Below are 57,671 nucleotides of genomic sequence, written 5' to 3'. Positions count from 1 at the left end.
CGTCAGATTCTTGGTGATCTTGGGCAGCAGATAGGGTGCGATCGTCGGGATCATGCCGATGCGAAGCCGCCCGGCGAAACGGTCCTGCGAGGCGCGGGCGAAATCGCCGAGCTCGTCGACCGATCGCAAAATGTCGCGGACGCGCTGGGAGAGCTCCTCGCCGAACCGGGTCAGCGCGACCTGCCGGGCGCTGCGCTCCAGCAGCAGGCCGCCGAGTGCTTCCTCCAACTCCTTGATCTGCATCGACAAGGCCGGCTGCGAGATCGAGCAGGCCTCCGCCGCGCGGCCGAAATGACCGTGACGCGCCAGCGCGTCGAAATAGCGGAGCTGGCGCAGCGTCAAATTGATCATCAGAAAATCCTATCGCAGCGATCACTAAAGTCAACTTCCCCTGATCGGAGGCGACGCCTAGAGTGGCCTGACCTGGTCAAAGGCGCCGTCGGACGCCACCAGAGGAGGTAATCATGGATGACACTTCGAAGTGCCCGTTTTCGGGCGGAAAACCCGCGCGGGTGAACCGCGACTGGTGGCCAACCCAGCTCAGCATCGAGATGCTGCACAAGAATTCCGACCTGTCCGATCCGATGGGCAAGGAATTCGACTACGCCAAGGAGTTCAAGTCGCTCGACCTGAACGCGGTCATCAAGGACCTGACTGCCCTGATGACGGATTCGCAGGAATGGTGGCCCGCCGACTTCGGTCACTATGGCGGCCTCATGATCCGCATGGCCTGGCACAGCGCGGGCACCTACCGCATCACCGACGGCCGCGGCGGTGCCGGCGCCGGCCAGCAGCGTTTCGCGCCGCTGAACAGCTGGCCCGACAACGCCAATCTCGACAAGGCGCGCCGTCTGCTCTGGCCCATCAAGCAGAAATACGGCCGGAAGATTTCCTGGGCCGATCTGATGGTGCTTGCCGGCAATGTTGCCCTAGAGTCGATGGGTTTCAAGACGTTCGGTTTCGCCGGCGGCCGCGCCGACGTCTGGGAGCCGGAAGAGCTCTATTGGGGTCCGGAAGGCACCTGGCTCGGCGATGAGCGCTACAGCGGCGAACGCCAGCTCGCCGAGCCGCTCGGCGCGGTGCAGATGGGCCTCATCTACGTCAACCCGGAAGGCCCGAACGGCAAGCCGGATCCGGTCGCCGCGGCCAAGGACATCCGCGAGACCTTCTTCCGCATGGCGATGAACGACGAAGAAACCGTCGCGCTGATCGCGGGCGGTCACACTTTCGGAAAGACCCACGGCGCCGGCGATCCGTCGCTGGTCGGACCGGAGCCGGAAGCGGGCGCGCTGGAAGATCAGGGCCTCGGCTGGAAGAGCAAACACGCGTCGGGCATCGCCGGTGATTCCATCACCAGCGGTCTCGAGGTGACTTGGTCGCAGACTCCGACCAAGTGGAGCAACAACTTCTTCGAGAACCTGTTCAAGTACGAATGGGAGCTGACGAAGAGCCCGGGCGGTGCCAACCAGTGGACGGCCAAGGGCGCCGATGCGGTCATTCCCGATGCCTTCGACAAGTCGAAGAAGCATCGGCCGACCATGCTGACCACCGACCTCTCGCTGCGCTTCGATCCGGCCTACGAGAAGATCTCGCGGCGCTTCCACGAGCATCCCGATCAGTTCGCGGACGCCTTTGCCCGCGCCTGGTTCAAGCTCACCCACCGCGACATGGGCCCGATCCAGCGCTATCTCGGCCCGCTGGTGCCGAAGGAGACGTTGATCTGGCAGGATCCTATTCCGGCCGTGAACCACGAGCTGGCCAACGATCAGGACATCGCCGCGCTGAAGACCAAGATCCTGGCCTCGGGCCTTTCGGTCTCCGAGCTGGTTTCGACCGCCTGGGCGTCGGCCTCGACGTTCCGCGGCTCGGACAAGCGCGGGGGCGCCAACGGCGCGCGCATCCGTCTTGCCCCGCAGAAGGACTGGGAAGTGAACGAGCCGGCTCAGCTGTCGAAGGTTCTCGGCAAGCTGGAAGCGATCCAGAAGGACTTCAACGCGTCGTCAGTTGCGAAGAAGATCTCGCTGGCGGACCTCATCGTGCTCGGCGGCACCGCCGCGGTCGAGAAGGCCGCGAAGGATGCCGGCGTCGACGTCAAGGTCGGCTTCACCCCGGGTCGCATGGATGCTTCGCAGGAGCAGACCGACGTTGACTCCTTTGCTCCGCTGGAGCCGCGGGCTGATGGCTTCCGCAACTACATCGGCAAGAAGCATCAGTTCCTGCAGCAGGAAGAAGCCCTGGTCGATCGCGCGCAGCTGCTCAAGCTCACCGGCCCCGAGATGACGGTGCTGGTTGGCGGCCTGCGCGTGCTCGGCGCCAACGCGAACGGGTCGAAGCACGGCGTCTTCACTTCGAAGGTAGGCACGCTCAGCAACGACTTCTTCGTCAACCTGCTCGACATGAGCACGCAGTGGGCCCCAGTGGCTGACGGCAGTTATGAGGGCCGCGACCGCAAGACCGACGCGGTGAAGTGGACCGGCACGCGCGCCGATCTGATCTTCGGCGCACACTCGCAGCTCCGCGCCTTCGCCGAGGTCTATGCGACCTCCGACTCGAAGGAGAAGTTCGTGCAGGACTTCGCCAAGGCCTGGACCAAGGTGATGAACCTCGACCGGTTCGACATCGCGGCGTGAGGTTGACACCTCTCCCGCTTGCGAGAGAGGTCGACGCGCGAAGCGCGGCGGGTGAGGGCTCTTTCCTCCTTGGGAGTCTCTCTGTGGAAACACCCTCTCCCCAACCCTCTCCCGCAAGCGGGCGAGGGAGCGCAGCTCGGCCCGGGGCGAGCACAAACAACGAGCACAAACAAAAAGGGCGGCCGAGAGGCCGCCCTTCGTGTTTCTGATGCAGTGGTGCGATTACTCGCCGGCTGCTTCGCGCGGGGCCTTCTCGCCCTCGGCGGCCTTGTCCTTGGCCTCGAGGTCCTCGCCGGTGGTCTGGTCGACCACCTTCATCGAAAGGCGGGTCTTGCCGCGGTCGTCGAAGCCGAGCAGCTTGACCTTGACCTTGTCGCCTTCCTTGACGACGTCGGAGGTCTTCTGCACGCGCGCCGAAGCGAGCTGGCTGATGTGGACGAGGCCGTCCTTGGAGCCGAAGAAATTCACGAAAGCACCGAACTCCATCACCTTGACGACGGTGCCGTCATAGATCTGGCCGACTTCCGGCTCGGACGCGATCGACTTGATCCACTTGATCGCGGCCTTCATCGCCTCGCCGTCGCTGGAGGCGACCTTCACGGTGCCGTCGTCCTCGATGTTGACCTTGGCGCCGGTCTTCTCGACGATCTCGCGGATCACCTTGCCGCCGGTGCCGATCACTTCGCGGATCTTGTCGGTCGGGATTTTGAAGGTCTCGATGCGCGGCGCGTATTCGCCGAGCTCGGCGCGGGCGTTGGTGAGCGCCTTGGCCATCTCGCCGAGGATGTGGATACGCCCATCCTTGGCCTGGCCGAGCGCGACCTTCATGATCTCCTCGGTAATGCCCTCGATCTTGATGTCCATCTGGAGCGAGGTGATGCCCTGCTCCGTGCCGGCGACCTTGAAATCCATGTCGCCGAGATGATCTTCGTCACCGAGGATGTCCGACAGAACCGCGAAGCGCTTGTCTTCGAGGATCAGGCCCATGGCGATGCCCGCGGTCGGCCGCTTCAACGGCACGCCGGCATCCATCAGCGCGAGCGAGGCGCCGCAGACGGAAGCCATCGACGAGGAGCCGTTGGATTCGGTGATCTCCGAGACCACGCGGATCGTGTAGGGGAACTCGTGATGCGGCGGCAGCACCGGGTGGATCGCGCGCCACGCCAGCTTGCCGTGGCCGATCTCGCGGCGCTTGGTGCCGCCGAGGCGGCCGGTCTCACCGACCGAGTAGGGAGGGAAGTTATAGTGCAGCAGGAACGTTTCCTTATACGTTCCCGACAGCGCGTCGATGTACTGCTCGTCTTCGCCGGTGCCGAGCGTGGTCACGACCATCGCCTGGGTCTCGCCGCGGGTGAACAGCGCCGAGCCGTGGGCGCGGGGCAGCACGCCGACTTCGGCGACGATGTTGCGCACCGTCTTGGCATCGCGGCCGTCGATGCGCTTGCCGGTGTCGAGGATGTTCCAGCGAACGATCTTGGCTTCCAGCTCCTTGAACACGCCGGCGATGCGCAGCTTGTCGTATTTCGGCTCCTGCCCTTCGGGGAAGTAGTGTGCGATCACCTTTTCCTTGACCTTGCCGACCGCGGCGTAGCGATCCTGCTTGACCGGAATGGCGTAGGCGGCGCGCAGCTCCTGCTCGACGAGACCGAGCATTTCCTTCTCGAGCGCCGAATTGTCGATTACGGTGACTTCGCGAGGCTCCTTGGCGGCGTTCTCGGCGAGCTCGATGATCGCGTTGATGACCGGCTGGAAGTGGCGGTGACCGAACATCACGGCGCCAAGCATGATGTCCTCGTTGAGCTCCTTGGCTTCCGATTCCACCATCAGTACGGCGTCCGCGGTGCCGGCGACGACGAGGTCGAGCTGGGTGTCGACCATCTCGTCGAGCGTCGGGTTAAGAATGAACTCGTCATTGGCGAAGCCGACGCGTGCCGCTCCGATCGGGCCCTTGAAGGGTGCGCCGGACAGCGTCAGCGCGGCCGAGGCCGCCACCAACGCAACGATGTCGGGATCGTTTTCCATGTCGTGCGAGAGCACGGTGACGATCACCTGGGTTTCGTTGCGCCAGCCGTCGACGAACAGCGGACGGATCGGACGGTCGATCAGGCGGGAGACCAGCGTCTCCTTCTCGGTCGGACGACCCTCGCGCTTGAAATAGCCGCCGGGAATGCGGCCCGCGGCGTAGGTCTTCTCCTGGTAGTCGACGGTCAGCGGTAGGAAGTCGACGCCTTCGCGCGGCGCCTTCGCCGCGACGACGGTGGCGAGCACCACGGTCTCGCCATAGGTGGCGACGACGGCGCCGTCGGCCTGGCGGGCGATCTTGCCGGTTTCGAGCTTGAGAGGGCGTCCGCCCCAGTCGATCTCGACTGAATGCTTATTGAACATAGAGGTCTTCTTTCATGGGTTCTCGAAAGAAGGAACGGCTCGAAAAACAAAAACCATGCGCAAGATTGCAGGACGCTGATCGGAGCGGATGATCAGCGACCTGCGATCCTGCCATGGTTTTTGGATTTCGGATGGCGTCCATCCTTTCGGGTCATACGGGCGCCTTGCCCGTTGTGCCCAGCCGCCGGATTGCTGCTGGACTGTCAGTCGGCACGAATGCGAACACCGAACCGCGGTCTTCGCCCATCGTGCCCGGTTGCGAATCGTCCCTCAAGCATGATCCGGAAAAGTGCGAAGCGGTTTTCCGAAAAGATCATGCTCAAACAACAATCCAAAAGTGCGATTCTCATCGCACTTTGGCCTCGCAGCCGACGCGCACGCAGCCTCGATCAAAAACCTTTAGACAAACGCTTTCGTTCGAAACCACGCGCAAAAACGCGCGCCAGTGGCGCGCGCGGGAACACTTAACGACGAATGTTGTGCTTCTCGAGTAGCGCCTTGTAACGCGCCTCGTCCCTCTTCTTGAGGTAATCGAGGAGCGAGCGACGGGTCGAGACCAGCTTCAAGAGGCCACGACGCGAATGGTTGTCCTTCACGTGGGTCTTGAAATGGTTGGTGAGGTTGTTGATGCGTTCCGACAGGATCGCGACCTGAACCTCGGGCGAGCCGGTGTCGCCGGCCTTGGTGGCATTCGTCTTGATGACTTCCGCTTTGCGTTCTGCGGCAATCGACATCGTCAATTTCTCTCGTTGCGACCGGTCGAGGCAGTCAAGCCGGTCAGGTTGAACACACGCTTGGGGATGATTTCGCCATTGCCAACTTCGGCAAGCGCCAAAAGACGGCCTGCCACCGTGACATAGACTGTGCCGCTACAAGTGGGCGCATCCCGTCCGCGCAACAAAACGGCCTGGCCCCGATGGAGCCTTGCCGCATCAGCCCGAGTGACGGCCAGTGCCGGGATGTCGTCCAGCGCGGTCTCAACGGGCATGAGCGCGTCGGCGAGGCTGCCCTCGCCGGACGCGGCTCTATCGCACAAAGCCTCCAACTGATCCAGCGGAATCATGTCGGTTTCGTCAAATGGGCCGACCAGGGTCCGCCTGAGCGCGCAGATATGGCCGAAAGTGCCGAGAATCCGGCCCATATCGCGGGCCAGTGCCCGGACATAGGTGCCCTTGCCGCACTCGGCCTCGAACACGGCCCAGTCGTTATCCGGTTGATCCACAAGGGACAAATGGTGAATCTCGACCGGGCGAGGAGCCAGTTCCACGACCTCGCCGTCACGGGCGAGGTCATAGGCGCGCTCGCCCTGGACCTTGATCGCGGAATAGCGCGGCGGGATCTGTTCGATCACCCCGGTGAAGCGGGGCAGCAGCGCCAGGATGGCCTCGCGGGTCGGGCGCTGGTCGGAGGTCGCGGTGACGCGGCCCTCGATGTCGTCGGTGTCGCGCTCCTCGCCCCAGCACACGGTGAACTGGTAGCGCTTGCGGCCGTCCATGACGAAAGGCACGGTCTTGGTGGCTTCTCCAAGAGCAATGGGCAGGCCGCCGGAGGCGAGCGGGTCGAGTGTGCCGGCATGTCCGGCGCGCTTGGCATTGAACAGGCGCTTGAGCACGGCAACGGCCTGCGTCGAGGTCATGCCGATCGGCTTGTCGAGTACGACCCAGCCATGGACGTCGCGGCGGTCGCGGCGCGCCTGGTTGCCCTTCTGCTGCCTGGCGCGCGGATCGTTGTTGACGCGGCGCGGCTCCTGATGCGGCTGAACATCACCGCCGACATCCGCAAAATTATTTTTCTGCACGTCACGCAGATCGGGCTCTTCGTTGCCGATCGCGCCGTGTGCCGGGTCCATAATCATTGCTCTTCTTCCCGATCCAAATCCGGATCCTGTTCCAAGTCCTGTTCCAAGTCCTGTTCCAAGTCCTGTTCCAAGTCCTGTTCCAAGTCCTGTTCGAGGTCCTTCTGCACCGCAGGTGTTCGCAAAAGCTTCTCGATCCGTTCCGCTTCGTCGAATCGCTCGTCGACGCGGAAGCGAATGTCAGGTGCAAATTTCAGGTTAACGCGCCGCGCGACCTCGCCGCGCAGGAATTTCTTGTTGCGCTCGAGCGCAGCGATGACGAGCTCGGTGTCGCGGCCACCGAGCGGCATCACGTAAACTGTTGCCAGCTTAAGGTCGGGCGACATCCGTACCTCCGGCACGGTGATGATGTGGCCTTCGAGGTCCGCATCATGCACATTGCCTTGCGCCAGAATCTCGGCCATCGCATGGCGAACCTGCTCGCCGACGCGCAACTGACGCTGCGAGCCGCCGGGCGCGGAACTCTTCTTCTGATGGTGCCGTGGCATCGTCGAAAATCACCTCGTCGTGCCCGTGTTTGGGACACGAGCATTGTCATTTGTCCTGTTGAAACGAATGAGGCGCGGATGGCCGGAAAAAATCCGGCCACCGCACTTCCCGCAATTTCAGCTCAAAAAGATCCGGGCGCTTCGGTAAGATTTGGACTTACAGGGAGCGCTGGATCGTCTCCACGCGATAGCACTCGATCACGTCACCGGCACGCATGTCGTGATAGTTCTCGAAGGCCATGCCGCATTCCTGACCGGACTGGACTTCCTTCACTTCGTCCTTGAAGCGCTTCAGCGTCGACAGCTTGCCTTCGTGCACGACGACGTTGTCGCGGATCAGGCGCACATTGGCGCCGCGTTCCACGGTGCCGTCGGTGACGCGGCAGCCGGCGACCTTGCCGACCTTGGAGATGTTGAAGATCTCCAGGATCGCGGCATTGCCCAGCATGGTTTCGCGCAAGGTCGGCGCGAGCAGGCCGCTCATCGCCTTCTTCACGTCGTCCACGAGGTCGTAGATGATGTTGTAGTAGCGGATCTCGATGCCGTTGCGCTTGGCGGCCGCGGCCGCCTCCTTGTTGGCACGAACCGAGAAGCCGATGATCGCGGCGTTGAAGCCTTCCGCGAGCGTCACGTCGGACTCCGAGATTCCGCCGACGCCGGCATGCAGGATGCGGGCGGCGACCTCGTCGGTGCCGAGCTTCTCCAGCGAGCCCAGGATCGCTTCCAGCGAGCCCTGCACGTCGGCCTTGATGATCAGCGGGAATTCCTTGCGGCCCGCCGTCTTCAACTGCGACATCATCTGCTCGAGCGAGCCGCGCATGCCGGAGATCGAGGCCGCCGCGTTCTCCCGCTTCTGGTGCGCGCGGTAGCTGGTGATCTGGCGGGCGCGGGCTTCGTTCTCGACCACGGCGAGACGATCGCCGGCTTCCGGCGGACCGTTGAAGCCGAGCACCTCGACCGGGACCGAGGGACCCGCCTCTTGCACGGTCTCGCCCTGATCCGAGATCAGCGCACGGACGCGGCCCATCTCGGCGCCGGCGACGATGATGTCGCCGATCCGCAGGGTGCCGCGCTGCACCAGCACGGTCGCGACCGGACCACGGCCGCGATCGAGCTTGGCTTCGATCACGGTGCCTTCGGCCGGACGCTCCGAATTGGTCTTGAGGTCGAGCAGTTCGGCCTGCAGCGCGATCATCTCGAGCAGCTTGTCGAGATTGGTCTTGTTCTTGGCCGACACCTCGACGTCGACGACGTCGCCGCCGAAGGATTCCACCTGCACTTCGTGCTGGAGCAGCTCGGTGCGCACGCGCTCGGGCTTGGCATCGGGCTTGTCGATCTTGTTGATGGCAACGATGATCGGCACCCGCGCCGCCTTGGCGTGGTTGATGGCTTCGATGGTCTGCGGCATCACGCCGTCATCGGCCGCGACCACCAGCACGACGATGTCGGTGACCTTGGCGCCGCGGGCGCGCATCGCGGTGAACGCGGCGTGGCCGGGCGTGTCGATGAAGGTGATCTTCTTGCCGCTCTCGGGCGAGACCACCTGATAGGCGCCGATATGCTGGGTGATGCCGCCGGCTTCGCCGGAGACCACGTTGGCATGGCGGAGCGCATCGAGCAGCGAGGTCTTGCCGTGGTCGACGTGACCCATCACGGTCACGACCGGCGAGCGCGTCTCGGTGTCGGTGGAATCGTCGACCTGGTCGAACAGGCCCTCTTCAACGTCGGAGGCGGCAACGCGCTTGACGGTGTGGCCGAGTTCTTCGGCGATCAACTGCGCGGTGTCGGCGTCGATCACGTCGGTGATCTTGTGCATCGCGCCCTGCTTCATGAGCATGCGGATGACGTCGACCGCGCGCTCGGCCATGCGGTTGGCGAGCTCCTGGATGGTGATCGCTTCCGGGATCACCACTTCGCGGATGAGCTTTTCCTTCGGCTCGTTCGCGGCATGGCCCTTCAGGCGCTGGGTGCGTCGGCGGAACGAGGCAATCGAGCGCTCGCGCACCTCGTCGGCATTGAGCGCGGTCACGACGGTCAGGCGGCCGCGCTCCTTCTGCGGGCCGGGCTTATGGGTAGGCTTGGGAGCGACCACAGGACGCGCGGCGCCGCCGGGGCCGCGACGGATCTGGCGCGGAGCCTCATCCTCATCGGGTTCGGCTGCAACGGCGGGGCCGCGACCTGCCGGTCCACCCGGACGCTGCGCGGTGGTCGTGGCAGGACGCGCCGTCGTGGTTCCCGGGCGGGCCGTCGTGGTTCCAGGCCGCGGCGCGGGAGCACCGGGACGCGGCGCAGGAGCGCCAGGAGCCGCCGCAGCGGGACGCGCGGCAGAGGGCTGCTCGCCCTCGCCAAAGCGCTTCTTGGCCTCGGTCTCGGCTTTCCGCTTGGCTTCGTCCTCGTGGCGATGACGCTCGTCCTCGGCCTTGCGGCGGGCTTCGGCAGCTTCGCGCTCGGCGCGTTCGGCGGCCTCGCGGACAGCGCGGCGCTGGGCCTCTTCCTCGGCCTGGCGGCGTTCCTCGACCTCGCGCAGCTTGGCATCGGCCAGCGCGCTGGCGCGCGCGGAGCGCTCGTCCTCGGTCAGCGTGCGCAGCACCACGCCGGAACCGGCGTTGCGCGGTGGCGCCGCCGGGCGTGAAGGGGTGGGCGCAGGTGCCGCTGGCGCCGGCTTTGCAACAGTCGTGGGCGCCTGCGGCTCAGGGCTGCCGTCGATGCGGCGCTTACCGCGCTTCTCGACCACGACCTGCTTGCTGCGGCCATGGCTGAAGCTCTGGCGCACGGTGCCCGTTTCGACGCGCGGCTTGAGCGATAGCGTCTTGCTCGGAACGCTCAGCTTCTTGTCGTCAGGGGTCTTGGTATCAACCATTCAGCAGTCCTAATCCTGATTTATCAGTGTTGTGCGTTGCCGCACCGTCCTATCGGGTCGTCGTTGTCTCTCAGAAATCCTGGCCGGGCTTTTCGGCAGTCTTGTCTTCGGCAGTCTTGTCAGCGTCCGCCATCCGGTATCGGACCAGCATCTGGCTACGTGACAGGAATGACTTGCTCGCCGGGCCCGCGAGCAGGGCTGCATGTATCACATTTGACCGGGTCAGTGCCAAATCCAATTCTATCGATTTCAGCGCGGTGACGACGGGAATCTGCGGCTTGGCGCCGCGATTTCCGGCATTTTGACGCGCCAGCATGTCCAGTTTGCGGATTCCGTCCGCGGCCCCGTCGCTGGCGTGGATCAGGACCTCGGCCGTGCCTTCCTGAAGTGCGCTCTCGACCTTGCCGAAGCCGGCGACGACCTGGCCTGCCTTGGCGGCGATCCCAAGGGCTTCCGCCACGCTCCGGATCAGGAGGGCCTCGACATCGGCGGGAAGCGTCTGGGGGATGCGCAGCTCGCGCTTGAAAGCCTTGTTAAATTGGTGACGCCGCACCGCTTCCGCAACCGCCTCTCGCGAGGCGGTGATCCACATGCCGCGTCCGGGCAGCTTGCGCTTGAGATCGGGAACTATGTCGCCTTGCGGCGACACGACGAAGCGGATCAGCTCGTCGATCGGCCGGACCTCGCGGCTGACCGCGCACATGCGCATGGTCGCCGACCTTTCGGTCCGCGGTCCATGGTCGAGTTCGCTGTCAGTGCTGGCGAGCATCCGGGTGACATCCTCCTTCGCCTTCTAAGTCGCGTGTTCTTTACGCAAAACCGGTCTCCACTTTCGCCGAACCCGCATCAAGCCGGTTGATCTTCGGTCGCCTCGGCCTCCTCAGCCGGCTTGGCGAGATCGGCCTCGGTGATCCAGCCGGCCTTGACGCGGGCCTGCATGATCATCGCTTCGGCGTCGTCACGGGAGATGTCGATACCGTCGAGTGCACCCGGATGCTTGGTCTGCTCGCCGCCTTCCTTGCGCTCGGTCCAGCCGACCAGATCGTCGGTGGCACAGCCGGCGAGGTCGTCGACCGTCTTGATGTCGTTCTCGCCGAACTTCACCAGCATCTTCGAGGTGACGCCGGGCACGTCCTTGACGGCGTCCTCGACACCCAGCTCCTTGCGGCGGGCTTCGATCTCGGCTTCCTGCTGATCGAGATATTCGCGGGCGCGGCTCTGGAGCTCCTGCGCGGTCTCCTCGTCGAAGCCTTCGATGCCGGCGAGTTCCTTCAGGTCCACCATCGCGAGTTCCTCGACCGAGGTGAAGCCTTCGGACGCCAAGAGCTGGCCGACCACTTCATCGACGTTGAGCGATTCCATGAAGACGCGGGTGGAGTTCTCGAAGTCGGCCTGGCGGCGCTCCGATTCCTCCTGCTCGGTCAGGATATCGATGTCCCAGCCGGTGAGCTGCGAGGCGAGGCGCACGTTCTGGCCGCGGCGGCCGATCGCCAGCGAGAGCTGGTTGTTGGTGTCGGGCACCACGACCTCGATGCGCTCGCGGTCTTCGTCGATGACGACCTTGGAGACTTCCGCCGGCGCCAGCGCGTTGACCACGAAGGTGGCGATGTCCGGCGACCAGGGGATGATGTCGATCTTCTCGCCCTGCAGTTCGTTCACCACGGCCTGCACGCGCGAGCCGCGCATGCCGACGCATGCGCCGACCGGATCGACCGAGGAATCGCGGGAAATCACGCCGATTTTCGCGCGCGAGCCCGGATCGCGGGCCACCGCCTTGATCTCGACGATGCCGTCATAGATCTCAGGCACTTCCTGCGCGAACAGCTTGGCCATGAACTGCGGATGGGTGCGGGAGAGGAAGATCTGCGGGCCTCTGGTCTCGCGGCGGACATCGAAGATATAGGCGCGGACGCGGTCGCCGTTGCGGAACACCTCGCGCGGCAGCATCTCGTCGCGGCGGATGATGGCTTCACCGCGGCCGAGATCGACGATCACGCTGCCATATTCGACGCGCTTGACGACGCCGTTGACGATGTCGCCGATGCGGTCCTTGAATTCCTGATATTGCCGGTCGCGCTCGGCCTCGCGCACCTTCTGCACGATGACCTGCTTGGCCGACTGCGCGGCGATGCGGCCATATTCCAGCGGCGGCAGGGTGTCGGCGATGGTGTCGCCGACCTGGGCGCCGGGATTGGCGCGCTGCGCATCGACCAGCGAGATCTGGTTGGAGTGGTTCTCGACCTTGTCGACCACCAGCATGTGGCGCGACAGCCGCAGCTCGCCCTTCTTCGGGTCGATCTCGGCATGAACGTCAGTCTCGCTGCCGTAGCGGGCCCGCGCCGCCTTGGCGATGGCGTCCTCCATCGCCGCGATCACGATGCCGCGGTCGATCGATTTCTCGCGCGCAACGGCGTCGGCGATCTGGAGCAATTCAAGTCGATTGGCGCTGACTGCCATGGCTAGTCTCCTTCGTCAGGCTCGATCTCGCCACGCCGCGCGCGTTCGGCGGCCAGGCGATGTTTCTTGGTATTGGTCGGGGCCGGCTTCTTCTTCGGCCTGGTGTTCTTGGTAATCTTTTCGCTGATCTTGGCGTGCGGCGCCTGCGGCGGCTCGAGGCCGAGCTCCCGGCGCATCTGGCGCTCCTCGGCCTTGCCGCGGCGCATCGATTCCGCGATCAGCTCGTCCGTCAGCACCAGCCGCGCCTCGCCGATATCCTCCATCGTCAGGAGAACGTCGGCATCTTCGCCGGCCTTGACGTCGTCGCGATGCAGATGCACGCGGTCGCCTTCGACAGCACCGAGCGTGCCGCGGAACCGCTTCCGCCCCTCATGGGCGACCGCCATCTCGATCTTCACCAGATGGCCAGAATAGCGCTCGAAATCGGAACGTCGCACCAGCGGACGGTCAATCCCCGGCGAGGAGATTTCCAGCCTGTAGGCGCGGTCGATGGGGTCGGCGACGTCGAGCACCGGCGACAGCGCCCGCGAGATCGCCTCGCAATCTTCGAGCTGCATCGAGCCATCCGGACGCTCGGCCATGATCTGCACGGTGCAGCCGGCCTCGCCCGAGATGCGGATCCGCACCAGACGGTAGCCCATGCCTTCGAGCACTGGCGCTGCGACCGCCGACACCCGTGCCGCCACGCCCGGCTCGATCACGAGCCTCGGCTCGGCCAGCAACTCGGCATCGGTGGAACCAGTGTTCCGTTCGGTCATATCAGGGGTCAAGGCGCTCGATGGTAAATGCTTGGTTAAGACGTCAAGGTGGTAAGACTTCAAAGCCCGCTTCGGAACTTTCCCGACAGCGCGCCGGGCCGCATCTTCCGCCAAGCCGCGCTCAGGTAATAAAAAAGAGCGGGTCCTTTCGGGCCCACTCTCACTACGCGGATCGTATGAGAAGATGAATTGGCGCTGATATAGCTCTTTCTGCCCGCCCGGACAAGGCCCATCGCAGCGGCGAGGAGGCTTTTTGCGCCCGGTCCGCGGTCCCCAGCGGCAACGCTTCTTTCATCAAGCAGGCCTAAATTCCCTGATCGTGGGGCGGCTTGGACCAAGGGCGCACCCGCGGCGTGCCCTGATCGAGTTGCGTTTTCATGACTGTTGCCACGTCGCTCATTCCCGGACTGGACGATATCGTCAAACGCGGCGACCCCAGGCGTCGTGGCGAGATCGCGCGCGCCATCTCCGCGCTGTTTTTTCAGGATGCCGCAAATCTCCGCCCTGACCTCGTCGATCTCTTCGACAATCTCCTGATCGATCTGGTACCGCATGCGGAGCTCACCGCGCGCGCCGATCTCGCTGAGCGCTTCTCATACCTCGATAACGCGCCACCGCACCTGGTGAACCAGCTCGCCCGCGAGAACGAGATTACGGTGGCGGGCCCGGTGCTGCGCCGCTCGCCCGTGCTCGACGATTCCGCGCTGGTCGAGATCGCGCGGCTGAAGGGTCAGGGCCATCTGCTGGCGATGACCGAACGCCCCACCTTGTCTTCCCTCATCACTGACGTGTTGATCGAGCGCGGCGATCGCGACGTGGTGCGTCGCGCCGCAGGCAATGCCGGTGCGGTGTTTTCTCCCGGCAGCTATTCCGAGCTGATCAAGCGCGCCGCGCAGGATGGCGTGCTCACGCTGAGGATTGGCCAGCGCAGCGATCTCTCGGGCGAGCACCTGAAGGAGCTGCTCAACGGCACGCTTGACGTCATCCGCCGCCGCCTCTCCAGCGTGGTCAATCCAGCGCGCCAGGTCGAGATCAAGCGGGCGATGGCCGCGATCGAGGAAGCTGCGCGCCCCCCGGGGCCGCGCCGCGATTACTCGGCGGCGCAGCGCACGGTGCTGGCCTTGCATCGCGAAGGCCATCTCGGCGAGAGCGCGCTGCTCGGCTTCGCCAAGGCGCACAAATACGAGGAATCGATCGCTTCGCTCTCGGCGATGTCCGGTATCCGCCTCTCGATCCTCGATCGCCTGATCGCAGGCGACCGTTACGATCCGATTCTGGTCCTGGGCCGCATGCTCAATCTCGGCTGGCCCACGGTGCGCGCGCTGGTCCTGATGTGGTACGGCCCGAATCGCACGCCGGCCGATGGGGACCTCGAGCAGGCGCGCTCGAACTTCACCCGCCTGATGCCAACGACGGCCGAGCGCGTCGTGAATTTCTGGCGCAACCGGCAGACGATCTAAATTCGCCTGAACCGCAAGTACGCCGCCTTGCGCCCTTCACGCGCGGCTTTGCGGCCGTAACGCGTCATGGTGTAGCCCGCCCATGGTTGCCGGAAATCGTCGGCGCGTTCTGCAAGCCAGGTGAAAGCCACCGAGCGCGCGAGGTGCGACAGCGTCCAGGCGCAGTAATCGTCGATGTCGCAGACGAAGCGGAATTCGCCGCCGCGCTTCAGCACGCGCGCCATCGCCGCGATGGTGCGGTCCTGGACGAAGCGCCGCTTCCAGTGCCGCCGCTTCGGCCATGGATCGGGATGGATCAGGTCGATCCGCGACAGCGAAGCCGGCGGCAGCCAGGCCAGCAGTTCGGCGGCATCGCCGGCGAACAGGCGGATGTTGCCGATGTTGGCGGCCTCGATCTGCGCGAGGATTTTCGCCATGCCGTTGACATAGGGCTCGCAGCCGATGAAGCCGGTCGTCGTGAAGTGTTGCGCTTCCGCCGCAAGATGCTCGCCGCCGCCGAAGCCGATCTCGAGCCGCACATCCTCGGCCGCGGGATCGAAGATCTCCGCGGCATTCGCCGGCGCTTCGCCCTCGATGTCGAGCGCAAGATGCGGCAGCAGATGGTCGATCAGCTCGGCCTGGTGCTGCCGCAGCTTGTGGCCCTTGCGGCGCCCGAAGAAGGCGCGCTGGCTGTCATCGCGATCGGGATCTGAGTTGCGCTCGCTCATCGCAGGGTCTGGTACAGCCGATGGAGCAGCCGCGCGCGCGGCTCGAGCGAGGAGACATAGAGCTGCTCATAATGGGTGTGTGCGCCCTTGCCGTCGACGCCGAGGCCGTCGAGCGTTGCGGTGTGCGCGGCGGTGAAATTGCCGTCCGAGCCGCCGCCGGTGTGGGTGTCGAGCAGCTCGAAGCCGATGTCGGCGGCGAGCGTCTTTGCATGCTCGTACAGCGAGGCGCCGGCATTGCTCTTCTCGTAAGGCGGTCGATTGAGCTCGCCCCTGACCGTGACGCTGACGCCTTCGGTCTTGGATGTCAGCCCGAGGATCTTGCCGACGAATTCTTCCGCGTCGGCAAGGCTCGGCACGCGCAGATCGATCTCGGCATAGGCCTCTTCCGGCGTGACGTTGGGGCGGGTGCCGCCGCGCGCCACGCCGACATTCACGGTGACGCCGCGCTTGAGATCATTCATGCCTTCGAGCGCCAGGATGACGTTGGCGAGCTCGCGAACGGCGCTGCGGCCGTCCTCGGGCCGCGTTCCGGCATGCGCAGGCACGCCCTTGATGAACACGCGGAAGCGTCCGACACCCTTGCGTCCGGTGACGATCTTGCCGCCGTCGCGCGCCGGCTCCGTCACCAGCACGTATTTCGCTTTGCGCCCCTCTTTCTCGATCAGCGCACGCGAAGTCGGGCTGCCGATCTCCTCGTCGGAGGTGAAGACATGGGTGATGCCGAGTGGCGGGCGAGCGCCGTCGGCGCAAAGCGCACGAAATGCGTGGTGGGCGATGTAGGCGCCGCCCTTCATGTCGTAGATGCCGGGGCCGAACGCGCTGTCGCCCTCGACCTTGAACGGCAGGCGCTCGATGAAGCCCATGGGATGAACGGTATCGAGATGACTGAGGATCAGGATGCCCGGCTGATCCTGGCCCCACGCCGAACGCGCGATGAGATGATCACCGCAGCCGTCGACGCCGGCGACGCGTTCCAGCGCAACGGGCAGATCGTGGAAATGATCCGCAACCAGTGACATCAGTTTGTTGACCTGTTCGGGCGCGTCGGTCGGCGTCTCGATCTCCACCCAGCGGCGGATGCCATAGAGAATAGTTTGAGAATCGAACCAATTGGCGCTGGTCATGGACGGATCTGTGCCTTCGAACTGCATCATCGGACAGGGCGCGCAGCAAGGCGCGGCCGCAAATGACGACATAGGCCAGATTTGGCGCGGCCTCAAATCGGAATGAGGAGCCGCCTCAGCGCTTGTCCGGGCCTTCGCGCGCGGCGATCTGCTCGACCAGATCGACGATCGAGCGGCGCATCTTCGAATCGGCGATTCGGGTGAACGCCTTGGTCAGTGCGAGACCTTCGGAGGTCGCGAGGAAGTCGGAGACGTAAGAGGGCGAAGCGCCTTCGCTGAAGCCGTCCGGCCCCGGCACGCCGCTAGGGCCGCCCTCGAACAGGAACGACACCGGCACCTGGAGAATCTCGGCGATCTGCTGGATGCGGCTCGCGCCGACGCGGTTGGTGCCCTTCTCGTATTTCTGGATCTGCTGGAAAGTCAGGCCCAGGGCTTCGCCGAGCTTTTCCTGGCTCATGCCCAACATGATGCGGCGCATACGCACGCGGCTGCCGACATATTTGTCAACAGGGTTGGGCGCTTTCGACATTTCCTCAGCCCTCCAAACATCACCTCCGGCGCAATCAGGAATGCCTCAGGTGCCAGCATCGTCAAAATCACACCCTGTTATTGGGAAACATTGCGGAGAAATTTAGCAATGCCCACTGTCTTTTGCAGCGGATGCAGAATGGGGAGCCCGCGCGCAGTCTGTCAACCGTGTACTACGGTTGTCAAAGGTTTCCGGCCGGGCCGGCGGCGACGGTGCGATCAGGGCTGCCGCTTGGTGACACGGCGGCGGACCGCCAGAATCACCGCCAGCGCCACCAGCATGGCCGCTGGTGCATCGCCCACGCGCGCATAGACGGTCGGCGGGATCGCGGCGGGCAGGTTTGCATCCAAAATGCCCTCAATGCCGAGACCGAGCCTAGCAATCGTTCGCCCGACCGGATCAATCACTGCGGAGATGCCGGTATTGGCGGAGCGCACCAGCGGCAATCCGAGCTCGATCGCGCGCATCCGCGCCTGCTCCAGATGCTGATATGGGCCGGTCGAGATGCCGAACCAGCCGTCATTGGTGAGGTTCACAATCCAACCCGGACGCTCGTTGCGTCCGGCAATCTCGCCGGGAAAGATCGCTTCGTAGCAGATCAACGGCAGTGCGGGCGGCGCACTTGGCACCGGTAGCGCATGACGCACGGTGCCGGGAATAAAGCCGCCGCGCACGCGCGTCAGCTGCTCGAAGCCGAGCTTCTCCATCAGGTCCTGGTAGGGGAGGTATTCGCCGAACGGCACGAGATGCAGCTTGTCGTAGGCCGCGAGCACGCTGCCGTCGTGATCGATCACGTAGATTGAATTATACGCGCGCGTGATCGGCGTGCCGCGCGGTAGGTCGGGCGCGCGGACCGAACCGGTGATCAGCACCGTGCCCTTCGGCAGCAGGTCGGCGATCTCAGCCATCGCGTCGGCTTCGCGGGTCAGGAAGAACGGAAAGGCGGATTCCGGCCAGATCAGGATGGTGGCATCGCGCACGCCGGTCGATTGCGGTCCGGAGGCGCGGTCCGACAGCGCCAGATATTTCTTCATCACCTCCGCCTTGGCGGCGTAGTTGAATTTCGCGTCCTGTTGCAGGTCCGGCTGCATCAGGCGCAGCTTGGTGCCCGCCACCGTCGTGGTCGGATGCAGCGACAGGCGGATCGCGCCGAAGACGCCCATGACGATCAGCAGCGTAATCGCGGCCGCCGGCACGCGCCATTGCAGGCGGCGATCGGGCGTGCGGTCGATCAGCGTCGCGGGACTGGCGAAGATCGCGACCGTCAGGAATGTCATGCCCCATAGTCCGATCAGCGATGCCGTCTGCGCCAGCGGCAGCGGCTCGGACAGGGCATAACCGAACGCGTTCCAGGGGAACCCGGTCAGCGCGTGGCCGCGCAGCCATTCGCTGATGGTGAGGCTTGCCGCGAGCGCAAGCACGCGCGTGGCGTTCTTGGTCCAGAGCAGCCGCGCGAGCGCAAAGCCGATTGCCGTGAAGATGGACAGATAGGCCGGCAGGCCCAGCACCGCGAACGGCGTCAGCCATGCGAACACATCGGCGTCGACGAAGAAGGCGTAGCCGATCCAGTAGAGGCCGGGAACGAAATAGCCGAGCCCGAACCAGTAGCCGGTCAGTGCCGCGGCGGGCACGCCGCCGTAGCGTCCGGCGCCCGCGCCGTCGATCAGCCAGACCAGCACCGGGAACGTAATGAACAGCACCGGGAAGATATTGAACGGCGCCAATGCCAGCACAGAGAGCGCGCCGCATGCCATCGCGATGAGGGCGCGCTTCCATCCCCAGGTGAGGATGATGGCAAGCGCGATCAGCCGAAGTCGCTGGAGCGGGCTCACTGCTGGCCGGTCCCCTCGCTCGGCGGCGGGGTGGGCGTGTCACCGGCTGGCGGCTGACCGCTGTCAGGCGCAGCCTCGCGGCGCCGGCTCTCGCGCTGGGTGCGCGGGGCAGGCCGCTCCTTCCGCGTCGAGATGCGCAGCCGCTTGACGCGGCGCGGGTCGGCATCGAGCACCTCGACCTCGTAATTGCCGGGGCCCGAGATCACCTCGCCGCGCACCGGCAGGCGCCCGACGAAGCTGACGAGATAGCCGCCAAGGGTCTCCACTTCCTCGCCGGCCTCGCCGGTGACGAAGTCCTCGCCGATCACGGTGCGGACGTCGTCGAGGCTGGCGCGCGCATCGGCGATGAAGGCGTTATCGGGCAGGCGCACGATCGAGGGCGGCTCGTCGCTGTCGTGCTCGTCGTCGATTTCGCCGACGATCTGCTCGACGATGTCCTCGAGCGAAACCAGTCCGTCGCTACCGCCATATTCGTCGACGACCAGCGCGAGATGAATGCGCGTCGCCTGCATCTGCGCGAGCAGGTCGATCGCCCGCATCGACGGCGGCACGTAAAGCAGCTTGCGGATGATGCGCGCATCCTCCAGCGGCAATGCGAGGTCGACCGTCCGCAGGTCGAGCCCGGCCGGCAGCGGCTTCTTGCGCTTGGTCTTGACGGCTTCCGGGACGCGGGCACGCGCGGTCATGAAGGCGAGCAAATCGCGGATGTGGACGATCCCGACCGGATCGTCGAGCGTCTCGTTGTAGACCACGAGACGGGAATGGCCGGCGCTCTCGAAGCGGTCCATCAGCTCGCCGAGCGGGATGTCGCGCTTCACCGCGACGATGTCGGCGCGATGCACCATGACGTCGGCGATACGGCGCTCGTGCAGGCCGAGGATGTTGCGCAGCATGGTGCGCTCGACCGCAGAGAAGCCGGTGTCGTCAGGCGTCGTCGCGTTGAGCACGACCTGGAGGTCGTCGCGCACGGATCCCGCCTTCCAGCCGAACAGCGTGCGGATGGCGCGAACCAGCCAGCCGTCCGCCGTCGGGCGCAGCACCTCGCCTGGTGTCACCACGGCCGGCAAATTGGGCGTGTTGCGCGGATTGTCGTGGGTCGGGTCGGAATCCGGCATCAGTGCGTCCCCGTGCGGTCTGCATAGGGGTCGGGGATGCCAAGATGTGCCAGGATCTCGGTCTCCAGCGCTTCCATTTCCTCGGCGTCGTCGTCGGTCTCGTGATCGTAGCCGATCAGGTGCAGGAAACCATGGACGGCGAGGTGACTCAAATGATGATCGAACGGCTTGTGCTCCTCGTCCGCCTCGCGCCGCATGGTCTCATAGGCGATCGCGATGTCACCGAGCATGCGCGGCGCATCGCCTTCCTTCCACTCGCCCTCCGGCTGGAGCGCGGGAAACGACAGCACATTGGTCGGCTTGTCGATGCCGCGCCAGTTGCTGTTGAGGGTGCGGATGCCGGCATCGTCGGTCAGCATCACCGCCACTTCCGCGTCGGCGACGTCTTCGTCGACACTCTCGGCGGCGGCGGCGACCGCGCGCTGGATCACGGCTTCGGACTCGGGCTCGCGCTGCCAGCAATCGGCAACGACGAGGACCTCGGTCATGGGAAGGTTCGGATGTGACATTGTGCTTGTTCGGAACGATGAGGCGCCTTCGTCCGCGCCCGCTTGGTCCGGATGTTGTCCCGTCAGGATTTCTGGGCTGCCGGCCGCTGCGGCGACCCTTCATAAGCGGCGACGATCCGCGCCACGAGCTCGTGGCGGATCACGTCCTCGGCCTTGAAATGAACTTGTGCGATGCCTTCGACGCCGCCGAGTAGGCGCGTCGCCTCGGCAAGACCCGAGGTCTGGCCGTTCGGCAGGTCGATCTGCGAGGGATCGCCGGTCACGATCATGCGGCTGTTCTCGCCAAGGCGGGTCAGGAACATCTTCATCTGCATCGACGTGGTGTTCTGCGCCTCGTCCAGGATGATGGCGGCATTGGTCAGCGTGCGGCCGCGCATGAAGGCGAGCGGCGCGATCTCGATCTCGCCGGTCTGCAGCGCGCGCTCGACGACTCGCGCATCCATGAGGTCGTAGAGCGCGTCGTAGATCGGGCGCAGATACGGATCGACCTTCTCGCGGAGATCGCCGGGCAAAAAGCCGAGCCGCTCGCCGGCTTCGACCGCCGGACGCGACAGGATGATCTTGTCGACCTCCTTGCGCTCGAACAGCTGCGCGGCATGCGCGACCGCGAGCCAGGTCTTGCCGGTGCCGGCCGGGCCGATGCCGAACACCAGCTCGTGGCGCTTCAGCGCGCGGATGTAGGAGTCCTGCGCCGCCGTGCGCGCGCGCACCGGACGCTTGCGCAAATTGATGCTGTCGAACGTCGCCTTGGCCGACTTGGCGTCGAACTCGAACAGCGACCCCTGCGCGATCACGGCGCGGATTGCGCCCTCGACCTCGCCCTGGTCAAGATCCTGTCCCTTCACGGCTTGCGCGTAGAGCATCTCCAGCACGCGGCGTGCGGCATCGCAGCCGTCGCGCGTGCCGCCAATGGTGATGTGGTTGCCCTTGGAATCCACGATGACGCCGAGCCGCCGCTCGATCTGTGCCAGATGCTGGCCATAGGGGCCGACCAGCGCGGATGCGGCGCGGTTGTCGTCGAAGTCGATGACGACCTGAGTCTCGGGCGGAACTTGCATGTCGCGGTCAAATTTGCGGCTGGGAGCGATAGACGACGAATCCGATGCGCTTTTGGGCAAGGGTTCAGGCTCCGATGGCTTGCGATAAAGCGGGCCCGCCCGCGGTGCGCGGTGTGGCGAGCTCGCCGAGGAAGCTGTAGCGTTCGAGGCTGTCGATTCTGACCGGCAGGATTTGTCCGATGATGTCGGACGAGGCCATCACATGGGCAGGCTGGAGGAATGCGGTGCGGCCGACGATCTGGCCGTGCTTGCGCGCCGGACGTTCGAACAGCACGTCGACCGTTGAGCCAATCGCAGCCTTGTTGAAGGCCGATTGCTGGCTGTCGATCAGTTCCTGGAGCCGCTCCAATCGCTGGTCCATCTCGGCGGGGGACACCGTCTCCTGCATGTCCGCGGCCGGCGTTCCCGGCCGGGCGGAGTATTTGAACGAATACGCGGCAGCGTAGCCGATTTGCGTGACAAGCGCGAGGGTGGCGAGAAAATCTTGCTCGCTCTCGCCGGGGAAGCCGACGATAAAATCCGATGAAAAAGCAATGTCTTGGCGCGCGGCGCGGAAACGGTCGATGACACGCCGATAATCATCGGCGGTATGTTTCCGGTTCATGGCGGCGAGAATCCGGTCCGAGCCCGACTGCACCGGCAGGTGCACGAACGGCATCAAGGCGTCGAGATCGCGATGGGCTGCAATCAAGCTGCCATCGACGTCGCGGGGGTGGCTGGTCGAATAGCGCAGCCGCGCGATGCCGGGAATTGTCGCGAGGTGCTCGAGCAGCCGGCCGAGCGGCCAGGTCTTTCCGTCAGGACCATCGCCATGATAGGCGTTGACGTTCTGGCCGATCAGCGTGAGCTCGCGAACGCCGTTGTCGGCCAGCCGCTTCGCGTCGTCGACGATCTTCGCGACCGGACGCGAGACTTCGGCGCCGCGCGTATAGGGCACGACGCAGAAGGTGCAGAACTTGTCGCAGCCTTCCTGCACCGTGACGAAGGCGGAAATGCCGCGCGCGCGAATCGCGTCGGGCTTCGGCTGGGCCAGGAAGCCGAACTTGTCGGCCGCGGGAAATTCAGTCTCGATCGCGCGGCCTTCGCTGCCGGCGCGCTTCAACAGCTCAGGCAGATGATGATAGCTCTGCGGGCCGACCACGACGTCGACCGCGGGCGCACGGCGCACGATCTCCTCGCCCTCGGCCTGCGCCACACAGCCCGCGACCGCGATTCTCATGGTGCGGCCGTTGCGCGCGGCCTCGTCCTTGGCAACGCGGAGCCGGCCGAGCTCGGAATAGACCTTCTCGGAGGCTTTTTCGCGGATATGGCAGGTGTTGAGGATGACGAGGTCGGCGTCCTCGGCACTGGCCGTCTCCACGAATCCTTCCGGCGCCAGCGTGTCCACCATGCGTTGGGCATCGTAGACGTTCATCTGGCAGCCATATGATTTGATGTGCAGCTTGCGCGGCGGCGTCATGGAACCCGAATTGAGGTGGAGGACCGCCCTCAGATATAGGTTGGAGGGCCAAAAATCCAGCGAAGGCAGCCATTTGGGCCGTCATTCCGGGGCGCGATGCAGTCGCTAACCCGGAATCTCGCCAAAACCTCTGGATTCCGGGTTCGACGCTGCGCATCGCCCCGGAATGACTGTGGCGCCTAGCCCGCCACGGCGTCCGCCTCGACCCGCCGGACCAGCTCCGGCAGCTGGTGCATGTCGGCAAAGGTCAGGTCGGCGCCGGCCCGGTGCAGGGCCTCGGCATGGCCTTCGCCGCAATGGCTGCCGCCGCAGAAGCCGAACACGGTCATGCCGGCCGCCCGGGCGCCGGCAATGCCGGCCAAGCTGTCCTCGATCACGACGCAGCGCTCGGGCGGCACGCCCATTTCGCGCGCTGCGAACAGGAACAGGTCGGGCGCCGGCTTGCCGTTTGTCACCTGCGAAGCCGAGAAGATGTTTGGCGCCAGGCGCTCGTAGAGCCCGGTGCTCCCCAGGCTCACCTGCATGCGCTGATGCGAGCCGCTCGAGGCGACACAGACGGCTTGCGTCACCACATCGAGCACATCATGGATGCCGCGGATCGCTTCGAGGTCGGCCTCGAATGAGCGGTGCAGCTCGTCCTGCAGGTCGCCGTGATAGGCCTCCGGCAGCTTGCGGCCGAGCTCGGTCTCGATCTCGGCGTTCGCCTGCCGCCTGGAGCGGCCGAGGAAGCGCGCGAACACCTGCTCCGAGGTGATCGGATAGCCATGCCGGGTCAGCACATTGGCATGGGCGCGACAGGAGATCACCTCGCTGTCCACGAGCACGCCGTCGCAATCGAAGATGATGAGGTCGATCGGCACTAAGGCATGATCCGGAAAAGTGTGAAGCGGTTTTCCGACAAGATCATGCCAAATCAAGACGTCGGCGTGTCGTCGTCGAGCGGAACGCAATAGAGCTCGAGCCGGTGATCGACGAGCTTGTAGCCGAGCTTGCGGGCGATCTCCGCCTGCAGCTTCTCGATCTCCTCGGAGGTGAACTCGATCACCTTGCCGTCGCGCAGATTGATCAGGTGGTCGTGGTGGCTGTCGCGCATCGTCTCGTAGCGCGCGCGGCCCTCGCGGAAATCATGACGCTCGATGATGCCGGCATCCTCGAACAGTTTCACGGTGCGATACACGGTCGAGATCGAGATCTTGTCGTCGACGGCGACGCAGCGCCGGTAGAGTTCCTCGACATCTGGATGATCGACCGCCTCGGCCAGCACGCGGGCGATGACGCGGCGCTGCTCGGTCATGCGCATGCCGGTGGCGGCACAGCGCGCCTCGATGCCGGACGCCTTGGATGCGGAAGAAGGTTTCAGTGCGGTCATGGTTGTCTGCCTGGCGGGCCGCTTTCTGCCATCAATGTTACGACAAGTCACGCCGCATCAGAAGGGCGTCCAATTGTTCCCCGTTCGGCTGCTTATAGTAGCGTTCGCGGCGCCCCACCACCATGAATCCGGCCCTCTCGTAGAGCCGCCGCGCCGGCTGGTTATTTTCCTCGACCTCGAGAAATATCGTGCGCACACCGCGCCCGGCGAGATGACCGAGATGGGTCATCAGCAGCGTGCGGGAGAGGCCGCGGCCGCGATGTGACGGATCGACCGCGATCGAGAGGATTTCCGCTTCGTCTGCGCCGATCCGCGACACCGCAAAGCCGATCGTCTTGCGGCCGAGGCGCAAGCGATGCACCAGCGTGTTGCGCTCGGTCATCATGCTTTCGAATTCGCCTTCGCCCCAGCCGTGCGCGAAGGAAGCGCCGTGCAGCTGTGCCAGCCGTGCAGCGTCGCGCGCGGACGCGGGCTCGACGGCGGCCGTGCCGCCGCGCCACCATTCCGAAAACCACTTCATCATGAGTTTGCGGCTTGCGCTGCGAGCGGCGGCAGTGCGGCCGGCTTTGCGTCGGGCGCCTTCAGATAGAACGGCCGCGCCGGATTGGTCTCGGGATCGGCCGCGGCACCGAGCCAGGCGACCCAGCCGATGCCGGGCGCGGGCTGCGCGTCCACCGCAACAGGCTGCGGCGCGTCCTTCGGCCAGCGCCCGGCGAGGAGGTTTGCGGCATTGCCGACCAGATGCGGGGCGCCGAACTGTGAGGCCGCGATCGCCTCGTCGATCGGGACAATTCCCGGCCGCACCAGCTGGCTGCCGTCGCCGGCGACGATCTGGAAATAGACGTGATCATGCCGGGCATCGATCGCGGAGATCACGGGCGCCGATTTGCTCTGGCCCACGACGGCCGCGGCATAGGCCGACAAGGTGGTCAGGCCGACCGCTGGCTTGCCGGCCGCAAGCGCAAGCCCGCGCGCCGCCGAGATGCCGACCCTCAGACCGGTGAAGCTGCCGGGACCGACGGTGACGGCGATGCGGTCCAGCGAGCTGAAGGTAAGATCGGCCGACTGCATCACGCGCGCGATCAGCGGCATCAGCGCTTCGGCGTGACCGCGCTTCATCGGAAGCGATTCCCGCGCGCGCAGCTCGGCCGTTTCGGTGTCGAGCACGGCTGCAGCGCAAGCGTCGAGCGCAGTATCGATGGCGAGGATCAGCATGAAAGAACGAATGGCGCGTGGTGAATGGCGATCAGTCTAGCCGATCGAAATCCCATTCGCCATTCGCTACTCGCCATTCGCGCTCTAATCACATCGGCCGGACTTCGACCACGTCGGGCACGAAGTGCTTGAGCAGGTTCTGGATACCGTGCTGGAGCGTCGCGGTCGATGACGGGCAGCCGGAGCAGGCGCCCTTCATGTTGAGATAGACGATGCCGTCCTTGAAGCCGCGGAAGGTGATGTCGCCGCCGTCATTGGCGACCGCCGGCCGCACGCGGGTCTCGATCAGGTCCTTGATCATGTCGACCGTCTCGGCATCGGCCTCGTCGAAGAACTCGTCCTCGTCGTCGAGATCGGCATCGCCTTGGGCCTCGCCGCCGGCGAGCAGCGGCGCGCCGGACATGTAATGCTCCATGATGGCGCCCAGGATCGCGGGCTTGAGCTGCTGCCATTCACCGCTCGCCTTGGTCACGGTGATGAAGTCCGATCCATAGAACACGCCGGTGACGCCGGGCACGTCGAACAGCTTTTCGGCGAGCGGCGAGCGCGTGGCCGCTTCGCGGTTGGAAAATTCCATCGGGCTGCCGTCGACCACGACGCGGCCGGGAATGAACTTCAGCGTGGCGGGATTGGGGGTGGGTTCGGTTTGAATGAACATGGGTTTCTCCAGACGTCGCCAGTTCAAGGCCGGCGCGTGCTCCATCCACTAGCAGATGGCGATGGCGAACGCACGGTCAAGGGGAAGTGGAGCATTAGTCCAAGATTTTCAGTGAGTTGTCCAGCGGATGGATGGGTAACAAAACAGACCGGATGGATAGGTAACAATCGTTCATGGTTTGGTCGGCTGCGGCGCTGCGCTAGCGCAGCGCCGCAGCCTGCGTGTTTTCTGGTCGATGATGCCGATCGGTATGTGGAAGAAGCGCACTTGCCATTGCCCATCGGCGGCCTCCTCGACGGCAACGGCCTCACCAATGAGAGCGCTGGAGATGTGAATGAGTTCGCCGCGCCACTTGATCTCGCCGTTGGAGCGGACCTGGCGCACCGCGGCTTCGGCTGGATAATCCGGCTCCGGAAGCCGCCTCGGCATCGCACGAGACGAAGGCTGATAGACGCTGGCAGGTGGGCGCTGGCCAAGTGACTCGTGCGGTCGTTCTTCGTTGTAGTCGCGCACGAATGCCGCGAAGCGACGAGCCTGCGCGGCCTGGGTCGGCGGCGGCGGCTGCATGGCCTCCAGAAGCGTGAGGTGAAAACGCTCGTGGCGGCCGTTCTGCTGTGGATGGCCGGGATCAATCCGTTCATGGCGGATGCCAAGCTTGATCCACCATACCGACAGTGCCGTCAGGCCCGTGGTTCCGGTCGAGGCGAACGGCGAGCCGTTGTCGGAGCGGATGATCTGCGGCAAGCCGTACTCGCGAAACGCCCGCTCCAGCAGCGGTTGGCACTCGGCATGTTGCGTGCTGCCCGTCGCCGCCAGGCTAATCAAATAGCGGCTGAAGCCATCGGTCACCGTGAACGGTTCAACGCGAGATCCGTCGCCCAGGCGGATCCAGCCCTTGTGATCGAGCGCCCATACATGGTTGGCATGCTGAGGCACCGTCAGTTGCCCCATGCGCGGCGGCGCACGCCGCCGGGTCCGACGGTTGCTCACCAGTCCCGCCCGTTTGAGAATCCCGCCCGCCGTCGAGGCCGACGGCCAATCGACGTCCCCTTGGCGAGCCTCAAGTTTGCTGACGATCTTGCGCGGTCCCCAGCTCGGCCGCTCAAGCCGCAGCCCCACAATCGCATCCACGATGTGCTGTGGTGTCGCCCGTCCATGAACCCGCGCGGCATGGGAGCGATCCGCCAGCCCGGCAGGTCCTTCCAACCGGTAGCGCTCCAGCCACTTATAACCGGTCTTGCGGCTAATCTCGTAGCGCTCGCAAAGCTCCGTCATCGTCCACAAGCCGGTTCGCTGATCCGAGATGAAGCGAACTCGTTCGTCCATTGTACAGCTCTCCCGCCAAGGCATCGGCTGATCCTCCCAGCCGACAGAGAACTGTCACCCATCCATCCGGTCTACTCTGTTACCTATCTATCCGGTCTGGACAGAGTTGCGCTACCCTCCCCTGGCGGGGGAGGGTCGATCGCGCGCAGCGCGAGCGGGGTGGGGTGATCTCTCCCCACGGGCACTGTTGGACGGGGAGAGACCGTCACCCCACCCCGTCTCATGTTTCGCTCCGCAACACGAGCCGACCTCCCCCTCCAGGGCAGGGTAAGAAAGAGCGACCTACGACAGCGAATCCACGCTTTGATCGCTCAGCGCACCCGAAATGATCGTCACCGGCACCGGGAACGTGCCCAGCGCATGCGCGAGCAGCGCGACCAGCGGCCCGGGTCCCTCGGCGCCGGGATTGGCGGCGAGCACCAGCATGGCGATGTCAGGGTCCTCGTCGATCACCGCCAGCAGCTGGTCCATCGCGGCGCCTTCGCGGATCACCCGCTCCGGCGTGATCGCGGCGATGCCGTTGGCTCTGCCGGCGGCGCGGTCGAGCGCGGCTTCGGCTGCTTCCTGCGCCTCGGCGCGCATGATGTCGGCGACACCAAGCCATTCCTGGCTCTGCTGTTCGGGCTCGATGATGCGCAGCAGCACCACGCCGCCGCCGGCGCGGATCGCCCAGCGGCTGGCGTAATAGACTGCGCGATCCCATTCGGCGGTGTCGTCGACAATGACGAGGCATTTGGGCTTGTGACCCGACTCGAAGCAAAGTCGCTTGCTAGTCATGCCTATCCCGGCGTGTGCACGGCCTGCATGGTGCCACACTCCCTCACCGTTTGGGAGAGGGATAGCGGCCGGTGCCATGGCGCAGGCCGAGCTCCGTTAGCGCAACAATCAGCGCCGGCGGATGAAGCCGACGATGTCCTTCGAGAGCTTCATGGTCTGGTCGGCGATGGCGCGGGCGCGGTCGGAACCCTCGTTCAGGATCGCGTCGATATGGCCGGGATCGGCAACGAGCCGCTTCATCTCGCCGGCGATCGGCGCGAGCTTGGTCACGCACAGCTCCGCCAGCGCATTCTTGAAGCTGGAGAACTGACCGCTGCCGAACTCGCGTAGCACGTCGGCCTTGGAGCGACCGGACAGGGCTGCGAAGATGCCGACGAGATTGTCGGCCTCGGGGCGCGCTTCCAGGCCTTTCTCCTCGGTCGGCAGCGGCTCCGGATCGGTCTTCGCCTTGCGGATCTTCTGCGCGATGGTGTCGGCATCGTCGGTGAGGTTGATGCGCGAATTGTCCGAGGCATCCGACTTCGACATCTTCTTGGTGCCGTCGCGCAAGGACATGACCCGCGTCGCCGGTCCCGTGATCAAGGGTTCCGGCAGCGGGAAGAACAGGCCGTCGCTGGCGCCGTTGCTGCGGATGGAATCGCCAAAATCGTTGTTGAACTTCTGCGCGATGTCGCGCGAAAGCTCGAGATGCTGCTTCTGGTCCTCGCCGACCGGCACATGGGTGGCGCGATAAAGCAGGATGTCGGCGGCCATCAGCACGGGATAGTCGAATAGCCCGACGGAAGCGTTCTCGCGGTCCTTGCCGGCCTTCTCCTTGAACTGGGTCATGCGGCCGAGCCAGCCCATCCGCGCGACGCAGTTGAAGATCCAGGCGAGCTCGGCATGGCCCGAGACCTGGCTCTGGTTGAACACGATGTGCTTGTTGGGATCGATGCCGCTGGCGATGAATGCCGCGGTGACTTCGCGGGTGTTGCGCGCGAGCTCGGCCGGGCCGCCCCAGACGTCCACGCCTTGCGTGATCGCGTGCATGTCGACGACGCAATAGATGCAGTTATGGGTTTCCTGCATCTTCACGAAGTTGACGATCGCGCCGAGGTAATTGCCGAGATGCAGATTGCCGGTCGGCTGGACGCCGGAAAAGACCCGTTCAACGAATGGCATGATAAGCCTTCCCATAGGTATTCGGCCGTCGTTTCCAACAGCGGCGCTGCCCCGTCAAGGGTAATTCCATCTCTCCCATAGGGAGAGGTCGGCGCGAAGCGACGGGTGAGGGGCTGTGGCCTCTCGTGGGACCAAGTCCCCTCACCCGATTTGCTGCGCAAATCGACCTCTCCCGATGGGAGAGGTGAAGACCAGCGGATGCTCTAATGTGCGGGCCGCTTCAGGACGGCAGCCGCTTCGCGCCACGAGGCTGCGCCGAGGATTTGCAGGAGCAAGCCATAGCCGGCGATTCCGGCTGCGATCTGCAGGCCGAGGGTGATGACGCGGATGAGGCCGTGCGCTTCGGCGGGCACGAGATCCGTGGTCAGCCAGAGCAGGGCGCCCATGGCGCAAGCGGCGAGCACGATCCGCGGCAGCCGTTTTCGCGCGGCGGCATCGGCCGAGAAGCCGAACTCGCTGGTGCCTTTCCGGAGCAGCAACAGCGCGCTGCTCCAGGCGCCGGCCGCAATGCTCGCGGCGATCCCGCTCGCGCCGAAGACATGGCCGAGCAGGACGGCGAGAGCGACCGCGACCACAAATCCTTTGGCCGTGGCGAGCAGCGGCATCATCGTGTCGCTGCGGGCATAGAACGCCGGCGACAGCGCCTTGATCAGCACGTGCGCCGGCAGGCCCAGCGCCAGCCACATCAGCGCATGCGCGGTCGCCGCGCTGTCATCGGCGCCGAACGCGCCATGCTCGAACAAGAGCCGCACGATCGGGTCGGCCAGCACGATCAGGCCGAGGGTGGCCGGCAGCGCGAGCCCGGCCGCAAGCTCGAGCGCGCGCGATTCCGCATGCGCCACCGCGTCGCGGTCGCCGCTGGTGACGGCGCGCGTCAGCTCGGGCACCAGCACCGTGCCCATGGCGACGCCGACGATGCCGAGCGGCAGCTCGATCAAGCGGTTGGCGAAATAGAGCCAGGACACCGCGGAGGGTGTCGCGGAAGCGATGATCGCGCCGGCCACCATCAGCCATTGCGGCCCCGAGCTTGCGATCATGCCGGGAATCGCCTTGGCGAAGAAGCCGCGCATCTCCTTGTCGAGGTTTACGCGCAACGGCGTCGCAAGACTTGCACTTCGCTGCGACAGGAGCATCAACAGTTGCAGCAGCCCGGCGATGCCGACGGCGGCCGCCAGCATCCACGCCGCGAAGCCGGCATCCGCATGCCAGCCCAGCAGCAGCCCGATCGCGGCGATCAGCGCAATGTTGAACAGCAGCGGTGAGAATGCCGTGAGCGCGAAGCGGCCTTTCGCGTTCAGCAGGCCCATCAGCACGGTGACGGGGCCGGCGAAAGCGAGGTAAGGCAGCATCAGCCGCGCGTTCTGCACGGCGAGATCGAGCGTCGCGCTACCGAGAAAGCCGGGCGCGATGATCGTCATGATCAGCGGCATCACCAGCGCAATCACGGCGGAGATCGCGATCAGCGCCGCACTGACCGTGCCGAGCACGCGCCCCGCGAAGGCGGACGCGGCCGCTTCGCCATTGCGGTCCCTGACACGCAGCCAGGCCGGGATCAGCGCCGCATTCAGGGCGCCCTCGCTGAGCAGGCGCCGCACCACATTGACGAGCTGGAAGGCGGCCAGAAACGCGTCCGCCACGGCGCCGGTGCCGAGCAAAGCCGCGATCAGGGAATCGCGCGCAAAGCCCAGCAGCCGCGAGGCCAGTGTTCCCGTCGAGACGGTGAGGAAGGAGCGGATCATCGGGCCGTTATAATACCGTTGCTTGCCCGTAGCGGCCCGGTCGTGATAGGCCGCGAGCCAGATTTAAGGCCGACATGAAGCGGATTTCCGCAGGTATCGCAATCCGCCAAACAGGATCAAGGTGAATGGCTGACGTGAAATATGACGTTCTCGGCATCGGCAACGCGCTGTTCGACGTGCTGGTCCGGACCGACGAGGCTTTTCTCGCCAAGCACGGCATGACCAAGGGCAGCATGTCGCTGATCGACGAGGCGCGGGCCGCCGCCATTTACAACGACATGGGCCCGGCGACGGAAGTCTCCGGCGGCTCGGCCGCCAACACCATCGTCGGCATCGGCAGCCTGGGTGCCCGCGCCGCCTATGTCGGCAAGGTCAAGGACGACCAGATCGGCAAGCTCTATGTCCACGACATCCGCGCCGCAGGCGTCGCCTTCAACACGCCGGCCGCGAAGGACGGTCCCGCCACCGGCTGCTCCTACATCCTGGTCACGGATGACGGCGAGCGCACCATGAACACCTATCTCGGCGCGGCGCAGGATTTGTCGCCCGCCGACATCGATCCGGCCGAGATCGCCGCGGCCGGCATCGTCTATCTCGAGGGATATCTCTGGGACCCCAAGAACGCCAAGGACGCTTTCGTCAAGGCCGCTCAGATCGCCCATGAGGCCAAGCGCAAGGTGGCGCTGACGCTGTCGGATTCGTTCTGCGTCGACCGCTATCGCGACGAGTTTTTGGGCCTGATGCGGGGCGGCACCGTCGACATCGTGTTCGCCAACGAGGCCGAGCTGCATTCGCTCTACATGACCTCGGATTTCGACACCGCGCTGAAGCAGCTGCGCAGCGACGTCGAGCTGGGCGTCGTCACCCGCAGCGAGAAGGGCTGCGTAGTGGTGACCCCGACCGACGCCGTCGCGGCCCCTGCCTCGCCGATCAAGCAATTGGTGGATACCACCGGCGCGGGCGATCTCTTCGCGGCAGGCTTCCTCTATGGGCTCGCGCGCGATCTGTCGCACAAGCAGTGCGGCGAGCTCGGCGCGCTCGCCGCTGCCGAAGTGATCCAGCACATCGGCGCACGTCCGCAAACATTGCTGAAGGATCTCGCCCGGCAGCGCGGGCTGACGGTTTAGGGCGTAGTAGCCTCATTCCCGCTGTCGTCGCCCGGCTTGACCGGGCAACCCAGTACGCCGAGACGTCAGTGGTTTATCGAGAAGCTGCGGCGTACTGGATTCCCCGCTTTCGCGGGGAATGACAGTCCTCGTGTAGCGAGAGCACCCAGCCCCTTCACGCCGCCTTCTGCCCGCTGCCGGCATCGAGCCCGGCATAGACACCGCGCTCGAATCCCGCGAACGCCTCCAGGCATTTTGCATCGGCGAATGGCAGCAGCTGCATCAGGATCACGCCAGTGACATCGCGCGCAGGGTCGATCCAGTAGTAGGTATTGGCAAGGCCAGCCCAGGCGAGGCTGCCGGCGCTGCGGCCTTCCGCCGTCTGGGCGGTGTTGATCATGAAGCTGAGGCCCCACTTCTTCACCTGCTCCGGGTAGAGATCGACGTCGTTGGTGTACATCGGCGCTGCCGTGGTCATCTTGCCCATCGCGAGATCGCCGATGTGGTTCTGCCCCATCGTCGCGACCGTCTCGGCCTTCAGCACTTGGTTGCCGTTGCCGCGGCCCTTGTTGAGGATCATCTGGGTGAACTTGATGTAGTCGGCCGCCGTCGAATAGAGGCCGCCGCCACCCATGTGGAATTCCGGCTCCTGTTCGAGCTCGAACGGGATCGATGCGAGCTGGCCGTCTTCGCCGCGTGCATGCATGCCGACCAGGCGCCTGCGCATGTCGTCGGTGATCTTGAAAGCGGTGTCAGACATTCCGAGTGGAGCAAAAAGATTGTCGCGCAGATAAGCATCCAGCCGCTTGCCGCTGACGGCTTCCACCGCCTTGCCGACGAAATCGATGTTGGTGCCGTATTCCCAGCGCGTGCCGGGATCGGACATGACAGGCGTCTTCAGCGCCGCGTTCTGGCAGGTGGTGATGGCGGGAATGCCGGTCTTCTCCAGATAGACCGCAAGATCGCCGTTCCACATGTTGTAGCAGAAGCCGGCGGTGTGGGTCATGAGCTGGCGCAGCGTGATCGGCCCCTTCGCCGGCCGCAGCTTCGGCTCACCCGCAGCGTCGAAGCCTTCGAGCACCTGCGGCTTGGCGAGGTCGGGCAGCACTTCGCCGATCGGCGCGTCCAGCGACAGCTTGCCCTGCTCGACCAGCTGCATCGCGCCGGCCGTCGTCACCGCCTTCGTCATCGAGGCGATCCAGAACACGCTGTCCTCGGTCATTGCGTGGGGCTTCGACAAATCGCGTTTGCCGAATGCACCGTGATACAACATGTCGCTGCCGCTCGCAGCGATCGCGACGACGCCGGGAATTTCCTTGTCGCACTTCTGGCGTAGGATCTCGTCGATCTCGGCTTGGCTTTGCATGCGCGTTTCCTCCGGTTTGATTATTGTTGGAAGTGATCGATTGTCCTCCTGCGCGCTCTGCGCGGCAAGCGCGTCGAGATGCCCGCGTCGGTCGCGATGTCGTGACTTGACGGAGCGCTGTCGGCGCAGGACGACATGGTAGTTGAGCTGCAACACTCCGTCACAATCTGCGGTAGATGGCCCAGCCGTGACCCTGGATGGGCTCAGGCGATATGTTTTCACGGTTTGAAGCACTTGAAACATTTTGTGCGTTGCGGCGTTCAGCACATGGCCCGATCGGCGTCGACATTCAAACTTGATGCAAATTTGGCGGTCGCCGCGCGACCGCGAGGGGGGACCTCAGATGATTTCGACCTGGAGCGAGTGGAAGCGCTATCCCCGTCCCGGACGGGGCGACAATCTGGAGGCGCCGATCTCGCCCGGCATCTATGAGGTTCGCATCGCCGGCACCGGCGCGCTGTATTCGTTCGGCGCGGTCGACAATCTCGCGCAGGCCCTGGCGCTGCTGCCGGTCGGCTCGAAATCCTGGTTCGGCCGCCGCGACACCTCTGACGTTCCAGATCTCGAATACCGGACGTGTGCGACCTCCTCGAAGGCCGACGCCAAGGCAGCGGCCGAACGAATGATCGGCCGGCGCGAAACCTATCTGAGTGGCGCGGCGTAAATCCGCGGCTCCGAGTTTAACTCCCATCAGATGTGCATTGCGGGACGGTGCATTGCGCACCGTCTGCCCCTATATTCCGGGCCGATCCGATCGCCTTAGGGAGCAACGCCATGACCCCGACCGCCGCCGCACGCACCCCGCAAGCAACTGCCACCCTGCGCGATCGGTTGAAGGACCCTTCGCTGCTGAAGGAGGCCTGCTACATCGACGGCGCCTGGGTCGGCACGCCGGTCTTTGCGATCAACAATCCCGCGACCGGTGTCGAGCTGGCAAAAGTCCCGCAGCTTGGCGCGGACGACACCACCAAGGCCGTGGAAGCCGCCGAGCGTGCGTTTCCGGCCTGGGCCAAGCACACCGCAAAACAGCGCTCCAACATCTTGCGCAAATGGTTCGAGCTGATCATCGCCAACCGCGAGGACCTCGCGCTGATCCTCACCTCCGAGCAGGGCAAGCCGCTGTCTGAGGCGCTCGGCGAGGTGGACATCGGCGCCGCCTATATCGAGTTCTTCGCCGAAGAGGCTCGCCGCGTCTATGGCGAGACCATCCCGACGCAGCGGCCCGATGCGCGGCTGCTCGCGATCAAGCAGCCGATCGGTGTCTGCGGTGCGATCACGCCGTGGAATTTCCCGAACTCGATGATCACCCGAAAAGTGTCGCCGGCGCTGGCCGCCGGCTGCACCGTTGTGCTCAAGCCCGCCAACGAGACGCCGCTGTCGGCGCTGGCGCTGGCCGTGCTTGCGGAGAAGGCCGGCATCCCCAAGGGCGTGCTCAACATCGTCACCGGTGACGCACCGCCGATTGGCAAGGTGCTGTGCGAACATCCGGCGGTGCGCTTCGTCGGCTTCACTGGCTCGACCGCGGTCGGCAAGATCCTCTACCAGCAGGCCTCGGTCGGCGTGAAACGGCTCGGCCTCGAGCTCGGCGGCAATGCGCCGTTCATCGTGTTCGACGACGCCGACATCGATGCTGCCGTCGAAGGCGCCATCGTCTCGAAATACCGCAACATGGGCCAGACCTGCGTCTGCGCCAATCGCATCTACGCCCAGGACAAGATCTACGACCAGTTCGTCAAGAAGCTGTCGGCGAAGGTCGCGGCGATGAAGATCGGCGACGGCACCGAGAGCGGCGTCACGCAGGGTCCGTTGATCAACATGAAGGCGGTCGACAAGGTCGAGCGTCATATCGCCGATGCCGTCAAGCGCGGCGCCAAAATCGTCACCGGCGGCAAGCGCAGCGAACTCGGGCGCTCCTTCTTCGAGCCGACCGTGCTCGCCGACGTCAAGGCGGATTCGCTGGTGTCACAGGAAGAGACCTTCGGCCCGCTCGCGCCGGTGATCCGCTTCAAGGACGAGGCCGACGTGATCGCGATGTGCAACGCCTCGCCGTTCGGCCTCGCCTCCTACTTCTACTCGCGCGATCTCGGCCGCGTCTGGCGCGTCGCCGAAGCGCTGGAGTCAGGCATGGTCGGCGTCAACACCGGCCTGATCACCACCGAGGTCGCTCCTTTTGGCGGCGTCAAGGAAAGCGGCCTCGGTCGTGAAGGCTCGCGTCACGGCATGGAAGAATATGTCGAGATCAAATACGTGATGATGGCGGGGGTGTGAGGCCGCCGGTATCTCTCCACGTCATTACGAGCGAAGCGAAGCAATCCAGAATCTTTCCACCGGGACAGCCTGGATTGCTTCGTCGCAAGAGCTCCTCGCAATGACGAGGCTAGCTGCGTACTACCGCCTCAACACCGCAATCGTCCGATTCGCAAACGTCAGCCGCTCGGCCATGACCGACACGAAATAGGTCAGCAGCTTGTGGCTGAGCGCAGGGTCCTCGTCCTTGATCGCCTCGAACTGGTGCGTGTTCAGCACATAGAGCACGCTGTCGACCTCAGCCTGGATTGTCGCGCTGCGCGGGGCCTGTGACACCAGGCCCATCTCGCCGATCGTGGTGTAGCGCCCCAGGCTACGCACGCGCGTGGTGCGGTCGTCCTCGGCGGGGACCATGATGCCGACCCGGCCCTCGAGGATGAAATGCATGGAATCGGCGGGGTCACCGGCCTGCACGATGACCTCGCCGGCGGCAACTTCGATGCGCTGGCAGCGGCGGATCAGCGCGTCGGCGTCGTCCTCGCTGTCGAGGATGTCTGCGAACCAGTCGCGCAGGCTGGCCTCTTCCTGCGCCAGGCCCTGATGCTGCGAGATCAGCTCGTTCTCGCACCATTCCAGCGCATGATCGAGCTCGGGAATGATGACGACGCCCTCGCCGACGAAATCGCTGGAGCGCAGCACCTTCTCGGCCGCGGCTGACAGATGCACCAGGATCAGCTCGACCCCGAGATCGGCCGCGCTGCGCTTGATCTGGGCAAAGCTGTAGGCCGCCGACGAATCAACGCCGGTGACGAGCTTGAAGTCGAACAGCAAATAGCGGCACTCCGGCCGCTCCTGGAGCAGTTGCTTGACGTGCTGGTACAGCCGGTTGGCGGAGCCGAAGAACAGATAGCTCTGCAGGTTCAGGCCCTGAATCTTGCCACCATGGGCGAGCAGCACCTCCTGATCGTCGCGCGAGCGGTCGAGCGAGGAGCGATATTCCGAGCCGTCGAAACTGTACTTGATCGATTCGACCCGCGCCGCGCTGAACGCGAAGGTGGCGCAGCCGATGATGACGCCGATCAGGATGCCCGGAACGAAACCCCAGACCACGATGATTGCGATGATGGCGATCAGGGAGAGGTATTCCAGCTTCGAAAGCCGCTTGCGCGATTCGATGATCCATTTGTGCAGCTGGTCGGCGCCCAGATAGAGCAGCAGGCCGCCGAGCACGAATTTCGGGATGAAGCCGAGCAGCTCCGGCGCGACCGCGAGCATCAACAGCGATAGCGCCGCGACCGTGAGGCCGGACAGCCGTCCGCGGCCGCCGCTCGAGAAATTCAGCACCGAGCGGCTGACCGAGATGCAGCCGGCATAGCCGCCGAGCACGCCGGTCAGCATGTTGGCGGTGCCGGTGACGTTGAGCTCGCGCTCGAGATTGGCCTCGCGATGCACGGCCACCTCGATTCCCGTCGTGTTGAACAGCGTGCTGGACGCGGTCACGAAAATGACGGCGACGAGATTGCCGAGCAAATCAGGCACGGCGAACCAGGGATAGTGGATCAATCCATCGACGTGCCAGGGCACCATGAACGCCGCTTGCGGCGGCGGTTGGAAGGTCCAGCCCAGCGCACGGGCCTCTGTAAGCGAGACGCCCGTGATCCAGAACGCCAGATGCGCGGTGAGCACGCCCCCGATCAGGATGATCGGCAGCCCGAACGGGCCGCGCGAGCGATGCCAGGTCAGGTAGAGCACCAGCGCCATGGCGCAGGCGGCGCCCAGCTCCGACAGTGCGATGCCGTTGGCGAGGCGCGTCAGCGTCGCGAACTCCACGGGATGGTCGGTGATCACCCGGATCGCGCCCATGAGGATAAGCAGTCCGGTGGCGCCGAGGAAGCCGCCGACCACGGGATAGGGTACGTAGCGGATGGCGCGGCCCATCCGCGTCAGGCCCAATCCGCACAGCGCCACGCCGGTCAGCACCGTCGACAGGCCGAGCGTGATCAGGACCGGCGAGAGCAGCGGCGCGCCCGGATTGGCCGCCACGACCCGTTCGACCAGCGAGGCCGCCAGAATGCCCGTCACCGCGGCGGTCGAGCTGTCGGGAGCGGCAATCGCGAACGGCAGGGAGCTGCCGAGCGCCACGATGGCGGCCAGCACGGCGGAGCTGATGAAGGTCGCCGCGATCCCGTAGGCCAGAAAGGGCGAGAGTGGGCCGGCGAAGATCAGCAGGGCGTAGGAGAGACCGAAGGTGACGGTCAGGACGCTCGCCGCGGCTCCACCCAAGATATCATTCAGCGCACGCTTGACGGACGGACTGACCCCCGTGACCGGATCGAAGCCAATTGCTGGGTCTGTCACCCCGTGACACTCGCTCATGAATATTCCCGTCCGAGACGTAGACGAACGCGAGCGTAGCGCAACAGGATTCTTGCAACTATGAAGTATCCGACAGTTTTGTCGCTGCGGTGGGAATGCGGCCCGCGGGACGTGAATGGCCGGTCAAGCGGCCGGGCTAGATCTTGAGCTCTTTCCCCGTCACGCGTCGATACGCTTCCAGATACCGCTTGCTGGTGGCTTCCACCACGCTCGCCGGCAGCGGCGGGGGCGGGGCCTCGCCGTTCCAGCGGCCGGCGTGGCGCTCGAGGTCGAGATAGTCGCGCAAGGGTTGCTTGTCGAAGCTGGCCTGCGGCTGGCCGGGCTTGTAGGCGTCGACCGCCCAGAAGCGCGACGAATCCGGCGTCATCACTTCGTCGATCAGGATGATGCGGCCGTCCTTGTCGCGGCCGAATTCGAATTTGGTGTCGGCGATGATGATGCCCTGCTCGCGCGCGAGCTCCTCGCCGAGCGTGTAGATCGCGCGCGTCATGCTCTCGAGCGTGTAGGCGACCTCGTCGCCGACCACCTCGCGCATCTTCGCGATGGTGATGTTCTCGTCGTGGCCGCTCTCGGCCTTGGTCGCCGGGCTGAAGATCGAGGGCTCCAGCTTCTCGCTCTCGACGAGGCCGGCTTTCAGCTTCTCGCCCGCGAGCGTGCCGGAGCTAGCATATTCCTTCCAGGCCGAGCCTGAGAGATAGCCGCGTATCACGCATTCGATCGGAAACACGGTGGTGCGGCGCGACAGCATGGCGCGGCCGAGAATCTCGGCGCGGTGCGGCTTCAGGGCCGGCACGGCCGCGATGATCTCGTCGGTGTCGGCACTGATCATGTGATGCGGCACGACGCCTTCGAGCTCATTGAACCAGTACGCGCTGATTTGCGTGAGCACCGCGCCCTTCATCGGGATGGTCTCGCCCATCACGACGTCGAAGGCGCTGATACGGTCGGTGGTGACGAGCAGCAGGCGGTCGTCGTCGACGGCGTAGATATCGCGCACCTTGCCGCGGCCGATCTTGGGCAGCGGCAGGTTGCTGGAGAGCATGATGGTCATCGGCAAAGCTTTCGGGCAAGTCATCCGGCCGCGCCTGATGACACGGCCGGAAACCGGATTAGCCTATTCCGGCAGCGGAATGAACTCATGTTCCTGCGGAACCGCGGCGAAGCGACCGGTTTTCCAGTCCTGCTTGGCCTGCTCGATCCGCTCCTTGCTGGAGGAGACGAAATTCCACCAGATGTGGCGCGGCCCCTCCAGCGCATCGCCGCCGAGAAACATCATCCGCGTCGCCTTCAGCGCCTTCACGGTGATGCGGTCGCCGGGCCGGAAGATCAGGAGGCGCGGTCCTTCATAGCGCTCGCCCGCAATCTCGACCTCGCCGTCGACGACGTAGATCGCGCGCTCCTCGTGATCGGGGTCGAGCGGCACGCTCGCGCCCGCAACGGCCGTGACCTCGGCGTAGAACCAGGGCGACACCATCGAGACCGGCGAGGCGATGCCGAACGACGAGCCCGCGATCACCCGCGCGGTGAAATCGCGCTCGGAGATCATCGGCAAATCGCCCGCCGCATAGTGCTGGAATGACGGCGCGATCTCTTCCGAGCCGGCCGGCAAAGCGATCCAGCTTTGCAGGCCCAGCATCTTCTGGCCCGTGGCGCGCTGCGCGTCCGGCGTGCGCTCGGAATGGGCGATGCCGCGCCCGGCCGTCATCAAATTCATTGCGCCGGGCGCGATCTCCTGGACGTTGCCTTCGCTGTCGCGATGCATGATCGCGCCGTCGAACAGATAGGTGACGGTGGCGAGCCCGATATGCGGGTGCGGCCGCACGTCCATGCCCTTGCCGGAGACGAACTGCACCGGCCCGAAATGGTCGAAGAAAATGAAGGGCCCGACCATCTGCCGCTTGCCATGCGGCAGCGCGCGGCGCACCGCGAACCCATCGCCGAGATCGCGCGTGCGCGGGACAATGACGAGATCGAGCGCATCGCAGGACATGGGATCGCCGAGCACGGGATCGTTGGAGGGTTGCCAGCTCATGATGGGACTCCTTCTGAATTTCGCCGATCGTAGCAGGAATTACCGTCGTCGTCGCGACAAAGGCCGACCCATACTCCGCTGTCATTCCCCGCCTAGTGCGCAATTGCGCACTGGCCGGGCGATGACAGTTGAGGGCGGGGCGCTAGCCGCCGCGCAGACGGTCCTTGAAAAAAAGTGTCTGACGAACGATGTTCGGCTGTTTTCAACCGCGACCGATCGCATCGCCCGATGACTTTTGCTGCAATGGAACTTGCCCTGCGTGCCGCGACCGTGGCGCTGCTGCTGATGCTGGCGGCCTCGTTGCTGCGCGACTTCCGCCATAGCGTGGCGGGACGCCTCACCATTGCGCTGGCGCTGGGGACGATCGCGCACGCCGTCACTTCGGAGATCGGCTCGACCGCGCCGGTCTCGATATGGCGTGCGCCGCTGATCGCGCTGTCGACCGGCGATGCCGTGGTGCTGTGGCTGTTCACCCGCGCGTTGCTTGACGATTCATTCGTGCTGCGCTGGTGGCACGCGCTGATCTGGGCGGCGGTCTCGGCCTACAGTTTGGTCAGTTGCCTGTGGATCGCGCCGGCGGTCCACGGCCGTCCGGCGATTATCGTGGTCAATCTGCTGGCGCTTTGCTTCATCCTGCTGGCGATAGCCCAGACCGTTACTTCCTGGTCGGCCGATCTGGTCGAGCGCCGGCGCAATGTGCGGGTATTCATCGTCAGTGCAGCCTTGCTCTATGGCGGCGTTAATGTGCTGCTGCAGATATCGATATGGGGCCGGGATAACGCCGCGATCGCCAATGTCGCGAACGCGGCCGTTCTCGCCGGTCTCGTCGCCGCGATCTGCTATGCGATGATGCAGGTCAATACCGCGGATTTGTTTCCGGCGCCAGTCGAAGCCGCGGCAAACCTTCCCCCCCCTGCCGCCGTTGCCGCGGATTCCGGCGCGGATCAGAAGCTGGTCGATGCGCTGATGCGGCTGATGGCTGACGAGCGCATCTATCGCCACGACAACATTACTATCGGCACGCTCGCCACGAAGCTTGGAATTCCCGAATACCGGCTGCGGCGGCTGATCAACCAGCGGCTCGGCTACCGCAACTTCAATGTGTTCTTGAACAACCACCGGATCGAGGAAGCCAAAGCGGCGCTGGCCGATCCCACCCAGGCCGAGGTTCCCGTCATCACCATCGCGATGGACGCCGGCTTTCAGTCCCTCGGCCCGTTCAACCGCGCCTTCAAGGCGGTGACCGGCGTGACGCCGACAGAATATCGGCGGCTGAAGGTGAATGCGGCGTGACGGTCCTTAACCTCTCCCCGCTTGCGGGGAGAGGTCGAATTCGATCGCACATCGAATTCGGGTGAGGGGGTACAGGTCTCACGGTGATCTCGTTCGCGGAGAGAGGCCCCTCACCCCGACCCTCTCCCCGTAAGAACGGGGAGAGGGAGTAGACCCCATCGCCGTCGGGGCCAAATTCCAAGGACCTGAAAGAACTGAGTTTTTTCAGAATCGATGAGCCCGATCTGCTTTCAGCTAGGCCGATTTCCAAATCCGGCGAGCGCGCGTCGCCCGCATCCGGTCTGTTCTCCCGCATTCGCCCCATAGCCGGAGAAAGCCTGTGACCCGCCGCCGCAAAATCCTCCTCCTCAGCACTGCCATTGCCTGTACCGGCCTCGCCTTCGGTGCCGCGCGGGCGCGTGACGTGCCCAAGGTTGCCACCGGCTTCATCGCCCACACGCTCTGTTCGGAGATCTTCGTCTCCGGCCTCGATCCCCAGCGCGACCTCGCCGAAACCATCGATGCGATGCCGGGTGCGAGTCTTCTGACCTGGGCGATGGATTTTCGGGCCGATCGCGCCCGCAAGGATGTCACGGTGAGCCTGTTCGGCATCGGCCGCAGCCATGCCATCTATCGCCAGGGGCTCGGTTGCACGCTCGAGCACGGCCAGGGGGTCGCCGACGCCGCGTTGCCACCTGACGACAAGCAGCCGGCGTTGCTCTCTGAAATCGCCGGCCCTGATATCGTCGCCCCGCAAAGTGAAGGCCTGGCTGCCGCGCTCGACCGCGCCTTCGCCGAGCCCGCGCAGCCACCTTATCGGCGCACCCGCGCGATCGTCGTCATGAAGGCCGGCCGCATCATCGCCGAGCGCTACGCCGACGGTGTCGGGCCGGAGACCCAACTGCTCGGCTTCTCCATGACCAAGTCGGTGATCTCGGCGCTGACAGGCATTCTCGTGCGCCAGGGCAAGCTGAAGCTCGACGGACCCGCGCCAATTGCCGCCTGGCAAAATCCCGATGATCCGCGCCATGCCATCACTGTCGACCAGTTGCTGCGTCACACCGCCGGCATTGCGCTCGGAAGTTCGTTGCAGGCCTCGCTCGGCTCCGTGCTCGAACCGGTCAACACCATGAAATACGCCAAGGACGATATGGCGAGCTTTGCCGAACGCGCGCCGCTTGCGACGGCCCCAGGCACGGCATGGAATTATCACGACGGCAATTTCCTCATTCTTGCGCATCTGCTGCGTGAGGTCGCCGGCGGCAAGCCCAGCGATGCGCTTGCTTTCGCGCGCCGCGAATTGTTTGGCCCGCTTGGCATGCGCCACGTCACGCTCCAGCTCGATGCCTCAGGCACGATCGAGGGCTCCGGCGAGATGCTGGCCTCCGCGCGCGACTGGGCGCGCTTCGGCCAGTTCTACCTCAACGATGGCGTCGCCGGCGGCAAGCGCATCCTGCCCGAAGGTTGGGTGAACTATTCCGCGACGGCCACGCCAAATGCCTGGGTCGGCATCGGCGCCGGCTTCTGGACCAATCAGGGCGACAGCTTTGGCGCAAACTTCCGTATCGAGCACGGCTGGCCCCGCGATGCGTTCTTCGCCAAAGGCACGATCGGGCAGTACACCATCGTGATTCCGTCGGAGAAGCTGGTGATCGTGCGGATGGGCCGCTCGCCGAACTGGCCGCCGGAAGCCGACGGCGTGTTCGATCTGGTGCGGGATGTGATTGCGGCAACGCGCGAGAAGGGGAAGCTGGCGGGGATGAATTGACGGCGGAAGCACTTGCCCTCCCCTGGAGGGGGAGGGTCGATCGCGCGCAGCGCGAGCGGGGTGGGGTGATCTCTCCACACGGGCGCTGTTGGAGATGGAGAGACCGTCACCCCACCCCGCTACGCATTTCGCTTCGCGGCATGCGTAGCGACCCACGGGCGAGCTACGCTCGTCCCGGATCCCTCCAGGGAGGGTAAGCAGCGCGCTGTGGCGCTGGTCTATCTCCCCAACTCCGTCGCCTGCGCCACGCGGTCGAATCGCTCCAGCGTCATGATCGCATCGGCAAATTTCTCCGCCCGCGCGTTCAGCACTGGGCGCGCCAGGGTCAAAAATTTCTGCTGCATGGCCTGCGTATCCGGGAAAGATGTCGGCTCTCCCGAGGGATCGGCGTAGAGCCGCTCATGCACGCCGTCATCCGTCGTGATGCTGACGCGGGCGCCAAACGGATGGCTGCGGCCGATCTCGAGCCGGTCGTCCTGCACCACGTCGAACTTGTCGGCGAGCGCGTCGATCGCGGCATCGCCGAGGCGGCGATAGTCATCCCAGCCGAACGAGCCCTGGTCGAGGGCGAGGGCACCGGTGAAGAACATCGAGAACTGCCCGCCGACGATCGAGCGCGGATGCCGCTTGGTGGCGGCATCGCCGGTCAGCGTGATGCCGTTGCGATGCAGGCCGATCTCGACGCGCTTGACCTGGTCGGGCGTCAGATTGTGCTCGCGCCGCATCGCGATCAACGCGTCGATCGCGGCATGGGTGTAGCGGCAGCTCGGATAAGGTTTGACGCCGATCTTCATGGTCTCGTAGGTCTTGCCGAGCTCGGCGACCGCCTTGTCCGGATGCGCATCGTCGGTGTAGCCGGCGAGCAGGCCGTGCTTGCCCTCGACCGATTCCGTCGATCCCACGAAATCGTTGCGCGCCAATGTGGCGGCAATCACGCCGTTCATCGCGGCGGCGCCGACTTGGTAGCGCTTGTTCCAGGCGCCGTTGACCAGAAACTGCAGCGAGCCCGCGGCCTGGCTGCCGGAGACGCCGAACGCGGCGATGATCTGCTTCTCGCTGAGGCCGAACAGCTTGCCGGCCGCCGCAGCCGCGCCATAGGTGCCGGCGGTCGCGGTCGGATGGAAGCCGCGCGCATAATGCGAGGTCGGATCGAGCGCGTTGCCGAGCCGGCAGCACACTTCATAACCCGCGACGATCGCGGTTAGCACGTCGCGGCCCGAGGCGCCGACCATCTCGCCGACGGCGAAGGCGGCCGGGACCACCGGTGCGCTCGGATGCAGCGAGGAATCGGCGTGCGTATCATCGAAGTCGAGGGAATGGCCGAGCGCGCCGTTGAGGAGGGCGGCGACCGCCGGCGTCCAGGTCTTGGTATCGCCGAACACGGTGGAGCGGCCCTTGCTGTCGAGCGCGAGCGCCTCCAGCATCTTCAGGATCGAAGGGGTCGATTCCGCCTCACTGCGGGCCCGGATGGCGCTGCCGAGGAAGTCCAGCGTCAGCACCTTGGCGCGATCGAGCACCTGTGCCGGAATATCCGGGTATTTCAGATTGATGACATAGGCGGCGAGCGTTGCGGTTTCGTGGGCCATCGTGTTTCCTCGTTTTGGCGCGCAGGTTAGGCGGGCTGATTTGGCCTTTCAAGCGGCCGTGGGGCCGCGGGCACCAGCCATGCTTTGGCTTGACGAGGATCGGGACATTCGACGATGGCATTCGCAGGGAAGGTGTTCGATCGGCTCCGGTCGCGGCGGACGCAACTGGGGCTGGCGATCCGGGTCACGGTGGCCGCGACCGCGGCCTATGCGATCGCCACCGCGCTGCATCTGCTATTGCCACTCTGGGCGGTCCTGACTTCGCTGATCGTGACCCAGATGAGCGTCGGCCGCTCGCTGAAGGCGACGCGCGACTACATGCTCGGCACCATCGGCGGCGCGATCTATGGCGGCGCCATCGCGATCCTGATCCCCTATTCCAGCGAGGCCGGCCTGCTCGGCCTGCTGGTGCTCTCGGTCGCTCCGCTCGCGTTCATCGCCGCGGTCAATCCGAGCCTCAGCGCCGCCACGGTCACGGCCGTGATCGTGCTGCTGGTGCCGACCATGCATCATTCCGATCCCATGACCTCGGCGATCGATCGCGTCAGCGAGGTCGGCGTCGGGGCCGTTACCGGCCTGCTCGTCTCGTTCCTGGTGCTGCCCTCGCGCGCGGTGCGGCAGATCCGTGCCAGCGCAGCCAGGCTGCTCGAGCTGATCGCGGACGCTTTCACCGAGCTGCTCGCAGGCCTCACGCGCGGCCGCGACAACGACGCGCTGCACCGGATCCAGGACGGCATCGGCACCGCAATGGTCGGCATGAATGCCATCGGCGCCGAAGCCGAGCGTGAGCGCGCCGCGCGGCTGTCGAGCGGCCCCGATACCGGCCCGCTGCTGCGCACGGTGCTGCGGCTTCGCCATGACGTCGTGATGATCGGCCGCTCCACCGTGGTGCCGCTGCCGGCCGAAGTGCAGACGCGGCTTGCCGGGCCGCTGATGGAGGTCTCCACCGTGATCGCATGCTTCCTGCGTTCGGCCGCCGCGGCGTTGCGCGAGGGCGCGGGCGCGCCGCCGATCCATCCCGTCCACGTCGCGCTCCAGCACTACGCGGAGGCGGTCGCCGCCGTGCGCCAGGACGGCCTGATCCGCGGCCAGCCCGCCGACACAGCCGAACGCTTCTTCGCGCTCGGGTTCTCGCTGGAGCAGATGCACCAGAATCTCTGCGATCTCGACCGCGTGGTGGGCGAATGGTCGGAGGCGTCGGGGGGCAAGCCTGCGCGTGTGGCGGAGTGAGCCAAATGGGTGTCCTCTTAACATCGGCTTTCGCGGACGAAGCGAGTACGTTCGGCTGCGTCTTGTGTCGCAGTACTGGTAGGCAAACTTAAGACGAAGAAAGGGAAGGCCATGTTGGAGAACGCGAAGGTGGCAGCCCGGCTTCCGGCCAAAGACCTGAACCGCGCGCGAGCGTTTTACTCCGAGAAACTCGGACTTGAGCCGGTTGAAGAGCGTCCGGGCGGACTCCACTACGTCTGCGCCGGCGGCGAGTTTGCGCTATTCGTCTCAGCCGGAATGCAATCCGGCACGCACACGCAGATGGGTTGGGAAGTCGAGGATCTCGAAGCAACCGTGCGTGAGCTTCGCGCCCGGGGAGTCCACTTTGAGGAGTACGACCTGCCCGGCCTGAAGACCGTCGACGGAATTGCGGAGATCGCCGGGAATTATCCCAGCAAGGGCGTTGGTGAGCGGGGTGTCTGGTTCCGCGACAGCGAAGGCAACTTGCTGGGAATCGGGCAGCCGGTGCGGACTTGATGGGACGGCCGCGACCTGGAACGGTTGACGGACAGCGTCATCGCACCGGCTCCGCGATGTCTCCCATCATGCTGCGGGTCACGAGCTTGTGGAACGGTATGATCAGCGCGAGATAGGCCCGCCCGAGCAGATTGTTGGTCCGCACCAACGTGGTCAATGTCACCCGCCGGTCCGCTGTGTCGCCGGCGACATCAACCACGACGCGGAAATCGAGATGGTAGTCGTCAAAACCGGCGATCAGCCGCTCCGGTGTTTCGCTCAGCACCGGAAATAGGCCGATCATCCCGTGCGGAGCCGGAGCGCCTTCGCCCGATGTCTTCAGTCCGAAGGGTTTCACCAGGATGTTGCGCAAGCGCGTCAGCGCATCGATCCAGCGCGGCCCGTGCAGCATCATTCGGGTGCAGGCCTCGCGGGCACTCAATTGCCTCGGGCCGAGCTCGACACGAAATGCGTCGATGAACTGCGCGCCTGATAGCACCGTGCCGACATCGACATCGGGAGTGATTTCGCGAACCGGTCCTGTCATCCCCCCAGTCTGCGCGCCAGCATGCGGAAGCGCAAGATCAGGAGGCCCGCATAGACGAACGATCCGATCGACAGCCCGATCCAGACGCCGACCGCGCCGAGATTGGCGTGGAAGGCCAGCATCCAGGCGATCGGGAAGCCGATGCACCAATAGCCGATCGCCGCGAACACCAGTGTCATCCTGGTGTCATTGATGCCGCGCAGCGCGCCGCCCATGATGGTCTGGAGCGCGTCCGCAATGAAAAAGGTCGCGCCGACCAGCAGCAGGGTCGCGGTCAGCTCGACCGTCGGCGCGCTGGCCTCGCTGCTGCCGAAGAACAGCCGCCCGAGCTGATAGCGCCCGAGGATGATCCCGATGGTCAACGCCGCGACGAAAGCGATGCCGAGCACGGCAGCGACGACGCCCGCACGTCTGACGCCGATCATGTCGTCACGGCCGAAGGCGTGGCCGACCCGCACCGTCGCGGCCATGCCGATGCCGAGCGGCACCATGAACAGCACGGCGGTGACCTGGAGCGCGATCTGGTGCGCGGCGAGCGCCGTGGTCGAGATCAGCCCCATCAGCAGCGCCGCCGATGAGAACAGGCCGTATTCGAGCAGCAGCGAGAACGAGATCGGCGCGCCGATCCCGATCAGCTGGCGCATCAAGGGCCAGTCGATCCTCCAGAGATGGGCGAGCGGATGATAATCCGCGAACGGCTTGCGCCATGCAGCGATGGCGAGCGTGGCGACGAAGGTGCCGAGATTGACCAGCGTGGTCGCCAGCCCGGCGCCGAACAGGCCGAGCTCGGGCAGGCCGAACAGGCCGTGGATCAGGCAATAGACCAGTGCGGCATTGACCGGGATCGCCGCAACGGTGATCCACAGCGGCGCCTGTGGCCGGTTCACCGCGCTCATCATGCTGCGCAGCGCGACGAAGCCGAGCGCCGGCGCGATGCCCCAGGCGAGGCCATTCAGATAATGCTGCGCCAGCGCGGCGGACTGCGGCGCCTGTCCGAGCGCAATCAGGATCTGCTTGCCATAGAGCGGCGAGGCTATCATCGGCAGCGAGATCGGCAGCGCGACCCACAACCCGACGCGCAAGGCGCGGCGCACGCGCCTGACATCTCCGGCGCCGAACGCCTGCGCGGCCAGCGGCGACACCGCCGACATCAGGCCGAGCCCGAAGGTGAAGCTGACGAAATAAACCGTATGCGCCAGCGCGGCCGCTGCGACCGCGCTCTCGCCGAGGTGGCCGATCATCGCGAGATCGGTCGTGATCATCGCGATCTGCCCGAGCTGCGTCAGCATCATCGGCACGGCCAGCCGCAGCGTCTCGGCGAATTCCAGCGCGAGATGGTTTTGCGGCACGCCGGCTTGCGGCTGCGGCTGATGTTGCATGGTATCGAGCATGGCGGCTGCCATAGCACAGCCGCACGTCGAAAACATGGCCCTGCTCTCGTGTCCCGGACGCGCGAAGCGCGAGCCGGGACCCAGAAGCCATGGACACCAATGTCGCGGTATGGGCCCCGGCTCAGCAGCGCATCACTGACGTGCTGTGCTGCGTCCGGGGCACGAGATCAATGTGCGGAGCGCTATGCCATCTTCTTCCGCAAGGGGAGAACGGAAGAGCCGTCTCAGCCCTTCCTCTCAGGCACCCGCTTGATCTTCGCGCCCAGCGCGTTGAGGCGCTCCTCGATGCGCTCGTAGCCGCGCTCGATCTGGTCGGCGTTGTTGATCGTGGATGTCCCCTCGGCGCAGACGGCGGCGAGCAGCATCGCCATGCCGGCGCGGATGTCGGGCGAGATCATCGATGCGCCGCGCAGGCGGCTGGGGCCGGCGATGATGGCGCGATGCGGATCGCAGAGCACGATACGCGCCCCCATCGCGATCAGCTTGTCGACGAAGAACATTCGCGATTCGAACATCTTCTCGAACATCAGGATCACGCCCTCGCATTGCGTGGCGGTGACGATCGCGATCGACATCAGGTCGGCCGGGAAGGCGGGCCATGGCTGGTCCTCCAGCTTGGGCACGTGGCCGCCGAAATCGTCCTGGATCTTCAATGTTTGATTGGAGGGCACGATGAGATCATCGCCCTCGACGCGGCAGACGATGCCGAGCCGCTCGAAACCCATGCGGATCGAGCGCAGATGCTCGACGCCGGCACGCACAATACCAATCTGCGAGCGCGTCACCGCGGCAAGCCCGATCAGCGAGCCGACCTCGATATGGTCGGGCTGGATCCGGTAGCTCGCCCCGCCCAGCGTCGCCGGCCCATGGATGATCATGGTGTTGGTGCCGATGCCCTCGATCCTGGCGCCGAGCGCGACCAGGAAATGGGCGAGGTCCTGCACATGCGGCTCGGAGGCGGCGTTGCGCAAATAGGTGACGCCATCGGCGGCGACCGCCGCCACCAGCGCGTTCTCGGTCGCGGTGACGCTGGGCTCGTCCAGGAACACGTCCGCGCCGGTCAGCTTGGGGCAGCGGAATTCCAGCCGGTCGGTCGCAGTGACTTTTGCGCCGAGCTGCTCCAGCGCCAGCATATGCGTGTCCAGCCGGCGCCGGCCGATGACGTCGCCGCCGGGCGGCGGCAGCATCAATTCGCCGCAGCGGGCCAGCAGGGGACCGGCGAGCAGGATCGAGGCGCGGATGCGCACGCACAGTTCGGGGTCGAGATCGGCGGCGCGGATGCTCTTGGCGTGGATGTGAAGCGTATTGCGCTCGGTCCATTCTGCCGCCGCGCCGACCGAGCGGATCAGCTCGACCAGCGTCTCGGTGTCGCGGATCCGCGGCACGTTCTCAAGCGTCACCGGATGCTCGGTGAGCAGGGCCGCCGCGATGATCGGCAGTGCCGCATTCTTGTTGCCGGACGGTTCGATCGAGCCCGAGAGCCGGTGACCGCCCTCGACGATGTATTGGATGGGCGCCACTGAGGTCTCTCCGTCCTGGTACGGTTGGGGCGGGCTGCTTCGGAAGCGGAAAATACAGAGAAACGAGTGCGGTAGCAATTCGACCTTGATGGCTGCCACGAAGGAGGTGTGCTCCCTCCCCGCTTGCAGGCGAGGGCGGGGGAGAGGGTGCTTCCGCAGTGGGATTGTCGAAATCTCCGGACAGTATCCTCGCGAAGAGAGAGTCCTCACCCGCCGCGCTCTGCGAGCGCGTCGGCCTGTCCCGCAAGCGGGAGAGGCGAGCAAGCCTCAGATATCGATCGTTGCGCTCAGCGAATGTTCCTGGATGAAGTCGCGGCGCGGCTCGACCACGTCGCCCATCAGCTTGGTGAAGATGTCGTCGGCCTCGTCCACCTCCTTGACCTTCACCTGCAAAAGCGACCGCGCCTCGGTGTCGAGCGTGGTCTCCCAGAGCTGCTCCGGGTTCATCTCGCCGAGACCTTTGTAGCGCTGCAGGGCGATGCCCTTGCGCCCGAAGTCGGTGGCCGCCTCGAACAGATCGACCGGGCCGTGGACCACGTGCTCGGTGTCCTTCCGCCGCAGCTTGCCGGAGCGGGCGTAGACGTCCTGGAGCTTGGTCGTGAACTCGTCGAGCTTGCGGGCCTCGGCCGAGCCGAGCAGCGCATCGTCGATCATGGCCGCTTCCTTGACGCCGCGCACGGTGCGCTCGAACAGGAAGCCCTGGCCCTCGACGAACTGGCCGACCCAGCCGCGCTCGACTTCCTCGGCCTGGCTGTCCAGCCGGCTCGCGATGTACTGCGCGGCTGCGGCGGCCTTCTCGGGATTGCCGTAGATCGCCTTGTTCAGCACGCCGGTGATGGCGGCCTGCTCGATCACCTTGCGATTGTAGCGGCTGTGCAAATTGCGCAGGATGCTGCGGACCACGCGGGCGTCGTCGACCAGCTGGCGCAGGTCGCGGCCGGAACGATCGCCGCCGGTGCCGGGGATGTACACGCAATCGTCGAGCCCGGCGTCGATCAGATAATCTTCCAGCGCCCGCTCGTCCTTCAGATATTGCTCGGACTTGCCGCGCGCGACCTTATAGAGCGGCGGCTGGGCGATATAGAGATAGCCGCCGTCGATGATGTCGGGCATCTGCCGGTAGAAGAAGGTGAGCAGCAGTGTGCGGATATGGGCGCCGTCGACATCGGCGTCCGTCATCACGATGATCTTGTGATAGCGCAGCTTGTCGATCGAGAACTCGTCGCCGATACCGGTGCCGAGTGCGGTGATCAGAGTGCCGATCTGCTCGCTTTTCAACATCGTGTCTGGACGAACGCGTTCGACGTTGAGGATCTTGCCGCGCAGCGGCAGCACCGCCTGGAATTCGCGGTTGCGGCCCTGCTTGGCGCTGCCGCCTGCGGAATCGCCCTCGACGATGAAGAGTTCGGACTTGGCCGGATCCTTCTCCTGGCAGTCGGCAAGCTTGCCGGGCAGCGAGGAGACCGAGAGCGGGCTCTTGCGGGTCAGCTCACGCGCCTTTCGCGCAGCCTCACGCGCGGCGGCGGCCTGGATCACCTTGCCGACGATCATCTTGGCTTCGCTCGGATGTTCCTCGAACCAGGCCTGGAGCGCCTCGTTGAGGACGTTCTCGACCACGGGACGCACTTCCGAGGACACCAGCTTGTCCTTGGTCTGCGACGAGAATTTCGGATCGGGCACCTTCACCGACAGCACGGCGGTGAGGCCTTCACGGCAGTCGTCGCCGGTCAGCGCGATCTTTTCCTTCTTCGCATTGGCCTCGGCATAGCCGTTGACCTGGCGCGTCAGCGCGCCGCGGAAGCCGGCGAGATGGGTGCCGCCGTCGCGCTGCGGGATGTTGTTGGTGAAGCACAGCACGTTCTCATGATAGCTGTCGTTCCACCACAGCGCGGCCTCGACGCCGATGCCGTTGGCCTCCGATCGCACCATGATCGGCGCCGGTACCAGCGCCTTCTTGTTGCGGTCGAGATATCTGACGAATTCCTCGACGCCGCCGGAATAGTACATCTCCTCGCGCTTCTCGACCGCGTGACGCATGTCGGAAAGGGCGATGTTGACGCCGGAATTGAGGAAGGCGAGCTCGCGCAGTCGGTGCTCGAGCGTGGCGAAATCATACTCGATGTTCTTGAAGGTCTCGGACGAGGCCAGGAACGTCACCTCGGTGCCGCGCTTGCCGGGCGCGTCGCCGACGACCCTGAGCGGTGCCACGGCATCGCCATGGGCGAACTCGATGTAGTGCTCCTTGTCGTCGCGCCAGATCCGCAAGCCCAGCTTGCTCGACAGCGCGTTGACGACGGAGACGCCGACGCCGTGCAGGCCGCCGGAGACCTTGTAGGAGTTCTGGTCGAATTTTCCGCCGGCATGGAGCTGGGTCATGATGACCTCGGCCGCCGAGATGCCTTCGCCCTTGTGGATGTCGACCGGAATGCCGCGGCCGTCGTCGCGCACGGTGACGGAATTGTCGGCGTTGAGGATCACGTCGACGCGCGTGGCGTGGCCCGCCAGCGCCTCGTCGATGGCGTTGTCGACGACCTCGTACACCATGTGGTGCAGGCCCGAGCCGTCGTCGGTGTCGCCGATATACATGCCCGGGCGCTTGCGCACGGCATCGAGGCCCTTGAGCACGCGGATCGATTCCGCCCCGTAATCGCTCGGATTTGAGGGCTCGTTTTCGGCAGGCGTCTGCCGAGCAGGTTCTGTCATGAGAGGCCTTCGAGATGTCGCCCGAATCAGCCGCGCAAAAGGCGCTGATTTGCAGGCTATTTGTGCCACGAAAGAGAGATTGCGCCTAGCGCAAAGTATCCCCTCGCAACCCTTTGAGGAGATAGGGTTTTTAGGCCGATTTTCAAGGCTTTTGAAAGCCGATTCCGGACGTCGGGAAAAGCGCGATTCGGTCGGCATTTCCGATCTTCAAAGGCCGGGATTTTGCTGGTTCCAGGAGCACCTCCAGACGCCCTGGAAAGGCCCCCGTGCAGCTTGCGAGAAGAGCGAGGCCGCACACGAACGCCCGCCATCGTGCCGGGATTTTCGCCCCGAGCCTTACCGTCCCGCATCTTGCAGGGATATCGCGCGTGATGTCATTGCGCGATTTGCGAGCGGCTGCGACAGCGTCGGTGCGGCCTCACAGGGCTAGTCGCCGCGGAAAACGGCCGGGTTCAATGGCGCCGTCTAGCGCCGGGCCGAGACTTGTCCGCTCTCGACGTCAAAGACTTCGCCGCCCGCGCCGATCTCGGTGAAGGCGGCCGGATCCGCACCGGTCAGCCAGACCTGCGCGCCGAGCCTGTGCAGTTCGCCAAACAGCGCCGCGCGCCGGTTCGGATCGAGATGGGCAACGACCTCGTCGAGCAGCAGCAGCGGCACGATGCCGGTCATCTCGGCGACCAGGCTCGCATGCGCCAGCACGAGGCCGATCAGCAGCGCCTTCTGTTCGCCGGTCGAGGCATCGCGCGCCGGCATGCTTTTCGGCGCATAGACGACCTGGAGATCGGTCAGATGCGGGCCGTCGGTGGTGCGGCCGGCGATCGCATCGCGCGGCCGGTTGTCGCGCAGGATCTGGCGGTAGCGGTCCTCGACCGAAGTCGCGGTCTCGTCGAGCAGTGCATTCTCCATCCAGCCGTCGAGCGCGATTCTAGCCGACGGAAACGCGGAGGCCTGCGCGCGTGCGTTGAGCATGCCGGTCAGCCGCGCCGCGGTCTGGCCGCGCGTTGCGGCGACCGCCACCGCAAGCTCGGCGGTCTCGCGCTCGATCGCGTCACACCAATGATCGTCGTAATTGCGGGTCTCGAGCAGGCGGTTGCGCGAGCGCAGCGAGCGTTCCAGCGCGTTGATGCGGCTGGAATGCTCGCTGTCGATCGCGAGCACCAGGCGGTCGAAGAACCGCCGCCGCTCGGAGGCTGCGCCCATGAACAGCCCGTCCATCGCCGGCGTCAGCCACACCATGCGGATATGATCGCCGAACGATGCTGCCGAGTTGACCGGCTCGCGATCGATGCGGCAGCGCCGGTTCACCGTGCTGTCGGCGCGCGGCGGATCGATGCCGGTGCCGAGCGTCGCCAGCCCCAGCGCGCCCTCGACCTGCGCCGACACCGCCCAGGAGCCGTCGCCCTGGTTGTCGGCAACATCTTCGAGCGTGGCGCGCCGCAAGCCGCGCCCCGGCGACAGGAACGAGATCGCCTCGATGCAATTGGTCTTGCCGGCCCCGTTTGGCCCGACCAGCGCCACCATGTCAGCCGCCGTCTCGAGCCCGGCCGCCCGATAATTGCGAAAATGCGTCAGCGTCAGGCGATGAATGCGGGAGGGGGTCATGTGATCCGCTTTTCGTCATGCCCGGCCTTGTGCCGGGCATCCACGTTCTTGGCGCCGAAGACGTGGATGGCCGGGACATAGGCGAGCGAAGCGACGCCGTCCTTCGGACGGCTACGCCCGGCCATGACACATGTAGTCAGTGCGAAGAAAGCCGGTAGATATTACACCCGCATCGGCATCAGCACGTACAGCGCGCTTTTGTCGTCCTTGTCCTGCACCAGCGTCGGGGAGCCGGGATCGGCGAGCCTCAAGGTTGCGACGTCGCCCTCGATCTGGGCGGCGATGTCGAGCAGATAGCGGGAGTTGAAGCCGATATCGAGGGCGTCGGAGGCGTATTCGACCTCGAGCTCTTCGGTCGCGCTGCCGGAATCCGGATTGGTCACCGACAGCACCAGCTTGCCCGCCGACAGCGACAGTTTGACCGCGCGGCCGCGCTCGCTCGAGATGGTGGAGACGCGGTCGACCGCGTTCTCGAAATCCTTCTTGTCGACGATCAGCTCCTTGTCATTGCCCTGCGGGATGACGCGGCCGTAGTCGGGGAAGGTGCCGTCGATCAGTTTCGAGGTCAGCACCACATTGCCGATGGTGAAGCGGATCTTGGCCTGCGACAGCTCGATCGTCATCTCGGCTTCGGTGTCCTCGATCAGGCGCTGCACCTCGCCGACGGTCTTGCGCGGCACGATCACGCCCGGCATGCCCTCGGCGCCCTTGGGCTGGACCAGATCAAGCTGGGCGAGGCGGTGGCCGTCGGTGGCGACGCCGCGCAGGGTGGCCGCCTTCGCGGTGCCCGCGGCGTGCAGATAGATGCCGTTGAGATAATAACGCGTCTCTTCGGTCGAGATCGCAAACTGAGTGCGGTCGATCAGCCGCTTGACGTCCTTGGCGGCGAGATTGAACGAATGCGACATGTCGCCGGCGGCGAGATCCGGGAAATCATTCTCCGGCAGGGTCTGCAGCGTGAAGCGCGAGCGGCCGGCGCGGATCGCCAGCACGGCGCGGTCGCCGTCGGCCTCCAGCACGATCTGCGAGCCATCAGGCAGCTTGCGCACGATGTCGTAGAACATGTGCGCCGGCACCGTGGTCGAGCCCGCGGTCGCGGTTTCCGCAGGCAGCGTCTCCGTCACCTCAAGATCGAGGTCGGTCGCCTTCAGCGACAATTTCGCGTTCTCGGCCCGCACCAGCACGTTGCCGAGGATCGGAATCGTGTTGCGGCGCTCGACCACGCGGTGGACATGGCCCAGCGACTTCAGCAGTTGCGCGCGTTCGACCGTAACCTTCATTGCACTACTCGCCCGATCCCCTAGGAAACACCAGCGTTGGAAAGGCCGGGCGGCGGGACGCGCGCCACGGCACCGAAAACCCCGGAAAGCCGGATCATCCAGCCGATATGACCAAAGCCGTCAGGGTCGCGCAAGGTGGCGCGGATGGCCCCCGGATTCAAGGGATTGGGAGGTGGTTCCGCACGATTCCCACGATTTACCGCCCAAACGAAACCGCCGCCCGGGCATGGCCAGGGCGGCGGGAGGATGGCGGCAGGCTTAGGCCTTTATTCCTGAAGCTGGCGCTTCAGCGATTCCACTTCCTCCGACAGCGCATTGTCCTTGGAGACGAGGGCCTCGATCTTGCGCACCGCGTGCAGCACCGTGGTGTGGTCGCGTCCGCCGAAGCGGCGGCCGATCTCGGGCAGCGAGCGCAGGGTCAGCGTCTTGGCAAGGTACATCGCCACCTGGCGCGGCCGGACCACGTTGGCCGTGCGGCGCGAGGACAGCAAGTCGGAGCGGCTGACATTATACTGCCGCGCCACCACGCGCTGGATGTCCTCGATCTTGATCCGCTTCGGCTCCTGCGGCCGGACCAGGTCGCGCACCTCGCGCTCGGCCATCTCCAGCGTCACCGGCTGGTTGTTGAGTTTCGAATGAGCAAGAAGGCGGTTGATCGCGCCTTCGAGGTCGCGTCCGTTATGGGTGATGGTGCGCGCCAGATAATGCAGCACCTCCTCCGGCACGTCGAAGGTGGCGTGATGGGCGCGGGCGGCTGCGACGCGCGACTTGAGAATGCCGTGGCGCAGCTCCTCGCCGAGCGAACCCATCTCGACCACGAGGCCGCCGGCGAGACGCGAGCGCACGCGGTCGTCGAGGCTTTCCAGATCGGACGGCGGACGGTCGGCTGCGATCACGACCTGGCGGCCGGCATCGATCAGCGCGTTCAGCGTGTGACAGAACTCGGCCTGCGTCGACTTACCCTGCAGGAACTGGAGGTCGTCGATGACGAGCACGTCGATGCCGCGCAGCGCTTCCTTGAAGGCGAGCGCCGTCTGCGTCTTCAGCGCGGCGACGAAGCCGTACATGAACTTTTCCGCGGTGAGATACAGCACCTTGCGCTCGTTGCCGGAATTGCCGGCCCAGGTCACGGCCTGCAACAGATGCGTCTTGCCGAGGCCGACGCCGGCATGGATGTAGAGCGGGTTGAACATCACGGGGTCGCCGCGGCGACCTTCGGCGACCTGACGCGCGGCGGCATGCGCCAGCGTGTTGGAGCGGCCGACGACGAAGCTTGCAAAGGTGAGGCGCGGATCGAGCGGCGAGCCGCCGAGCGCGTCATGATTGGCCGAGACCGGCGCGGTCGCGGTCGAGCGCAATTCCGGCGCGGGGGCGCGGCGCGTCTCGACCGGCGCGGGCGCTTCCTTCGGCTGCACCACCGGGCGCACCGCGGAGCGGACGGTGAGATCGATGCGATGCACTTCGGGCATCTCGGCCTGCCAGCACGAGAGCACACGCTCGGCATAATGGGCCTGGATCCAGCTCTTCAGGAATCGGGTCGGCACCGAGAGCCGCACGCTTTCGTCCTGCACGCCTTCGAGGTCCATGCGCGCAAACCAGCTCGTATAGACGTCTTCGCCTACGTTCGAGCGCAGCCGATTCTTCACGCGTGACCAGCGATCCTGTTCCGATGTGTTCAT

48 protein-coding genes (1 of these 48 running past the window's edge) are annotated in these 57,671 nt (G+C 65.3%); 9 read left to right on the top strand and 39 right to left on the bottom strand.

The features are described 5' to 3' along the window. On the bottom strand, positions 1-351 hold the beginning of the coding sequence (locus JJB99_RS00235; RefSeq protein WP_200496850.1) for a hydrogen peroxide-inducible genes activator. The gene continues 576 nt to the left of window position 1, outside the view; 351 of the gene's 927 nt are visible here — the first part of the coding sequence; the start codon lies at positions 349-351; its stop codon lies beyond the left edge, outside the window. A 113-nt stretch (positions 352-464) separates the two neighbouring features. Between JJB99_RS00235 and katG the strand changes: the two genes are divergently transcribed. Further along, a complete protein-coding gene (katG, locus tag JJB99_RS00230; protein ID WP_200496849.1) occupies positions 465-2,630 on the top strand; it encodes a catalase/peroxidase HPI in 2,166 nt (721 codons plus the stop codon). Positions 2,631-2,852: 222 nt separating this feature from the next. Here katG and pnp read toward each other — a convergent pair whose 3' ends face one another. The 8 genes from pnp to rimP form a co-directional block, all read right to left on the bottom strand. Next, positions 2,853-5,015: a polyribonucleotide nucleotidyltransferase gene (gene pnp / locus JJB99_RS00225; protein ID WP_200496848.1), complete on the bottom strand. Its 2,163-nt coding sequence runs from the start codon at positions 5,013-5,015 to the stop codon at positions 2,853-2,855. Between the two features lie 464 nt (positions 5,016-5,479). Then, positions 5,480-5,749, bottom strand: coding sequence for a 30S ribosomal protein S15 (rpsO, locus tag JJB99_RS00220; RefSeq protein ID WP_018644188.1), 270 nt, complete (start codon positions 5,747-5,749; stop codon positions 5,480-5,482). Positions 5,750-5,751: 2 nt separating this feature from the next. Next, complete coding sequence (gene truB / locus JJB99_RS00215) at positions 5,752-6,870, bottom strand: tRNA pseudouridine(55) synthase TruB (protein WP_200496847.1); 1,119 nt, start codon at positions 6,868-6,870, stop codon at positions 5,752-5,754. Beyond that, entirely contained in the window at positions 6,867-7,358 is a 492-nt protein-coding gene (gene rbfA, locus JJB99_RS00210; protein WP_200496846.1) for a 30S ribosome-binding factor RbfA, read from the bottom strand. The genes truB and rbfA overlap by 4 nt, the downstream gene beginning before the upstream one ends. Positions 7,359-7,515: 157 nt before the next feature. Continuing rightward, positions 7,516-10,218, bottom strand: coding sequence for a translation initiation factor IF-2 (gene infB, locus JJB99_RS00205; RefSeq protein WP_200496845.1), 2,703 nt, complete (start codon positions 10,216-10,218; stop codon positions 7,516-7,518). Between the two features lie 70 nt (positions 10,219-10,288). Beyond that, complete coding sequence (locus JJB99_RS00200) at positions 10,289-10,987, bottom strand: RNA-binding protein (RefSeq protein WP_200496844.1); 699 nt, start codon at positions 10,985-10,987, stop codon at positions 10,289-10,291. Positions 10,988-11,064: 77 nt separating this feature from the next. Next, entirely contained in the window at positions 11,065-12,675 is a 1,611-nt protein-coding gene (gene nusA, locus JJB99_RS00195) for a transcription termination factor NusA (protein WP_200496843.1), read from the bottom strand. Positions 12,676-12,677: 2 nt separating this feature from the next. Continuing rightward, positions 12,678-13,433: a ribosome maturation factor RimP gene (gene rimP / locus JJB99_RS00190; RefSeq protein WP_200496842.1), complete on the bottom strand. Its 756-nt coding sequence runs from the start codon at positions 13,431-13,433 to the stop codon at positions 12,678-12,680. 377 nt (positions 13,434-13,810) lie between these two features. Here rimP and JJB99_RS00185 point away from each other — a divergent pair, with 377 nt between their 5' ends. Continuing rightward, positions 13,811-14,893 carry a DUF2336 domain-containing protein gene (locus tag JJB99_RS00185; RefSeq protein ID WP_200496841.1) on the top strand — a complete coding sequence of 361 codons (1,083 nt, stop codon included), beginning with the start codon at positions 13,811-13,813 and terminating at the stop codon, positions 14,891-14,893. On the opposite strand, the gene trmB is transcribed toward JJB99_RS00185, so the two are convergent. From trmB to murJ, 17 genes are all read right to left on the bottom strand, one after another. Next, positions 14,890-15,600 (bottom strand): tRNA (guanosine(46)-N7)-methyltransferase TrmB, encoded by a 711-nt coding sequence (trmB, locus tag JJB99_RS00180; protein WP_200496840.1) that lies wholly within the window; start codon positions 15,598-15,600, stop codon positions 14,890-14,892. The genes JJB99_RS00185 and trmB overlap by 4 nt on opposite strands. Further along, entirely contained in the window at positions 15,597-16,754 is a 1,158-nt protein-coding gene (locus JJB99_RS00175; protein ID WP_200496839.1) for a M20 family metallopeptidase, read from the bottom strand. Before JJB99_RS00175 ends, trmB begins: the two co-directional genes overlap by 4 nt. Positions 16,755-16,839: 85 nt before the next feature. Next, positions 16,840-17,253, bottom strand: coding sequence for a helix-turn-helix domain-containing protein (locus JJB99_RS00170; RefSeq protein ID WP_008540161.1), 414 nt, complete (start codon positions 17,251-17,253; stop codon positions 16,840-16,842). A gap of 218 nt (positions 17,254-17,471) precedes the next feature. Next, a complete protein-coding gene (gene lnt / locus JJB99_RS00165; protein WP_200496838.1) occupies positions 17,472-19,085 on the bottom strand; it encodes an apolipoprotein N-acyltransferase in 1,614 nt (537 codons plus the stop codon). Then, positions 19,082-20,200: a hemolysin family protein gene (locus JJB99_RS00160; protein ID WP_200496837.1), complete on the bottom strand. Its 1,119-nt coding sequence runs from the start codon at positions 20,198-20,200 to the stop codon at positions 19,082-19,084. Before JJB99_RS00160 ends, lnt begins: the two co-directional genes overlap by 4 nt. Beyond that, complete coding sequence (gene ybeY / locus JJB99_RS00155; protein WP_246775106.1) at positions 20,200-20,688, bottom strand: rRNA maturation RNase YbeY; 489 nt, start codon at positions 20,686-20,688, stop codon at positions 20,200-20,202. Before ybeY ends, JJB99_RS00160 begins: the two co-directional genes overlap by 1 nt. Positions 20,689-20,771: 83 nt before the next feature. Then, positions 20,772-21,767, bottom strand: coding sequence for a PhoH family protein (locus tag JJB99_RS00150; protein ID WP_200496835.1), 996 nt, complete (start codon positions 21,765-21,767; stop codon positions 20,772-20,774). Between the two features lie 64 nt (positions 21,768-21,831). After that, the gene (gene miaB / locus JJB99_RS00145; RefSeq protein WP_200496834.1) at positions 21,832-23,226 is read right to left on the bottom strand and encodes a tRNA (N6-isopentenyl adenosine(37)-C2)-methylthiotransferase MiaB; all 1,395 of its coding nucleotides are present in this window, start codon (positions 23,224-23,226) and stop codon (positions 21,832-21,834) included. Between the two features lie 179 nt (positions 23,227-23,405). Then, a complete protein-coding gene (locus JJB99_RS00140) occupies positions 23,406-24,086 on the bottom strand; it encodes an HAD family hydrolase (protein WP_200496833.1) in 681 nt (226 codons plus the stop codon). Between the two features lie 53 nt (positions 24,087-24,139). Beyond that, positions 24,140-24,595, bottom strand: coding sequence for a Fur family transcriptional regulator (locus tag JJB99_RS00135; protein WP_200496832.1), 456 nt, complete (start codon positions 24,593-24,595; stop codon positions 24,140-24,142). 37 nt (positions 24,596-24,632) lie between these two features. Continuing rightward, positions 24,633-25,118: a ribosomal protein S18-alanine N-acetyltransferase gene (gene rimI / locus JJB99_RS00130; protein ID WP_200496831.1), complete on the bottom strand. Its 486-nt coding sequence runs from the start codon at positions 25,116-25,118 to the stop codon at positions 24,633-24,635. Further along, positions 25,115-25,810 (bottom strand): tRNA (adenosine(37)-N6)-threonylcarbamoyltransferase complex dimerization subunit type 1 TsaB, encoded by a 696-nt coding sequence (gene tsaB, locus JJB99_RS00125; protein ID WP_200496830.1) that lies wholly within the window; start codon positions 25,808-25,810, stop codon positions 25,115-25,117. Before tsaB ends, rimI begins: the two co-directional genes overlap by 4 nt. 88 nt (positions 25,811-25,898) lie before the next feature. After that, on the bottom strand, positions 25,899-26,468 hold the full coding sequence (locus JJB99_RS00120; RefSeq protein WP_200496829.1) for a NifU family protein: 570 nt from the start codon (positions 26,466-26,468) through the stop codon (positions 25,899-25,901). Positions 26,469-26,639: 171 nt separating this feature from the next. Continuing rightward, a complete protein-coding gene (locus tag JJB99_RS00115) occupies positions 26,640-27,794 on the bottom strand; it encodes an IS481 family transposase (protein ID WP_200493737.1) in 1,155 nt (384 codons plus the stop codon). Between the two features lie 282 nt (positions 27,795-28,076). Beyond that, complete coding sequence (locus tag JJB99_RS00110; protein ID WP_200496828.1) at positions 28,077-28,571, bottom strand: universal stress protein; 495 nt, start codon at positions 28,569-28,571, stop codon at positions 28,077-28,079. A 108-nt stretch (positions 28,572-28,679) separates the two neighbouring features. Further along, positions 28,680-29,732, bottom strand: a complete 1,053-nt coding sequence (gene trpS, locus JJB99_RS00105) for a tryptophan--tRNA ligase (RefSeq protein WP_200496827.1) — start codon at positions 29,730-29,732, stop codon at positions 28,680-28,682. Positions 29,733-29,935: 203 nt separating this feature from the next. After that, complete coding sequence (gene murJ / locus JJB99_RS00100; protein WP_200496826.1) at positions 29,936-31,471, bottom strand: murein biosynthesis integral membrane protein MurJ; 1,536 nt, start codon at positions 31,469-31,471, stop codon at positions 29,936-29,938. A 125-nt stretch (positions 31,472-31,596) separates the two neighbouring features. Here murJ and JJB99_RS00095 point away from each other — a divergent pair, with 125 nt between their 5' ends. After that, on the top strand, positions 31,597-32,598 hold the full coding sequence (locus tag JJB99_RS00095) for an adenosine kinase (protein WP_200496825.1): 1,002 nt from the start codon (positions 31,597-31,599) through the stop codon (positions 32,596-32,598). Between the two features lie 154 nt (positions 32,599-32,752). On the opposite strand, the gene JJB99_RS00090 is transcribed toward JJB99_RS00095, so the two are convergent. After that, positions 32,753-33,943, bottom strand: a complete 1,191-nt coding sequence (locus tag JJB99_RS00090) for a serine hydrolase domain-containing protein (RefSeq protein ID WP_200496824.1) — start codon at positions 33,941-33,943, stop codon at positions 32,753-32,755. Positions 33,944-34,286: 343 nt separating this feature from the next. Here JJB99_RS00090 and JJB99_RS00085 point away from each other — a divergent pair, with 343 nt between their 5' ends. Then, a complete protein-coding gene (locus JJB99_RS00085) occupies positions 34,287-34,607 on the top strand; it encodes a hypothetical protein (protein ID WP_091898185.1) in 321 nt (106 codons plus the stop codon). 110 nt (positions 34,608-34,717) lie between these two features. Beyond that, positions 34,718-36,211: an NAD-dependent succinate-semialdehyde dehydrogenase gene (locus tag JJB99_RS00080; RefSeq protein ID WP_200496823.1), complete on the top strand. Its 1,494-nt coding sequence runs from the start codon at positions 34,718-34,720 to the stop codon at positions 36,209-36,211. A gap of 120 nt (positions 36,212-36,331) precedes the next feature. Here JJB99_RS00080 and JJB99_RS00075 read toward each other — a convergent pair whose 3' ends face one another. From JJB99_RS00075 to JJB99_RS00065, 3 genes are all read right to left on the bottom strand, one after another. After that, positions 36,332-38,548, bottom strand: a complete 2,217-nt coding sequence (locus tag JJB99_RS00075; RefSeq protein ID WP_200496822.1) for a SulP family inorganic anion transporter — start codon at positions 38,546-38,548, stop codon at positions 36,332-36,334. Positions 38,549-38,702: 154 nt separating this feature from the next. Beyond that, on the bottom strand, positions 38,703-39,617 hold the full coding sequence (locus tag JJB99_RS00070) for a phosphoribosylaminoimidazolesuccinocarboxamide synthase (RefSeq protein ID WP_200496821.1): 915 nt from the start codon (positions 39,615-39,617) through the stop codon (positions 38,703-38,705). A 63-nt stretch (positions 39,618-39,680) separates the two neighbouring features. Beyond that, the gene (locus tag JJB99_RS00065; RefSeq protein WP_200496820.1) at positions 39,681-40,598 is read right to left on the bottom strand and encodes a pirin family protein; all 918 of its coding nucleotides are present in this window, start codon (positions 40,596-40,598) and stop codon (positions 39,681-39,683) included. A gap of 228 nt (positions 40,599-40,826) precedes the next feature. On the opposite strand from JJB99_RS00065, the gene JJB99_RS00060 reads away from it, so the two are divergent. Continuing rightward, positions 40,827-41,891 (top strand): helix-turn-helix domain-containing protein, encoded by a 1,065-nt coding sequence (locus tag JJB99_RS00060; RefSeq protein WP_200496819.1) that lies wholly within the window; start codon positions 40,827-40,829, stop codon positions 41,889-41,891. 319 nt (positions 41,892-42,210) lie between these two features. Then, positions 42,211-43,638, top strand: a complete 1,428-nt coding sequence (locus JJB99_RS00055) for a serine hydrolase domain-containing protein (RefSeq protein ID WP_200496818.1) — start codon at positions 42,211-42,213, stop codon at positions 43,636-43,638. Positions 43,639-43,856: 218 nt separating this feature from the next. Here JJB99_RS00055 and JJB99_RS00050 read toward each other — a convergent pair whose 3' ends face one another. Beyond that, positions 43,857-45,224 (bottom strand): MmgE/PrpD family protein, encoded by a 1,368-nt coding sequence (locus JJB99_RS00050; protein WP_200496817.1) that lies wholly within the window; start codon positions 45,222-45,224, stop codon positions 43,857-43,859. A gap of 114 nt (positions 45,225-45,338) precedes the next feature. Here JJB99_RS00050 and JJB99_RS00045 point away from each other — a divergent pair, with 114 nt between their 5' ends. Together JJB99_RS00045 and JJB99_RS00040 are read left to right on the top strand one after the other, a co-directional pair. Next, complete coding sequence (locus tag JJB99_RS00045) at positions 45,339-46,454, top strand: FUSC family protein (RefSeq protein ID WP_200496816.1); 1,116 nt, start codon at positions 45,339-45,341, stop codon at positions 46,452-46,454. Positions 46,455-46,565: 111 nt separating this feature from the next. After that, positions 46,566-46,970 (top strand): VOC family protein, encoded by a 405-nt coding sequence (locus tag JJB99_RS00040; RefSeq protein WP_200496815.1) that lies wholly within the window; start codon positions 46,566-46,568, stop codon positions 46,968-46,970. Between the two features lie 37 nt (positions 46,971-47,007). Here the strand turns inward: JJB99_RS00040 and JJB99_RS00035 are convergent, their stop codons facing one another. The 8 genes from JJB99_RS00035 to dnaA all read right to left on the bottom strand — a co-directional run bounded on the left by JJB99_RS00035 (position 47,008) and on the right by dnaA (position 57,671). Continuing rightward, entirely contained in the window at positions 47,008-47,496 is a 489-nt protein-coding gene (locus JJB99_RS00035) for a DUF2867 domain-containing protein (RefSeq protein WP_200496814.1), read from the bottom strand. Then, a complete protein-coding gene (locus JJB99_RS00030) occupies positions 47,493-48,887 on the bottom strand; it encodes an MATE family efflux transporter (protein ID WP_200496813.1) in 1,395 nt (464 codons plus the stop codon). Before JJB99_RS00030 ends, JJB99_RS00035 begins: the two co-directional genes overlap by 4 nt. 224 nt (positions 48,888-49,111) lie before the next feature. Continuing rightward, positions 49,112-50,407 (bottom strand): UDP-N-acetylglucosamine 1-carboxyvinyltransferase, encoded by a 1,296-nt coding sequence (gene murA / locus JJB99_RS00025; RefSeq protein WP_200496812.1) that lies wholly within the window; start codon positions 50,405-50,407, stop codon positions 49,112-49,114. A 267-nt stretch (positions 50,408-50,674) separates the two neighbouring features. After that, positions 50,675-53,110 carry a DNA topoisomerase (ATP-hydrolyzing) subunit B gene (gyrB, locus tag JJB99_RS00020; protein WP_200496811.1) on the bottom strand — a complete coding sequence of 812 codons (2,436 nt, stop codon included), beginning with the start codon at positions 53,108-53,110 and terminating at the stop codon, positions 50,675-50,677. A gap of 465 nt (positions 53,111-53,575) precedes the next feature. Next, positions 53,576-54,712: a DNA replication/repair protein RecF gene (gene recF, locus JJB99_RS00015; RefSeq protein ID WP_200496810.1), complete on the bottom strand. Its 1,137-nt coding sequence runs from the start codon at positions 54,710-54,712 to the stop codon at positions 53,576-53,578. Then, positions 54,709-54,837 (bottom strand): hypothetical protein, encoded by a 129-nt coding sequence (locus JJB99_RS36635; RefSeq protein ID WP_283816009.1) that lies wholly within the window; start codon positions 54,835-54,837, stop codon positions 54,709-54,711. Before JJB99_RS36635 ends, recF begins: the two co-directional genes overlap by 4 nt. Positions 54,838-54,873: 36 nt before the next feature. After that, positions 54,874-55,992 carry a DNA polymerase III subunit beta gene (dnaN, locus tag JJB99_RS00010; protein WP_200496809.1) on the bottom strand — a complete coding sequence of 373 codons (1,119 nt, stop codon included), beginning with the start codon at positions 55,990-55,992 and terminating at the stop codon, positions 54,874-54,876. A 266-nt stretch (positions 55,993-56,258) separates the two neighbouring features. Beyond that, entirely contained in the window at positions 56,259-57,671 is a 1,413-nt protein-coding gene (gene dnaA / locus JJB99_RS00005) for a chromosomal replication initiator protein DnaA (protein WP_200496808.1), read from the bottom strand.

Source organism: Bradyrhizobium diazoefficiens, assembly GCF_016616235.1.
In the GTDB taxonomy this organism is placed as follows: domain Bacteria; phylum Pseudomonadota; class Alphaproteobacteria; order Rhizobiales; family Xanthobacteraceae; genus Bradyrhizobium; species Bradyrhizobium diazoefficiens_H.
Note: the sequence above shows the minus strand (reverse complement) of the source record. Positions and strands in the feature narration are given on the sequence as shown.

Coding starts and splice junctions, on each gene's coding strand:
- katG (WP_200496849.1), top strand. CDS start 465: ATGGATGACACTTCGAAGTGCCCGTTTTCGGGCGGAAAACCCGCGCGG.
- pnp (WP_200496848.1), bottom strand. CDS start 5,015: ATGTTCAATAAGCATTCAGTCGAGATCGACTGGGGCGGACGCCCTCTC.
- rpsO (WP_018644188.1), bottom strand. CDS start 5,749: ATGTCGATTGCCGCAGAACGCAAAGCGGAAGTCATCAAGACGAATGCC.
- truB (WP_200496847.1), bottom strand. CDS start 6,870: ATGATTATGGACCCGGCACACGGCGCGATCGGCAACGAAGAGCCCGAT.
- rbfA (WP_200496846.1), bottom strand. CDS start 7,358: ATGCCACGGCACCATCAGAAGAAGAGTTCCGCGCCCGGCGGCTCGCAG.
- infB (WP_200496845.1), bottom strand. CDS start 10,218: ATGGTTGATACCAAGACCCCTGACGACAAGAAGCTGAGCGTTCCGAGC.
- JJB99_RS00200 (WP_200496844.1), bottom strand. CDS start 10,987: ATGCTCGCCAGCACTGACAGCGAACTCGACCATGGACCGCGGACCGAA.
- nusA (WP_200496843.1), bottom strand. CDS start 12,675: ATGGCAGTCAGCGCCAATCGACTTGAATTGCTCCAGATCGCCGACGCC.
- rimP (WP_200496842.1), bottom strand. CDS start 13,433: ATGACCGAACGGAACACTGGTTCCACCGATGCCGAGTTGCTGGCCGAG.
- JJB99_RS00185 (WP_200496841.1), top strand. CDS start 13,811: ATGACTGTTGCCACGTCGCTCATTCCCGGACTGGACGATATCGTCAAA.
- trmB (WP_200496840.1), bottom strand. CDS start 15,600: ATGAGCGAGCGCAACTCAGATCCCGATCGCGATGACAGCCAGCGCGCC.
- JJB99_RS00175 (WP_200496839.1), bottom strand. CDS start 16,754: ATGATGCAGTTCGAAGGCACAGATCCGTCCATGACCAGCGCCAATTGG.
- JJB99_RS00170 (WP_008540161.1), bottom strand. CDS start 17,253: ATGTCGAAAGCGCCCAACCCTGTTGACAAATATGTCGGCAGCCGCGTG.
- JJB99_RS00160 (WP_200496837.1), bottom strand. CDS start 20,200: ATGCCGGATTCCGACCCGACCCACGACAATCCGCGCAACACGCCCAAT.
- ybeY (WP_246775106.1), bottom strand. CDS start 20,688: ATGACCGAGGTCCTCGTCGTTGCCGATTGCTGGCAGCGCGAGCCCGAG.
- JJB99_RS00150 (WP_200496835.1), bottom strand. CDS start 21,767: ATGCAAGTTCCGCCCGAGACTCAGGTCGTCATCGACTTCGACGACAAC.
- miaB (WP_200496834.1), bottom strand. CDS start 23,226: ATGACGCCGCCGCGCAAGCTGCACATCAAATCATATGGCTGCCAGATG.
- JJB99_RS00135 (WP_200496832.1), bottom strand. CDS start 24,595: ATGACCGCACTGAAACCTTCTTCCGCATCCAAGGCGTCCGGCATCGAG.
- rimI (WP_200496831.1), bottom strand. CDS start 25,118: ATGATGAAGTGGTTTTCGGAATGGTGGCGCGGCGGCACGGCCGCCGTC.
- tsaB (WP_200496830.1), bottom strand. CDS start 25,810: ATGCTGATCCTCGCCATCGATACTGCGCTCGACGCTTGCGCTGCAGCC.
- JJB99_RS00120 (WP_200496829.1), bottom strand. CDS start 26,468: ATGTTCATTCAAACCGAACCCACCCCCAATCCCGCCACGCTGAAGTTC.
- JJB99_RS00115 (WP_200493737.1), bottom strand. CDS start 27,794: ATGGACGAACGAGTTCGCTTCATCTCGGATCAGCGAACCGGCTTGTGG.
- JJB99_RS00110 (WP_200496828.1), bottom strand. CDS start 28,571: ATGACTAGCAAGCGACTTTGCTTCGAGTCGGGTCACAAGCCCAAATGC.
- trpS (WP_200496827.1), bottom strand. CDS start 29,732: ATGCCATTCGTTGAACGGGTCTTTTCCGGCGTCCAGCCGACCGGCAAT.
- murJ (WP_200496826.1), bottom strand. CDS start 31,471: ATGATCCGCTCCTTCCTCACCGTCTCGACGGGAACACTGGCCTCGCGG.
- JJB99_RS00095 (WP_200496825.1), top strand. CDS start 31,597: ATGGCTGACGTGAAATATGACGTTCTCGGCATCGGCAACGCGCTGTTC.
- JJB99_RS00090 (WP_200496824.1), bottom strand. CDS start 33,943: ATGCAAAGCCAAGCCGAGATCGACGAGATCCTACGCCAGAAGTGCGAC.
- JJB99_RS00085 (WP_091898185.1), top strand. CDS start 34,287: ATGATTTCGACCTGGAGCGAGTGGAAGCGCTATCCCCGTCCCGGACGG.
- JJB99_RS00080 (WP_200496823.1), top strand. CDS start 34,718: ATGACCCCGACCGCCGCCGCACGCACCCCGCAAGCAACTGCCACCCTG.
- JJB99_RS00070 (WP_200496821.1), bottom strand. CDS start 39,617: ATGACCATCATGCTCTCCAGCAACCTGCCGCTGCCCAAGATCGGCCGC.
- JJB99_RS00065 (WP_200496820.1), bottom strand. CDS start 40,598: ATGAGCTGGCAACCCTCCAACGATCCCGTGCTCGGCGATCCCATGTCC.
- JJB99_RS00060 (WP_200496819.1), top strand. CDS start 40,827: ATGACTTTTGCTGCAATGGAACTTGCCCTGCGTGCCGCGACCGTGGCG.
- JJB99_RS00050 (WP_200496817.1), bottom strand. CDS start 45,224: ATGGCCCACGAAACCGCAACGCTCGCCGCCTATGTCATCAATCTGAAA.
- JJB99_RS00045 (WP_200496816.1), top strand. CDS start 45,339: ATGGCATTCGCAGGGAAGGTGTTCGATCGGCTCCGGTCGCGGCGGACG.
- JJB99_RS00040 (WP_200496815.1), top strand. CDS start 46,566: ATGTTGGAGAACGCGAAGGTGGCAGCCCGGCTTCCGGCCAAAGACCTG.
- JJB99_RS00035 (WP_200496814.1), bottom strand. CDS start 47,496: ATGACAGGACCGGTTCGCGAAATCACTCCCGATGTCGATGTCGGCACG.
- JJB99_RS00030 (WP_200496813.1), bottom strand. CDS start 48,887: ATGCTCGATACCATGCAACATCAGCCGCAGCCGCAAGCCGGCGTGCCG.
- gyrB (WP_200496811.1), bottom strand. CDS start 53,110: ATGACAGAACCTGCTCGGCAGACGCCTGCCGAAAACGAGCCCTCAAAT.
- recF (WP_200496810.1), bottom strand. CDS start 54,712: ATGACCCCCTCCCGCATTCATCGCCTGACGCTGACGCATTTTCGCAAT.
- JJB99_RS36635 (WP_283816009.1), bottom strand. CDS start 54,837: ATGGCCGGGCGTAGCCGTCCGAAGGACGGCGTCGCTTCGCTCGCCTAT.
- dnaN (WP_200496809.1), bottom strand. CDS start 55,992: ATGAAGGTTACGGTCGAACGCGCGCAACTGCTGAAGTCGCTGGGCCAT.
- dnaA (WP_200496808.1), bottom strand. CDS start 57,671: ATGAACACATCGGAACAGGATCGCTGGTCACGCGTGAAGAATCGGCTG.